At 44.3% G+C, this 57671-nt stretch carries 49 protein-coding genes and 3 pseudogenes (1 of these 52 running past the window's edge); 30 read left to right on the top strand and 22 right to left on the bottom strand.

All coding sequences use genetic code 11. The annotated features are described in order from the left end of the window. The 10 genes from A142_RS17655 to A142_RS17615 form a co-directional block, all read left to right on the top strand. Positions 1–932, top strand: the 3' portion of a protein-coding gene (locus A142_RS17655) for an anaerobic sulfatase maturase (protein WP_032545646.1). The gene continues 220 nt to the left of window position 1, outside the view; the window shows 932 of its 1152 coding nt (coding positions 221–1152); its start codon lies beyond the left edge, outside the window; it ends in the stop codon at positions 930–932. 17 nt (positions 933–949) lie between these two features. Next, positions 950–1846 carry a LysR family transcriptional regulator gene (locus tag A142_RS17650; RefSeq protein ID WP_019827058.1) on the top strand — a complete coding sequence of 299 codons (897 nt, stop codon included), beginning with the start codon at positions 950–952 and terminating at the stop codon, positions 1844–1846. A gap of 186 nt (positions 1847–2032) precedes the next feature. After that, positions 2033–3571, top strand: a complete 1539-nt coding sequence (locus tag A142_RS17645; RefSeq protein WP_019827057.1) for a sulfatase-like hydrolase/transferase — start codon at positions 2033–2035, stop codon at positions 3569–3571. A 61-nt stretch (positions 3572–3632) separates the two neighbouring features. Then, the gene (locus A142_RS17640) at positions 3633–4310 is read left to right on the top strand and encodes a hypothetical protein (protein ID WP_019827056.1); all 678 of its coding nucleotides are present in this window, start codon (positions 3633–3635) and stop codon (positions 4308–4310) included. A gap of 14 nt (positions 4311–4324) precedes the next feature. Next, complete coding sequence (locus tag A142_RS17635; protein ID WP_019827055.1) at positions 4325–5737, top strand: DUF1254 domain-containing protein; 1413 nt, start codon at positions 4325–4327, stop codon at positions 5735–5737. A gap of 178 nt (positions 5738–5915) precedes the next feature. Further along, entirely contained in the window at positions 5916–7160 is a 1245-nt protein-coding gene (locus A142_RS17630; protein ID WP_019827054.1) for an NADH:flavin oxidoreductase/NADH oxidase family protein, read from the top strand. 151 nt (positions 7161–7311) lie between these two features. Continuing rightward, positions 7312–8295 carry an HAD family hydrolase gene (locus A142_RS17625; protein WP_019827053.1) on the top strand — a complete coding sequence of 328 codons (984 nt, stop codon included), beginning with the start codon at positions 7312–7314 and terminating at the stop codon, positions 8293–8295. Between the two features lie 161 nt (positions 8296–8456). Beyond that, positions 8457–9152, top strand: a complete 696-nt coding sequence (locus A142_RS17620; RefSeq protein ID WP_019827052.1) for an aspartate/glutamate racemase family protein — start codon at positions 8457–8459, stop codon at positions 9150–9152. A 237-nt stretch (positions 9153–9389) separates the two neighbouring features. After that, positions 9390–9512 carry a hypothetical protein gene (locus A142_RS25585; protein WP_277815630.1) on the top strand — a complete coding sequence of 41 codons (123 nt, stop codon included), beginning with the start codon at positions 9390–9392 and terminating at the stop codon, positions 9510–9512. 269 nt (positions 9513–9781) lie between these two features. Continuing rightward, positions 9782–10018: a YdcH family protein gene (locus tag A142_RS17615; protein WP_017067743.1), complete on the top strand. Its 237-nt coding sequence runs from the start codon at positions 9782–9784 to the stop codon at positions 10016–10018. A gap of 260 nt (positions 10019–10278) precedes the next feature. Here A142_RS17615 and glpD read toward each other — a convergent pair whose 3' ends face one another. From glpD to A142_RS17590, 5 genes are all read right to left on the bottom strand, one after another. After that, a complete protein-coding gene (gene glpD, locus A142_RS17610; protein ID WP_029405758.1) occupies positions 10279–11838 on the bottom strand; it encodes a glycerol-3-phosphate dehydrogenase in 1560 nt (519 codons plus the stop codon). 270 nt (positions 11839–12108) lie between these two features. Next, on the bottom strand, positions 12109–12894 hold the full coding sequence (locus A142_RS17605; protein ID WP_004732237.1) for a DeoR/GlpR family transcriptional regulator: 786 nt from the start codon (positions 12892–12894) through the stop codon (positions 12109–12111). 275 nt (positions 12895–13169) lie between these two features. Further along, complete coding sequence (gene glpK, locus A142_RS17600) at positions 13170–14690, bottom strand: glycerol kinase GlpK (protein ID WP_019827051.1); 1521 nt, start codon at positions 14688–14690, stop codon at positions 13170–13172. A 59-nt stretch (positions 14691–14749) separates the two neighbouring features. Then, entirely contained in the window at positions 14750–15604 is an 855-nt protein-coding gene (locus tag A142_RS17595; protein ID WP_019827050.1) for an MIP/aquaporin family protein, read from the bottom strand. Positions 15605–16052: 448 nt separating this feature from the next. Next, positions 16053–16484 (bottom strand): PACE efflux transporter, encoded by a 432-nt coding sequence (locus A142_RS17590; protein ID WP_019827049.1) that lies wholly within the window; start codon positions 16482–16484, stop codon positions 16053–16055. A gap of 130 nt (positions 16485–16614) precedes the next feature. Here A142_RS17590 and A142_RS17585 point away from each other — a divergent pair, with 130 nt between their 5' ends. Continuing rightward, entirely contained in the window at positions 16615–17502 is an 888-nt protein-coding gene (locus tag A142_RS17585; protein WP_019827048.1) for a LysR family transcriptional regulator, read from the top strand. Positions 17503–17614: 112 nt separating this feature from the next. Here the strand turns inward: A142_RS17585 and arsB are convergent, their stop codons facing one another. From arsB to A142_RS17560, 5 genes are all read right to left on the bottom strand, one after another. Next, positions 17615–18670, bottom strand: a complete 1056-nt coding sequence (arsB, locus tag A142_RS17580; protein WP_019827046.1) for an ACR3 family arsenite efflux transporter — start codon at positions 18668–18670, stop codon at positions 17615–17617. Positions 18671–18772: 102 nt separating this feature from the next. Continuing rightward, positions 18773–19114: an ArsR/SmtB family transcription factor gene (locus tag A142_RS17575; protein ID WP_016794841.1), complete on the bottom strand. Its 342-nt coding sequence runs from the start codon at positions 19112–19114 to the stop codon at positions 18773–18775. 196 nt (positions 19115–19310) lie between these two features. Beyond that, entirely contained in the window at positions 19311–19718 is a 408-nt protein-coding gene (locus A142_RS17570) for a hypothetical protein (RefSeq protein ID WP_019827045.1), read from the bottom strand. Between the two features lie 34 nt (positions 19719–19752). Next, a complete protein-coding gene (locus tag A142_RS17565) occupies positions 19753–20406 on the bottom strand; it encodes an START domain-containing protein (protein WP_019827044.1) in 654 nt (217 codons plus the stop codon). Continuing rightward, entirely contained in the window at positions 20403–21566 is a 1164-nt protein-coding gene (locus A142_RS17560) for a glycosyltransferase (protein ID WP_029405757.1), read from the bottom strand. Before A142_RS17560 ends, A142_RS17565 begins: the two co-directional genes overlap by 4 nt. A 267-nt stretch (positions 21567–21833) precedes the next feature. On the opposite strand from A142_RS17560, the gene A142_RS17555 reads away from it, so the two are divergent. The 7 genes and pseudogenes from A142_RS17555 to A142_RS17530 all read left to right on the top strand — a co-directional run bounded on the left by A142_RS17555 (position 21834) and on the right by A142_RS17530 (position 28523). Further along, positions 21834–22631: a Cof-type HAD-IIB family hydrolase gene (locus tag A142_RS17555; RefSeq protein WP_019827042.1), complete on the top strand. Its 798-nt coding sequence runs from the start codon at positions 21834–21836 to the stop codon at positions 22629–22631. A gap of 179 nt (positions 22632–22810) precedes the next feature. Next, positions 22811–23458, top strand: coding sequence for a DsbA family oxidoreductase (locus A142_RS17550; protein ID WP_019827041.1), 648 nt, complete (start codon positions 22811–22813; stop codon positions 23456–23458). Between the two features lie 34 nt (positions 23459–23492). Continuing rightward, a pseudogene (locus tag A142_RS17545) lies at positions 23493–24685 on the top strand (winged helix-turn-helix domain-containing protein). Positions 24686–24773: 88 nt separating this feature from the next. Beyond that, positions 24774–24902 (top strand): annotated as a pseudogene (locus A142_RS25220) (putative quinol monooxygenase); the annotation flags it as partial. Continuing rightward, positions 24894–25322 (top strand): annotated as a pseudogene (locus tag A142_RS17540) (Gfo/Idh/MocA family protein); the annotation flags it as partial. The pseudogenes A142_RS25220 and A142_RS17540, both read left to right, overlap by 9 nt. Positions 25323–25521: 199 nt before the next feature. Continuing rightward, positions 25522–25860 (top strand): hypothetical protein, encoded by a 339-nt coding sequence (locus tag A142_RS17535; protein ID WP_019827039.1) that lies wholly within the window; start codon positions 25522–25524, stop codon positions 25858–25860. A 431-nt stretch (positions 25861–26291) separates the two neighbouring features. Further along, positions 26292–28523 carry a hypothetical protein gene (locus tag A142_RS17530; protein ID WP_019827036.1) on the top strand — a complete coding sequence of 744 codons (2232 nt, stop codon included), beginning with the start codon at positions 26292–26294 and terminating at the stop codon, positions 28521–28523. 43 nt (positions 28524–28566) lie between these two features. Here A142_RS17530 and A142_RS17525 read toward each other — a convergent pair whose 3' ends face one another. The 4 genes from A142_RS17525 to ulaR form a co-directional block, all read right to left on the bottom strand. Then, positions 28567–29028 (bottom strand): hypothetical protein, encoded by a 462-nt coding sequence (locus A142_RS17525; protein WP_019827034.1) that lies wholly within the window; start codon positions 29026–29028, stop codon positions 28567–28569. Positions 29029–29234: 206 nt separating this feature from the next. Next, positions 29235–29477 (bottom strand): hypothetical protein, encoded by a 243-nt coding sequence (locus A142_RS17520; protein ID WP_019827032.1) that lies wholly within the window; start codon positions 29475–29477, stop codon positions 29235–29237. A gap of 68 nt (positions 29478–29545) precedes the next feature. Continuing rightward, entirely contained in the window at positions 29546–30613 is a 1068-nt protein-coding gene (ulaG, locus tag A142_RS17515; protein WP_019827031.1) for an L-ascorbate 6-phosphate lactonase, read from the bottom strand. Between the two features lie 120 nt (positions 30614–30733). Further along, a complete protein-coding gene (gene ulaR / locus A142_RS17510) occupies positions 30734–31489 on the bottom strand; it encodes an HTH-type transcriptional regulator UlaR (RefSeq protein ID WP_019827029.1) in 756 nt (251 codons plus the stop codon). A 340-nt stretch (positions 31490–31829) separates the two neighbouring features. Between ulaR and A142_RS17505 the strand changes: the two genes are divergently transcribed. The 6 genes from A142_RS17505 to A142_RS17480 all read left to right on the top strand — a co-directional run bounded on the left by A142_RS17505 (position 31830) and on the right by A142_RS17480 (position 37385). After that, complete coding sequence (locus A142_RS17505; RefSeq protein WP_019827027.1) at positions 31830–33668, top strand: PTS ascorbate-specific subunit IIBC; 1839 nt, start codon at positions 31830–31832, stop codon at positions 33666–33668. A 65-nt stretch (positions 33669–33733) separates the two neighbouring features. Beyond that, positions 33734–34201: a PTS sugar transporter subunit IIA gene (locus tag A142_RS17500; protein ID WP_019827025.1), complete on the top strand. Its 468-nt coding sequence runs from the start codon at positions 33734–33736 to the stop codon at positions 34199–34201. Between the two features lie 10 nt (positions 34202–34211). Further along, the gene (locus A142_RS17495; protein WP_019827024.1) at positions 34212–34910 is read left to right on the top strand and encodes an L-ribulose-5-phosphate 4-epimerase; all 699 of its coding nucleotides are present in this window, start codon (positions 34212–34214) and stop codon (positions 34908–34910) included. Positions 34911–35021: 111 nt separating this feature from the next. Next, on the top strand, positions 35022–35843 hold the full coding sequence (locus A142_RS17490; protein WP_019827023.1) for a pyridoxal phosphatase: 822 nt from the start codon (positions 35022–35024) through the stop codon (positions 35841–35843). Between the two features lie 4 nt (positions 35844–35847). Then, a complete protein-coding gene (locus A142_RS17485) occupies positions 35848–36495 on the top strand; it encodes a 3-keto-L-gulonate-6-phosphate decarboxylase UlaD (RefSeq protein WP_009845897.1) in 648 nt (215 codons plus the stop codon). An 8-nt stretch (positions 36496–36503) separates the two neighbouring features. Next, positions 36504–37385 (top strand): L-ribulose-5-phosphate 3-epimerase, encoded by an 882-nt coding sequence (locus A142_RS17480; RefSeq protein WP_019827022.1) that lies wholly within the window; start codon positions 36504–36506, stop codon positions 37383–37385. Between the two features lie 124 nt (positions 37386–37509). Here A142_RS17480 and A142_RS17475 read toward each other — a convergent pair whose 3' ends face one another. Beyond that, positions 37510–37719 carry a hypothetical protein gene (locus tag A142_RS17475; RefSeq protein WP_017092753.1) on the bottom strand — a complete coding sequence of 70 codons (210 nt, stop codon included), beginning with the start codon at positions 37717–37719 and terminating at the stop codon, positions 37510–37512. Between the two features lie 289 nt (positions 37720–38008). On the opposite strand from A142_RS17475, the gene A142_RS17470 reads away from it, so the two are divergent. From A142_RS17470 to A142_RS17460, 3 genes are all read left to right on the top strand, one after another. Beyond that, positions 38009–39178, top strand: coding sequence for a glycerate kinase (locus A142_RS17470; RefSeq protein WP_019827021.1), 1170 nt, complete (start codon positions 38009–38011; stop codon positions 39176–39178). A gap of 200 nt (positions 39179–39378) precedes the next feature. Further along, positions 39379–40830 carry a catalase gene (locus A142_RS17465; RefSeq protein WP_019827020.1) on the top strand — a complete coding sequence of 484 codons (1452 nt, stop codon included), beginning with the start codon at positions 39379–39381 and terminating at the stop codon, positions 40828–40830. A 243-nt stretch (positions 40831–41073) separates the two neighbouring features. After that, on the top strand, positions 41074–41946 hold the full coding sequence (locus A142_RS17460; protein WP_019827019.1) for a patatin-like phospholipase family protein: 873 nt from the start codon (positions 41074–41076) through the stop codon (positions 41944–41946). Between the two features lie 100 nt (positions 41947–42046). Here the strand turns inward: A142_RS17460 and A142_RS17455 are convergent, their stop codons facing one another. The 3 genes from A142_RS17455 to A142_RS17445 all read right to left on the bottom strand — a co-directional run bounded on the left by A142_RS17455 (position 42047) and on the right by A142_RS17445 (position 44466). Further along, positions 42047–43042 carry a 2-hydroxyacid dehydrogenase gene (locus A142_RS17455; protein WP_019827018.1) on the bottom strand — a complete coding sequence of 332 codons (996 nt, stop codon included), beginning with the start codon at positions 43040–43042 and terminating at the stop codon, positions 42047–42049. A 225-nt stretch (positions 43043–43267) separates the two neighbouring features. Beyond that, the gene (locus A142_RS17450) at positions 43268–43600 is read right to left on the bottom strand and encodes a DUF1971 domain-containing protein (protein WP_019827017.1); all 333 of its coding nucleotides are present in this window, start codon (positions 43598–43600) and stop codon (positions 43268–43270) included. A 62-nt stretch (positions 43601–43662) separates the two neighbouring features. Continuing rightward, on the bottom strand, positions 43663–44466 hold the full coding sequence (locus A142_RS17445) for a ferredoxin--NADP reductase (protein ID WP_029405756.1): 804 nt from the start codon (positions 44464–44466) through the stop codon (positions 43663–43665). A gap of 337 nt (positions 44467–44803) precedes the next feature. Between A142_RS17445 and A142_RS17440 the strand changes: the two genes are divergently transcribed. Next, positions 44804–45748, top strand: a complete 945-nt coding sequence (locus A142_RS17440; protein WP_019827014.1) for an acyltransferase — start codon at positions 44804–44806, stop codon at positions 45746–45748. 108 nt (positions 45749–45856) lie between these two features. Here the strand turns inward: A142_RS17440 and A142_RS17435 are convergent, their stop codons facing one another. The 3 genes from A142_RS17435 to glgX all read right to left on the bottom strand — a co-directional run bounded on the left by A142_RS17435 (position 45857) and on the right by glgX (position 50687). Then, complete coding sequence (locus A142_RS17435; RefSeq protein WP_019827012.1) at positions 45857–46579, bottom strand: tRNA (adenine(22)-N(1))-methyltransferase; 723 nt, start codon at positions 46577–46579, stop codon at positions 45857–45859. 138 nt (positions 46580–46717) lie between these two features. Then, positions 46718–48460, bottom strand: a complete 1743-nt coding sequence (locus tag A142_RS17430) for a sensor domain-containing diguanylate cyclase (RefSeq protein ID WP_032545645.1) — start codon at positions 48458–48460, stop codon at positions 46718–46720. A gap of 253 nt (positions 48461–48713) precedes the next feature. Next, positions 48714–50687 carry a glycogen debranching protein GlgX gene (gene glgX / locus A142_RS17425; protein ID WP_019827008.1) on the bottom strand — a complete coding sequence of 658 codons (1974 nt, stop codon included), beginning with the start codon at positions 50685–50687 and terminating at the stop codon, positions 48714–48716. 434 nt (positions 50688–51121) lie between these two features. On the opposite strand from glgX, the gene lamB reads away from it, so the two are divergent. Both lamB and A142_RS17415 read left to right on the top strand, forming a co-directional pair. After that, positions 51122–52342, top strand: a complete 1221-nt coding sequence (gene lamB / locus A142_RS17420; RefSeq protein WP_019827006.1) for a maltoporin LamB — start codon at positions 51122–51124, stop codon at positions 52340–52342. 165 nt (positions 52343–52507) lie between these two features. After that, positions 52508–53335, top strand: a complete 828-nt coding sequence (locus tag A142_RS17415) for a MalM family protein (protein ID WP_019827004.1) — start codon at positions 52508–52510, stop codon at positions 53333–53335. A 565-nt stretch (positions 53336–53900) separates the two neighbouring features. Here the strand turns inward: A142_RS17415 and pulA are convergent. Then, positions 53901–57599 carry a pullulanase-type alpha-1,6-glucosidase gene (gene pulA / locus A142_RS17410; protein ID WP_019827003.1) on the bottom strand — a complete coding sequence of 1233 codons (3699 nt, stop codon included), beginning with the start codon at positions 57597–57599 and terminating at the stop codon, positions 53901–53903. Between the last annotated feature and the right edge of the window lie 72 nt (positions 57600–57671).

Here is a 57671-nt window from a genome sequence, read left to right as displayed (position 1 = left end):
TAAGAGGGCTCGATTTCTATGAAACAGCGATGAAAGTACAGGCACGCAAAGCGACGCAAAAGCGCGTCGTGAATACGATGCAGACCAATGGAACCATGATTAACGATCGTTGGGCGAGTTTCTTTGCTAAACACAATTTCATGATGGGCATCAGTATCGACGGGCCCAATATTCTGAATGACATCGCTCGGATCGACAAAAATGGCGAGTCGTCTTTTGAACGCACAATGCGTGGGGTGTCTTACCTTAAGAAGCACAATGTTGATTTTAATACGTTAACGGTCGTGAACAATAAAACCTACAAATACGGTAAAACGATTTATCAGTTTTTGGTTGAAAATGGCAGTGGTTACATGCAGTTTCAACCTTGTATCGATCATGAGTTAGACAGACGAACAGGGCATGATTGGTCGTTAACGGGAGAGCAATGGGGGCAATTTCTTTGCGACTTGTTTGATGCATGGAGCGCCAATGATGTCGGTAAAGTGTATATCCAGTTTTTTGAAAACTGTTTAATGGTGTTGATGGGTTACCAAAGCCAAATGTGCCATCACAGCGCGACTTGTGGGCAGCAATTAATGGTTGAGCATGACGGCAATGTTTATAGTTGTGACCATTATGGGTATCAAGATCATCAATTGGGCACCATGAACAGTGATAAGCTTGCGACTATGGCGAGCTCGCCAGAACAAATAGCGTTTGGCACCAACAAATATGATGAGTTAAACAGCACTTGTCGACGTTGTGATTTTGTTGAGCTTTGCCAAGGTGGCTGCCCTAAGAATAGAATAGCAACAACCGAAGATGGCAGCGCGATGAATCATTTGTGCCAAGGGTATGAGATGTTTTTTCGTCACGCATTACCCAAATTATTGCCAATGGTAGAAGCGATGAAAAAAGGGTATTCGCCAGCGTATTTTCCACTTTTCTAAATCAATTGGAGTCGGGCATGACCAGAGATCTAAACTTACTGCGGCTTATTTTGGTGCTCAATGAAACTCGCCAAACGGTAAGCGCAGCAAAAGCCTTAAACGTAAGTCAGCCGACGATCAGTGTCATGCTTCGTAAGCTCAGAGAACAATTTGATGATGAATTGTTTGTTAGAGATAAAGCAAGGCTTGAACCCACCCCAAAATGCTTGAAGCTCATCGAAACCTTGCCTCTGTTATTAGAGCAGCTAGATAACCTTTACATACCCAATGATGAGTGGGGCTTGGAAGATTTAAGAGGGGAGGTTCAAATCATGTTGCCTTCTCCATTGTTGATTCCAGTGGGTGTGCCATTAATCAAAAAGCTCACCAAAGAAGCACCGCAAGTCACTTTCCAATGTTCACCTTGGTTAGGCAATGGCGTCCAGTCTCTAGAGACCAATCGCATGTGCTGGGGAGTGAGTTATCTTCCTATGGAAGTCAATAAAACGCTGACTGAGCGGCCTGTTGGCTTTGATAAGTTTATGCTGGTGCTAAGGGCTGATCACCCAGTTCAAGGCAATGCCCTTGAAGATATTCTGAAGTACCCGCTCTGTATCAATATGATCCCTGGTTACATTCAGCCATCAAAGACTGAAATGTTAATCAAAAAATACGACCTAGATAAACACATCGGGCTCAGAAGCAACAATATGAATTTGATGCTAGAGATTGTTAAGGACAGCGACTTCATCTATGTGACATCGTCGAAATGTCGTTATTTACTTGATGATTCTTATCGCTGTATCGATTTACCGCCGGAACTGTTGAAAGACACGTATCGTCGAGAATTGGCACTGTTTACTCATCAAGCAAACCGCAATAACCCGTTCACCGATTGGCTGCAGAAAGAAATCACATCGATCATTCAGTCTTAGCTTCACGGCATTATTTCCTCTAAATAACGCCCTTTTCTAACAAGCCACTATTAAGAATCGTAATAGTGGCTATCAAGCTATTTTTAGCGTCTTTCTTATACCATTTATTTCAACAACGGTTCGCTGAGATAGACACAATTTCCCATGTGACTTCAGCGATTTACTCATAGTCAATGAGGGTTATAAATGTATAAGTCTTTTGTTAAATCCGCTCTGGCGCTCTCTGTGCTGGCGAGCGTTAATGTACATGCAGCGAGCCAACCCAATGTGGTTGCCATCATGCTCGATGATGTGAGCCCAACCGATCTCTCAGCCTACCACCGTGGCTTAGGGGCGGTGGATACGCCGAACATTGACCGAATTGCTGATCGCGGCATGATGATCAGTGATTACTATGCACAAGGCAGCTCGACTGCAGGGCGCTCTGCCTTTATCACGGGGCAATATCCATTCCGAACGGGCTTAACGTCTGTTGGCCAGCCGGGCTCATCCCTTGGCCTTCAAAAAGAAGATCCAACCCTAGCTGAAATGTTGAAGGACAAAGGCTATGCGACTGTCCACGTCGGTAAAAGCCACTTAGGCGACAACAATAGCCACCTTCCAACTGTGCACGGCTTTGATGAGTTCTTCGGTTTCCTTTATCACCTCAACGTGATGGAAATGCCAGAGCAGCCAGAGTTTCCTAAAGATCCGAATTTCAGAAGTCGCCCTCGTAATGTGCTTCACACTGTGGCAACTGAGACGGTGGATATGAAAGAAGATCCAAGGTTTGGTGTTGTCGGTAAACAGACCATTGAAGACAAAGGCACGCTCGGTGCGAAGCGTATGCAGACAATCGATGGCGAGTTCCTAGACTTTGCTATGAAATGGCTTGATAAGCATGAAGCTGAGAAAGACGAACAGCCTTACTTCATGTGGTACAACCCAACGCGCATGCACCAAAAAACGCACGTTCGCCCGGTGTACCAAGGCGCGAGCCAAATCAATATCTATTACGATGGCTTGATCGAACTTGATGACCAAATCGGTGTGTTGCTCGATAAGCTTGAAGACTTGGGCGAAATTGACAACACCATCATTCTCTTTACGTCTGACAATGGCGTAAACCTAGATCACTGGCCGGACTCTGGCTCTGCCTCATTCAGAGGACAAAAGGGTACGACTTGGGATGGCGGATTCCGTGTACCAATGCTGGTTAGCTGGCCAGATAAAATTCCTCAAGGTGAATACACCGATGGCTTCATGACATCTGAAGACTGGGTACCAACCATCATGGCTGCTGTGGGTGACACCGAGCTTAAGCAAGACCTGCTGAAGGGTAAAGAGCTTAATGGTCAACAGTACCAAGCTCACCTTGATGGCTACAACCAACTGGATATGTTGACCAAAGGCGAGCCAAGCCAGCGTCATGAATTCTTCTTCTACAACGAACAAGACCTGAATGCGTTCCGTGTTGATGATTGGAAAGTGCACCTAAAAACCAAGACAGAGTGGATTGCACCACCAGAAGCATGGCCACTGGGTATGTTGGTGAACATCAAAGCCGACCCGTATGAGCGTAGCCCTGATACCCGTGGTTGGTTCCTATGGATGAAAGAGAAATCTTGGGTATTACCAAAGCTGCAAAAAGCGGCGGCGGAGTATCAAAAATCTCTAAAAGCGTTTCCACCAAGACAAAAAGCAGGTGGTATAGGTATGGCAGACAAGTCAGTCGCTACTGACTAATGCCAAATACGACTAATACAAGGTGCGCCGTAACAAGCGCACTTTACTACCGGACAACAATATGAAGAAACCGTTACGTCTGCTCGCGGGCATTTTCTCCTCTTTTACACTTTCTATCTTTGCGCTCATCCCCTTTGCTTTTTCTGCTTCCGCTCAAGAAGAACACGTCAGTGATATTGCTGATCCAATGGCCGTTTATACGGGAGGTGAACTTACCGCGGGCAATAAAGGGCTTGGGGCTACTTTCCAATTTGGTGTGAATCGTGGCGATTGGGGTGTGTTGGGTAAGCTAGAAGGGAAAAATAACTTTGAAAACTATCGCGCTCGCTTTTTTACCCCTAACAAACGCACAGGCACGGGGTTATTTGTTGATGCTGGGCACGACTTTTCCAATGACGAATTCACCTCCAATTATGCTTCGGCAGGTGTGATGCAGGTGTTTGAGTTGAGCGATAAAGTGAAACTCTACAGCGCGCTCACCTACGGAAAAATATGGGAAGAGAATCAACAGTTCGAAGACACACAAATCATTAGCAGCACCAACTATCTGAAATACGAATTTGCCCCGCAATTCTACCTACAGCTCGCACCTCAGTACGTTTATGGACTAGACGGTGAGCACACTCGCGAGTTTTCGACTGAAATGCAGCTCGGTTATCGAGTGAATGATGACAATGTCATTATTTTGAGTGGCGATACGGATAACAACACATGGATGACCTTCCGCACTCGCTTCTAACTAGGATCAACAAGATGAACAAAAATAGACTTATTAAAGCGTTAGCATGTGCTTTTCTTGTCACACTGCCAACTTATGCGTTAGCGAATCAAACAGAGCTACCAACCGATAGTGCTTTTGAGATAACGCGCGACACCTTACCTGTTGAGATGGCGAGCCTAGCTTGGCTAGAACAAGATAATGAGCAGCTCGCGCAACTGGCCTATGAATACGCTTATTCGATTGATGAGGCGTACAAGTACTTTTATCAGACGGTAATTAAAGAAGAGTATCCACTGAACCGTTTTCAGAACATTCGAATTCTGGCAGATGATACCTACACTGCTCACCCAACAATCAATAACGATACTCTGCATCTAATGGGTTGGATGGATCTTGGCGCTGAGCCTGTGATCATCACCATCCCAGATCACGATGAAGATCGATACTGGCTTTTCCACACTATGAACATGCAACACTTCACCGACTCTGCATTTGGTTCACCGCAACGCGGCACAAAAGGCGGCAGTTTCATGTATGCAGTTGAAGGATGGAAAGGTGAAGTCCCTACGAGTGTCGACCAAGTCATCTATGTCGAGCATCCGCTAGTCAAGATGATGGGTCGAATCATGGACCTTGGCGGTGACGATTCTGCAACTGCTCAAAAGTTAATGGATCAATGGAATATTAGGACGTTGTCGGAATACTTAGGTCAGAAAGGGCCAAAACCGCTTGAGCGTGAGTATCCAGATCCAGAGAACTCGAACTGGGTAGAGCGTACTAACTTCATTTTGTCAGAAGGCACGATGAAGCATCACGACCAAAGACTGCTACAACAGTTCGGCCAGCTTGGTTTAGGTAACGAAGACTATATCTTTAACGATGAACAGTTGAAACTGATTGAGTTAGGCGAGAAGAAAGGCGCGGCAAGGATCAAGAATGCAGGGTTCGATGATTCGCGTGATGTGCTCGGCACTCGTGAGGAGATGACCAAAGTCGCAAGCTATCAACATGCCTACGGTACCCTGATGGGGCAATGGGGACTGCCTGCTAAACACACGATGTACAGTGGTGACTTTTTTGATAGCGAAGGCGCAGCGCTAGACGGCGGTAAGTATGATTACACCGTGACTTTCGTTGCTCCACCGATTGAAGATGGCGGATTCTGGTCATACACGGCTTACAGTGGCAAGACTCGTCTGATGGAGAAAAACGATTTAAACCGTCATTCTCGCGGAGACAGAACGCTAACGCCGAATGCAGACGGAAGTTACACCATTTACATGAGTAGCGATGTTAAAGGGCATGAAGATGAGCCTAACTTCTTACCCATTCCCGATCATCAATGGTATTCAGTGTTACGTATGTACACGCCCGGCGAAGAGGTCATCACAGATAAATGGAAATCGACACCGTTTACCACGGTCGAAAAATCCACAATTCAGTGATTACTTAAATCGCTTGATTTAGGTTTTGTTTATATTCGATTAATGCCAGCTGTTATGCAGCTGGCTTTTTAGTATTGAGCGAAACTTGCCACGAAAGAGGTACTAAATGCTCAGAAATGTCGAATAAAGTAGGGCATACTAAACCCAACATATAGAACAAAAGAAAGTAACCACGCGTATGAATTCGATTTGTATAAACGACTCTTTTTCTCTCCCTAATGGTCAAGTGATCAAAAACCGACTGTTTAAATCGGCAATGAGTGAACAGCTTGGCGATAAGCACCATAACCCTAAGCAAGGTTTGGTCACTCTCTATCAGCGCTGGGCTCAAGGAGGGATTGGTCTGTCTATGACTGGGAACGTGATGATCGATAGAGGTGCGCTTGGTGAACCTAAAAATGTTGTATTAGATGAGCACAGTGACTTAAGCGTATTTCGTGAGTGGGCGAAGGCTGGAACACAAAATGGTTCTCAGATATGGATGCAATTGAATCATCCAGGCAAGCAAATCCCCAAGTTCTTGTGTGATAGCCCGGTTGCCCCTTCGGCTATCTCTTTAGAGCGTGGATTAGAAAAAGGCTTCAATACGCCACGAGCTTTGACTGAGACGGAAATCATCGTAATCATTGATAAATTCGCACTGAGCGCAAAGCTTGCAAAACAAGCGGGTTTTACTGGTGTGCAGATTCACGGGGCTCATGGTTATCTTGTGAGTCAGTTTTTGTCTTCAAGACACAATCAACGTAAAGACAAGTGGGGTGGCTCGCTCGAAAATAGACTTCGTTTCGTACTTGAAGTTTATCGCGCGATTCGGATAGAAGTTGGTGACGATTTCCCTGTCGGAATTAAGCTCAATAGTGCCGACTTTATGAAAGGTGGCTTCACTGAAGAAGAATCGATGCAGGTTGTACAAACACTGAGTGATAACGGCATCGACCTCATTGAGATCTCCGGCGGCACTTATGAAAGCCCATCAATGATGGGGTCAAAGAACAAAGGCGAACCCATCAAGGCTAGCACCGTAAAACGTGAAGCGTATTTTATGGATTACATGGTTAAGGCGAGAAAACTCGTCAGCACTCCGCTGGTGGTCACGGGTGGTTTTCGAACCGCACAAGCAATGAATGAAGCCTTAAACACTTCGGCAACCGATTTTATTGGTATTGCGCGAACAATGGCGGTTGATCCTGATTTCCCCAACAAGTTAATTGAAAACCCTAGCCACGGCATGCCGCTAACTGTGCCAACTACAGGTAAACCAGCATTAGACAAGATGGCGATGTTTGGGCTGGTTTGGTATGAACATCAGATGTGGCGTATCGCCTCTGGCAAAAATGCCGACCCAAAATTAAGCGCATTAAGCGTGGTATTAAAAACAATTTTCAGCGCTGGCTGGCACGCTTTCAAAAAGCGCAGAGCGTAAGCCGTAACGAACTAAAAAGCAGAACTTTGAGGCCCTAATCTAACGACAACATAAACATTGGTTATAGTGCCCATAAGTGGAAAATCAGAATAGACCAACTAGGATGAATTGAATTAAACCCCACAAATAATTCAACAACATGGTAGTTGCTATGAAGAAAATAACCCTTTTGTCCTTTGCGATTTTATCTAGTCTCTCGTTCTCATCTTTTGCTAAAGATTGTGACCCCAATTTGCTGCCCTCTTGGAAAGATAGCGAGAGCAAATCCGCTATCGTCGACTTTGTTGGGCAAGCCACCAAAGCGCAATCTGATACGTTCGTAGCGGTTCAAGATCGCATTGCCGTATTTGATAACGACGGTACGCTTTGGTCGGAAAAGCCTTACTACTTCCAATTGGCATTTGCGTTGGACCGTGTAAAAGAGATGGCGCCAGAGCACCCGGAATGGAAAACAGAAGCACCGTTTAAGTTTGTGCTTGAAGATGATATTGAGAGCGTTTTGGGCAGCGGTGAAGAAGGGTTATTGAAAATCATCATGGCGACACATTCTGGTATGACTGTTGAACAATACCAGCAAGACGTTGAGCAATGGCTAGCGGCAGCAAAAGACGAGCGCTTCAATAAAGCCTACACAGACCTTACTTATCAGCCAATGAAAGAGATGCTGACCTACCTGCAAGAGAATGACTTTAAGACTTACATTGTGTCGGGCGGAGGCGTTGATTTCATGAGAGCGTGGGCTCCGCAAGCTTACAACATTCCTACAGAACAGATCATCGGCAGCGCGCTTAAATACAAGTACAGCTACAACGATGGCAAACCGACTGTTACCAAAGATTCGTCCATTTTGACCATTGATGACAAAACCGGAAAGGTCACCAATATTCAACACATTATCGGTAAGAAGCCGATTTTAGCGGTCGGTAACTCAGACGGTGACCAAGCTATGATGCAATGGGCAACGAGCCAACCCAACTCAATGGCGATGATTGTTCATCACACTGATGCTGAGCGCGAGTGGCAGTACGATCGTGAGTCTCACGTTGGCAAGCTTGATAAAGCGCTAGATGAGGCGAATTCCAGAGAGGATTGGACACTGATAGACATGAAATCAGATTGGTGCGAGGTGTACTAACGCCTAGCTTACCCTTAGTCAAAACAACAAAAGCTCGGATTTTTATTCGAGCTTTTTTGCGAAATAGCGAAGGCTTCGTCTCATTTTAAGCAAGAACGTACTATAAATTTTCAACGCATGGCGCTTTAATCGGGATAGTCAGAAATTGAAGGAATAGAAAAATGAAAACGATCGGATTGCTTGGTGGCATGAGTTGGGAGTCGACAGTGAGTTACTACAAGTCCATCAACGAGGGCGTTAAAGCGACCCTTGGTGGGCTCAATTCTGCAAAGGTTTGTATGTACAGCGTGAACTTCGATGAGATAGAAAAGCTTCAACATCAAGGTCGTTGGGCGGAGACTGCAGATATCTTATCGGACGCGGCTTTGTCGGTAGAGAAGGGCGGCGCTGATTTCATTCTGATTTGTACCAATACCATGCATAAGGTCGTTCCTGAGATCGAAGAGAAGATCACGATTCCTATCTTGCACATCGCTGATACCACAGCGCAGAAGCTGCTTGAACAGGGAGTGAAGAAAGTCGGATTACTCGGCACGGCTTTCACGATGGAACAAAATTTCTATAAAGGACGCCTGACTAACAAATTCGGTATCGATGTTGTAATCCCGGATGAGGATGACCGAGAGAAAGTGCACAACATCATTTACCAAGAGTTGTGTCGAGGCCAAGTAAAAGAAGCCTCTCGAGATGTATATCGTCAAATTATTGATAAGTTAACTCACCAAGGTGCAGAGGCTGTGATTCTGGGATGCACTGAAATCGCCCTGCTGATTCAGCAACAACACACTGATGTTCCCCTGTTTGATACCACAGCAATTCATGCAGAAGCGGCAGTGCGTTTGGCAACGAGTGACTAGCTTATAGCGACTCATTTTTTAAATCCTCGTCATGGCTCCACAGCTGTTCTTCTTTTACTTTGTGCGATTTTGATTCAGTTGAGTGAAAGTTTTTTGCACGAAGACAGGTCGTTAATTAATGAAGCGGTGCCTTTTTCATTAACCAAGGCTTTATCGGCAGGTAAGGTTTTAGTTAATGGCTGAGGTGTCTGCGCCTTTAAATACTATGCTTTAGTCATGACAAAAAGAGGATTTATTATGAAATGGCTTATCTTATCTGTAACGCTATTATTCTTGGCAGGATGCCAGTCGACAGGGTCTCAAGAAGCACAAGTCGGTGACGACATGAACCGAGTTCATACTCAAGGGTGCAGCAGCTAATCTCTTTTTTGAAAATACTTTTTAGCTGCTGTTATTATCATTTCTGTCACTGTTCTTATAAAGAACTCACCTTTACAAAGCCTTGCGATTACGTGAGGCTTTCTTCTATGTAAAACAACGCATCTCTACCGATTTATGTTGTAAATTTGTGAATCTGAATTGTCTATATTCTATGCTGTGTACTGGATCTCATTTGTTATTTGACTCCCTTGCTAAGGTTAATAATGAATGCGTAATACCAATCACTTTACTCAACTTAAGAGGTTTCTATGCTAGGTGAAAATCATTCTCTTGTTCACGAATTTCCTGAAATGAAAGATAAAATTGCTGAGCTTGTTAAAACTGACGATGGCTTTGCAGCAGACATGAAGACGTACGACAACCTTGATAAAGAGATTCGTAAGCTTGAGCTGAAAGATTCACCCATTGATGACGGCTCGATGCACCAACTGAAACATGATCGTTCTGTACTGAAAGATGCACTGCATGCTCGTTTAACTGGCTAGTGAGCTGGTAATTTTGCTGATTAGCTAAATGGCGAATTGCAGACTTAGACAAAAAAACTCCTTCGGGAGTTTTTTTCGTTTCTGCGTTCCAGTCTCTATCTCAACGCATAAGAATATTTGGATACAATTAACCGTAGATATAGGCAAACTCAATTAGCACTAAGGTTTTGTTAATAGGGTGGATATAAAAAAAGCTTAGCGCGGGGACGCTAAGCTTGATTGTTAACTATGTTCTTGAACCATGTTTAGGCTAGTTGGATTTAGCCTACTTGAGAAAAGCTCACTACTTTGCTTTGTAGTTTCTCTTTCAGGTAATCCGTTACTGCTTGCTGCTCTGATTCACTCATGTACAGGCCAAGCTTGGTTCTGCGCCACAAGATGTCTTCGTCAGTCATCGCCATCTCTTCATTGATCAAGTAATCGATTTCAACTTGATAAACGCCATGCGCTTCGCTTGAGAACTGAATGCCTAGGTCAGCTTCGCTATTTGCGCCTTCCAGTAGCTTCCATGTGTAGGTACCAAATTGAGTCACGTAGCGAAGTAATAGCGCTTCAGATGCCCAAGGGTATTTAGTGTGGATCATGGTCGCCAGTTGCTCTCTGCTACAGCTGAAGTTACCGCCTGGAAGCGTGTTGTTGGCTGTCCAAGGCGCACCCATGTTGGTTAGGTGTGGTTCTAACTTCTTAAGTGCTGCTTCGCCTAGTTTACGGTAAGTGGTTAGTTTGCCGCCGAAGATCGAAAGCAGTGGTGCTTGATCTAGCTCTGCGTCTAATTCCAATGTGTAGTCACGAGTGATCGCTTGCGGTGAATCAGATTCGTCGTCACAAAGCGGTCTTACGCCACTGTATGTCCAAACCACATCTTCACGGCCAAGCTGTTTAACAAAGTGTTGGTTAACAATATCAATCAAGTAATCCACTTCGACATCATCAATTGCGACGTTACGTGGATCGCCTTTGTATTCAAGGTCGGTAGTACCGATGATCGAGAACTTATCTAGGTAAGGGATCATGAACACAATACGATTGTCTTTGTTTTGTAGAATGTACGCTTGTGGTTCGTCATGGATTCGTGGCACAACAATGTGTGAGCCTTTGATTAAACGAATGTTACGAGGCGAAGCCTGCTCCAATCCATCATCAAAGAATTGCTTAACCCAAGGGCCTGCTGCATTCACTAGCGCTTTTGCTTTACGTTCAAAACGTTGGTTTGTCATGACATCAAGGATCGTCACATGCCAGATACCGCCTTCACGGTGCGCTTTTTCAACTCGGCAGTAGTTACGAACTTCTGCGTTGTTCTCTTTCGCCGCTAACACGTTGAGCAATACCATGCGCGCATCATCTACCCAGCAATCTGAGTATTCGAAACCTGTTTTCATTTCTGGCTTCAGTAAGCCTGATTTAGCCAAGTTCACCGTTTTACTTCCAGGAAGTGTGGTGCGTTTACCCAAGTTATCGTAAAGGAATAGGCCACAACGGATCATCCAAGCTGGGCGTAAAAATGGTCGATGGGGTAAACGGAAACGCATTGGCTGAGCAACATGAGGTGCTTTTCTTAACAATACTTCGCGTTCTGCAAGCGCTTCCGAAACCAAACGAAACTCGTAATGTTCAAGGTAACGTAAACCACCGTGGATCAGTTTTGAACTTGCAGATGAAGTAGCAGAAGCAAAATCATTTGCTTCGTATAAGCCAACGTTGAGACCACGACCTGCTGCATCTGCTGCGATACCTGCACCATTGATGCCGCCGCCAATCACGATCAAGTCTAAAGTGGAAGATGTACTGTTGTTTGAATTATTTTGTTGAGCACTCATGATTTTGACCTCTTGCTGAGCGAACGAGCATTTTAGAACATAAGTGAATCCTATCTTAACTTTCGTTTGCGGTCATTTATTATTTTCGTTTATGCGCGTTTTATGTGATTTGGACATAAAAAAACCTCTGCTTATGAAAGCAGAGGTTCAAATAAATCTAATTCGAGCATAGAAGCGACACTGGTAGTGAGCAAGTTTTACTTTTTTAACTTTTCTATAAAGAATCGTGATTCGTTTAAGAAAATGGCTTCACTGAGCACTTATGTTGAGTTATTCGCTCACAGGACGAGCGGTATCGATCACTTCTAATGGTATTGCTGAATCTTTAAGGATGTTGAGAATCTCTTCCGGTGGTTGTTTATTAGTAAACACCATGTGCGCCTGGGAGATATTGCCGAGCTTAACCATCGCATTGCGGCCAAACTTTGTGTGGTCGACGGCTAAGAAGATACTGCGGCTGTTTTCGATGATGGCTTGTTTCACTCGAACTTCGTGGTAATCAAAATCGAGCAGTGAGCCATCAAAGTCGATGCCGCTGATACCCAAAATGCCGAAATCGAGGCGGAACTGCTTCACGAAATCGAGTGTCGCTTCGCCGACAATACCACCATCGCGGTTACGTACTTCACCGCCCGCCAAGATAACCTTGATCTCTGGGTTCGGTAGAAGGATGCTCGCAACATTGATGTTGTTGGTGACAACTCGTAATTGTTTGTGATTTTTGTTGAGTGCGCGGGCGACCGATTCTGGTGTAGTACCTATATCAACGAATAGGGTTGCGCCATCTGGGATGTGTTTAACCAGTTCGTCTGCAATCACGTCTTTTTCGTTGAAGTTAAGCGCTTTACGCGTGTTATAAGAGGTGTTTTCCGAGCTTAAAGGAATGGTTGCACCACCATGATAGCGACGAATTTTGTTGCTATCGGCCAGTTCATTGAGGTCTCGTCTGATGGTTTGTGGGCTGACATCGAACTTTTCAACGAGCTCTTCGGTACTCACATATCCTTGTGTTTTTACCAGATCTACAATCTGCTGGTGTCTTGGTATCTGCTTCACTTAACTTACCACTCCCTGCGCGCAAAGGGCTCTAGCGCGTCAAAATCGAAAATATAAACTCACGCTATTGTGCTCGAATTGATGAAAAGAGAGAAGTAATGATGGTAAGGAATCATGTCTAAACCGCAAAAACGCTGCTCAAAACATGGAATTTGAGCCTGAAACGCAAAAAAGAGCACAAAATAGTGCTCTTTTTAGTTTCGTTTGCTGAGGTTCGAACAATCTAATCGACTAAGAAGGGATTATTCGTGCTCCTCTGTTAACTCACGCTTAGATTACTCTTCGTCGTCATCGTGCAGTTCAGACCAAACCTGTGCACACTTGATAGCACGTTTCCAACCTTTGTAACGGCGGTTACGCTTCTCCTCGTCGTGGTGTGGTATGAAGGTGCGGTCAAGAACGGCTTTGTCTTGAAGCTCGTCGATGCTGTCCCAGAAACCAACCGCTAGGCCAGCAAGGTAAGCGGCACCTAGAGCGGTTACTTCCGTTACTTCAGGACGGTGAACTTCAGTATCAAGCACGTCTGATTGGAATTGCATTAGGAAGTTATTCGCTACTGCACCGCCATCAACACGTAGTTTCGCTAGCTTGATGCCCGAGTCCGCTTGCATCGCGTCTAGTACGTCACGAGTTTGGTAAGCAATACCTTCCAGCGTTGCACGGATGATGTGGTTAGAGTTAACACCACGAGTTAGGCCGACAATCGTACCGCGAGCATAAGCATCCCAGTATGGCGCGCCTAGGCCAGTAAATGCAGGAACCACGTAAACGCCGTTTGAAGAGTCTACTTTGGTTGCGAAGTACTCAGAGTCTTCTGCACCAGCCAGTAGCTTCATTTCATCACGTAGCCATTGGATTGATGCACCGCCCATGAATACTGCACCTTCAAGTGCGTATGCAGGTTCGCCTTTAGGACCACATGCCAGTGTGGTTAGAAGGCCGTTTTTCGATGTGACTTTCTCTTGGCCCGTGTTCATTAGAAGGAAACAACCCGTGCCGTAAGTGTTCTTAGCTTGGCCTGCTTCTACACACATTTGACCGTAAAGTGCCGCTTGTTGGTCACCCGCAATACCCGCGATTGGAATACGAGTACCGCCTTTACCACCAAGGTTCGTTTGACCGTAAACCTCAGAAGAACGCTTCACTTCTGGCATCATTGATGACGGGATACCCATCTCATCAAGGAGCTTTTGATCCCAACATAGGTCGTTGATGTTGAACAACATAGTACGTGACGCGTTAGTGTAATCCGTAACGTGAACACGTCCTTGAGTCATCTTCCAAACCAACCAAGTATCAACCGTACCGAACAGTAGTTTGCCAGCTTCAGCGTCTTCGCGAGCGCCTTCAACGTTGTCTAGAATCCATTTTACTTTTGTACCTGAGAAATACGGGTCAAGGACTAAACCTGTATTGTCACGTACGTAGTCTTCTAGGCCACGCGCATTAAGGTCTTCACAGATATCTGCTGTACGGCGACACTGCCATACGATTGCGTTGTAAACCGGTTTGCCAGTTTCTTTGTTCCAAACAATAGTGGTTTCACGTTGGTTAGTGATACCAATACCCGCTAGCTCGTCGCTGCGAATGCCTGCTTTAGCGAGTGCTTCAACCAATGTAGAGCTTTGAGTTGCCCAGATTTCCATTGGGTCGTGCTCAACCCAACCCGCTTTCGGGTAAATCTGAGTGAATTCTCTTTGAGAAGAGCTAACGATGTTTGCATCGTGGTCGAGGATTACAGCGCGAGAACTTGTGGTGCCTTGGTCTAGGGCAACAATGTATTTTTGCTCGGTCATGGTAAGAATCCTTTTTCTTTCGTTATTTATATTTTAGTAAATGTAAGGTCGCTTAGGGATTAAGCTTGAGCTTGTTCAGCTTCTTGTTCTGTTTCACATTGGTTTGGAATTGTGCAGCCTTGGCCTTCTACTGGTAGGTAAGCACCGATAACACGTGGGTACAACCAACCACCAAAACACGCACCAGCAATTGGAGCAAGAATTGGAACGATGAAGTAAGGAATATCACGAGCACCGCTTAGTGCGAAATCCCAACCTGCAAAGTAAGCAAAAAGTTTTGGCCCAAAGTCACGAGCAGGGTTCATCGCAAAGCCAGTCAGTGGACCTAAAGAACCACCAATTACTGCGATAAGAATACCGATCAGTAGAGGATTCATTGCACCGCGAGATGCGCCGTTGTTTTCATCACCTAACGCTAAGATAGCGAACATCAAAACAGCAGTAATCACAAATTCCACAGCAAAAGCGCCAAAGAAAGAGAGTGAAGCATGTGGGTATGTTGAGAAAATACCTGCTGTTGATAGTGCGTCTTGGCTGCTACGAACAAAGTTATGCGCAATTTCGTAATCAGTAAATAGGTTGCTGTACAGGCTGTATACCAGCGCAGCAGAGCAGAATGCGCCAAGCAGTTGCGAAATGATGTAAGGCACCACTTTCGCTTTATCAAAGCCATGGAACATGGCCAGCGCGATGGTTACCGCCGGGTTAATGTGTGCGCCAGAAACGCCAGCAGTACAGTAAATTGCAATCGCAACACCGAAGCCCCAGATGATGCTGATTTCCCATTGTCCGAATGTCGCACCGGTTAATACCAGAGCGGCCACACAGCCAACGCCAAAGAATATGAGTAATCCTGTACCGATAAATTCAGCCAAGCATTGCCCAAATAAAGAAGGGTGTTTGTTTGTTGTCATGTTCGAGTCCTTTTTAGTTTTGCTTATCTAGCACGTGTATTGTGCATATATTTGCGAACTCGAAAATAAACGAACATCAAAAGTGAGCGTTTGAGCATAAAATTGTTAATTAAAGTCACTTGAAATGTTAATCCGAACACTTTTGCTCGGAAAAGATGCTCGCATGAACGTCATTGCTCGAATTGATAGGTTGCGAAGCCGCTCAAACTACCTATATGTAAATGAATGCGCAACTGGTACGAGGAGTTTGTATTCGGATTTGTGATGCTACTTCGTGAGTGGTGGATAATTAGACTTAATTAGGGAGGGCTGTGTGATGTTTTTGCTATGTAACAAGGGCGTTAACAAATGCGCTTATATGCATAAATGAATAAACTGCCAACTAAGTTGTAGTTTGGCAGTTTCAATTTGGATGTTTGTTCTTGTTATAAGTTAAGAACTTACAGCTCTAAACCAGAGCTGCAACTTTTCCTTTCGAAACCAATTGAGCTCGGATTGAGTCATACGCCCAGTTGAATGCTATCGCGTACAGCACGAAGAAGATAACAATTCCGATATCCATTACTAGTACTGTCCAGAAATCGAGTTGAAGTACCCACATCAGTAGCGGGAACGTCACCAGCATCAAACCCAGTTCGAAACCTAAGCCGTGCAGAATACGTGTTTTCGTGGTTCTTTCGCTTCGGTCTGTTCCGTAAATTTTGTCGTAGCCATAGTTGTAAACGTAGTTCCAAGCCATTGCTATCAATGATATTGCGAGCGCTAAGCCTGCCATTTCACCTGCGCCATTTCCTGTAACATAGGTTGCAAGCCCTGCCATCAAAACCAAAGCAACCAATTCAAATAGCACCATGTGCAACATGCGTTCTTTATGTGACATTTTTCTAACTCTCTTTACGATTAAATAGCCGCCTATGGGCTAATGACTTGGCTAGATAATATCTACTTAAGTGATAATATAAAGATTGTTAGCATCACATATAATGATAGTAAGTTTTGGGAGAAACCGAATGTACAACATTGAACAACTGAAAATGTTTGTGTATGCCGTTGAATTAGGATCATTTTCTGCCAGTGCTCGTCATTTGGGTAAGGTACAGTCGGCGGTGAGCCAAGGCATCAGTAATCTTGAAATAGATTTTAATGTTGAGCTTTTTGATCGTTCGACTCGAAAGCCTTCACTAACCAAAGCGGGCGAGCAGTTATTTAAACAGGTGAAAGCGATCGTGCTTCAGGTTGAAGATCTGAATGTGACGGTTAATGCGATGGGGAGCGGTGAAGAGGGGCTCATCAAAATTGCACTAGATGATTCATTGTTGGTCCCAAACCTATCTAAGATCCTTAGTCGATTTAGCAAACAATTCCCTGCGACTGAAGTTGAGCTGGTTGCGTGTACCACAACAGAGGTCAACCCTTTAATTATCGAAGAGAGAGCAGACATTGGGCTGATGTTTACCAATTTGGCTTTTGACGTCGGCTCTGAGCCTTGCTTTATTGGTCACTTACCGTTTATTGCCGTGTGTCACCCTAGTCATTCGCTCGCAAAAACAGGTGTCGCGAAATTGTCCGATTTACTCCCGCATCGACAGTTAATGTTGAGGGGAGATAAAGGTAAGGGGATGGATCAGTTCCCGCTGATTGCCGGTAAGGTATGGTGGTCAAACAGCTTTATTGTTATCAAAGAGGTGGTACTCGGCAGTGATATTGGCTGGGCATACTTACCTAAGCACCTCGTCGAAGAGGAGCTGAATAAGCAGCGTTTAGTGGAGATTAATGTCTCATTCGATCACAAAACGTGGTCGCCACCCGTTGATCTTGTTTTGTCTAAAACACGCTCGAAAGGCCCAGCATTGCTTTGGCTTGAACAAGCATTGAAAGGCCTATTAGACGAAACGTAAGCTGGGCGAGACTTAAATTGGGTCAAACTAAATAAAGAAAAGGCTCACCGTTTAACGTGTGAGCCTTTCTGTTCAAAGTGATGCAGCTTTTTGTTCGCTCTAGCTCTAGATGCTAGACGTTAGGTTTAACTGTTTGACCATTGTAATACTTGTCTTTCATCTTAAGCGCCACGTTCACTAGGTAAATCAACACAGGTACTTCAATCAGTGGACCGATAACACCGGCAAACGCTTGGTCTGAATTGATACCGAATACTGAGATAGCGACAGCAATAGCTAGCTCGAAGTTGTTACCTGTTGCTGTGAACGCGATTGATGCGTTCTTGTCGTACTCAATGCCCATCTTCTTACCGATGAAGAAGCTGATGAAGAACATAGCCGTAAAGTAGATAGTCAGTGGAACCGCGATCAATAGTACATCCATTGGCAATTCAACAATCATTTCGCCTTTCAGGCTGAACATCAGAACGATGGTTGCCAGTAGTGCAATCAGTGTGATTGGAGAGATACGTGGAATAAACACATCGTTGTACCATTGCTCGCCCTTTATCGACACCAGGATCTTACGGCTTAAGAAGCCCGCTAGGAATGGGATACCTAGGTAGATAAGTACGCTGTGTGCAATATCGATCATTGAGATATCAACCAACATACCTTCGTAACCGAATACCGGAGGAAGAACGCTGATGAACAACCACGCCATAAAGCTGTAGCTTACCACTTGGAACGCGCTGTTCAGAGCAACCAACGCCGCACCGTACTCTTTATTACCGCCGCCGATGTCATTCCAAACCAGAACCATCGCCACACAGCGAGCAAGACCAATTAGGATTACGCCAACCATGTAACCTGGGTGATCACCCAAGAAAGTTAGTGCCAGTACAAACATCAGAATTGGGCCGACAAACCAGTTCATGATCAAAGATAGTTTGATCGCTTTCTTATCTTTTACCACGGTGCCTAGCAGGCTGTAGTTAACCTTAGCCAGAGGTGGGTACATCATTAAGATAAGGCCAATTGCCAGTGGAATGTTGGTTGTGCCAACAGACATTGATTCGTTCCACTGTTCGATTTGTGGGAACAAGGTGCCAAGCAGTACACCAATGCCCATGGCGATGAAGATCCACAGCGTTAAGTAGCGATCGAGAAAACCTAATTTTGGTTTCATTATATTATCTCTTTGGTTGTTATCGTTAATCGTCGAAAAGCGATATTTAAAGGCAAAAAATACGCCTAGTTTATTGTGTTCGACAAACTAAGCGTGGTTAATCTATTTTAAAATGGTGTCGATAAGCGATTCAAATTGCTGAATATTATCTCGGTTAATGCGATAGCACATCTTCGGTGGTATCGATTCAGCAGTGATGAAGCCTGAGGTTTTCAAGATTCTTAGGTGCTCTGATACTGTTGATTGAGCCAAACCTAATTCACTCACCAAGTCACTGTTCAAACAGCCGCCCGATTTTTCTAACGTTGAAAGGATACTCAATATACGAACTCTTGCCGGGTGAGCGAGCGCTTTCGCTAGAGTTGCCATTTGCTTTTCAGCTTCGACATCACCATGTCCGATTGGCAGAGCACAGCCACCAGTTGTAGAGCAAGTTTCGTTCATATTGATGTTTCGCTTTTCATAATCGTTAAAAGACGATTAATAGTAAGCCCATTTTATATAAGGGTCAATGCTCGGTGTCAATTCGGTCCGATTTTAACGGACGATTTAGTTATGGTGGTTGAACTTAGTGATGGCTCAACCAAGTAAAATGGCGTTTAATGTCGATTAAATGCCACTTTACTTTCTGGATTATGCTCTAGTTGAGCACGGTATAGCCTCGATTGATCATGCAGTTACGATTAACTTGAAACTTCTGCTGCTCAGATAGCTCGGCGGATTGTCTTTTTTGAGCTTCGTGCTTTAAAGCACCGCTGATAATACCGATGCCAGCGCCAGCTTTTGCGCCATCATGACCACTCCCGCCAGACACCGCTCCACCTAACGCACCAAGCGCAGCTCCCTTAGTGGTTGAGCCCACAATATACTTTCCAAGAGAGTCAACTTCCTCAGGCCTAACTTGCTTAGCGTACTGTTCACATTCATATATGTCTGCATGATATTGTGTTTCATCAATGCCTTTAGTATCAACAATGACTTGATTTGCAAATACTGCACTTGATACCGTTAATAAGATCGCAGCAAAAGGAGTGAATTTAATTTTCACACTGTATACCTCTAGAGTGTTTGTTGTGTTTTGATTATTTATAGTCTTTGATGAAATCAAGAGTATGAGCGATATAATCTTTTGAATTCAATATTTTAGATAGCCCTAGGAGCGTGTTGTAAGGTTGAGATACAGCGACCATATTGATTAACCAAGATGGGATAGATCCCCCAGGGTCACTCAATACTTGATAAGAAATATGAGTTGTTTCTTTATCTATTGGTGTGAGAACCCAGCGAGACTCGAGCTTTGCGACTCGAATCACTTTCTTGTTGTTTGGAAGGTAATTCGGTTTCCCATGTTGTTCGATTGTGACTATTAATGTGTTTGGTTCCTGGCTAATTACGTTCTCGACAATGGCTTCACGATCTGAGACAGGCCAAGGCGCTTTTGTATAGGTTTTAGTGATAGTATGAGCATCGCTAAAATGTTTGATTTCTTCCATTTCATCAATGTTCTCTACCCATTGAGTGCCTACTGAAGTATCCGTAAACAAAGCGATGATTGAAGTAAGATTGGCTTGGATATCAGCTTCTGCCCGAAAATCCTTCAAGTCGTTACCTTCAACTTTTCGATTGTAGACTTCGATGCCTTGCTTATTACGTACGAGCTTCCACTCATTGCCATCCGACGCTAACACTGAAAAAGACGTCGCAACCAGAATGAAAGTTAGAATCTTGCTGATCACGACAGTGCTCGTCCTTTCCAAGTGATTTTATTGCTCTTTGACAAGCGATAACTGTTGAGAATCAACAAACTTTGCAATGAAATCCCCAAAGGCACGGTTAGCGCATAACGAGCTGGTATAAAGAGTTCTTTGATCAAAATAAGATAAGTGACAATGGACGCGAGCAACATCAGAGCATTGATCGCTAAGGAGTAGGTATTGATTGATGAAGGATCTCCGATGAAATGGTGAGTTGATACAAGCAGCATCACCGGGGCAGCCCATGCAATGATATTCGTTTTGATGAATTCACCAAGTACTTGGAATCTTGATTGGCAATTTACAATAAGATTCATATTTTTGGAGAAGCCCGCCCAAATTGAACCAAAGTCTGAATACATATGAGTACTCATGAGCTTGTCTGCAAAAGCCCAAAACGCTTTTAGTCCGCACATCTTCATGAGTTTTGCAAAAGCGATGTCTTCGGATATCTCATTCGCTACCGCAGTATGCCCACCTACCGCATCGTATGACTTTCGTGTAAAAAGCATGGCTTGGCCGTTAGCAATGGCGTCTGCTTTTGACTTGTCGTTTGCGTTCTTGAAGTTCATGTAAGACGCGATTGAAAGAAATATGCCGGGTAAGGTGATTTTCTCAACGGTTGATGTGAATGCTTGCCTAGGGTTGAACGACAGCAAATCCGTTTTGTGTCTTGAGGCGAAATGGATAACGCTCTGTAGCATCAAGGGTTCAGACTTTGTATCAGCATCGATAAAATACAAATACTCACCCGTTGCTTGCTGTGAGCCCACCATGCAAGCATTACTTTTCCCTAGCCAATTGGGTGGTAATTTCCTTCCCGATATGCAGCGAACGTTAACACTCGATACGTCGATTAGCGTATCAACAATGGCCCTTGTCGAATCAGTAGAAAAATCATCAACCACGATGATTTCAAACCTGTCTTTTGGGTAGTTTTGCTTCATTAGCGAACTGAGGCTGGTCTCAATATTATCTTCTTCATTTCTCGCAGGGATAATAATGGACACGGTTGGCCACTTGGTTCGGTTCAACGAAATTTTAGGCGTAATGTGAACGCGATGGCGCGCTAAATTGGCAAGTGTGATTAAAAACTTGATGGTAACGATGCAAAACAAAGTCGAAGTGATAGCTAGAATCATGATTACAGTGGTCAACAAATAAAGTGATAGAGGTCTAAGGATCGTATAGCCTTGAGGGGTTTTGTTCACCTCTGGTATGTAGGACTCAATCATTCAAAGCGACATGTCGGTTAGCTCAGTTTTGCGTTTGAAGCGATTTATTAGAGCTCAGAAATAAGCATTGCATTCACTGGCTACTCTAGCGATATAATCGAACGCAGAACCGTTACAAAAGATAACGAAAATCATAATTTACATTTTAATTTTTACTTATAGGTAAGCCCTGAAATGCCACAACAGAACATCAAATTTATCGCTGCTGATATGGACGGCACTCTGCTTAATGAACACGGAAAGCTAGACCCAGAATTTTTTAATATTTATGAGCGTTTAGAAGCTCAAGACATTATTTTTGCTGCGGCATCGGGTCGTCAGTACTACAGCTTGATGGAAACCTTTGCTCCACTTAAAGATCGCATGATGTTCATTGCTGAAAACGGCACATTGGTGATGCATAAAGGGCAAGAGCTATACAGCTGCTTGCTTGATACCGATGCCATCAAAGAGATCATTAAAGAAGCGCGTGCTATTGAAGGCGCACATGTGGTGCTATGTGGTAAGAAATCGGCGTACATTGAAACCAAAGATGAGCGTGCTCTAGCGGAGATCTCTAAGTACTACCACCGTCGTGAGCAAGTAGAAGACTTACTGGCGGTAGAAGATGAATTTATCAAGGTTGCTATCTGTCACTTCGACGGTTCACAAGAGAAAGTGAACCCAAGCATCAATGCTAAGTTTGGTGAAAACTATCAAGTGGTTGTCAGTGCGAAAATTTGGTTGGATGTGATGAATGCTGAAGCATCGAAAGGCGCGGCGATTAAACATCTACAAAACACACTCGGTTTCACTTTCGAGCAGACCATGAGTTTTGGTGATTATCTGAATGACTACGAAATGCTTAAAGAGAGCTACCACTCTTACGCAATGGAAAACGCACATCCAAAGCTGAAAGAGATCGCTCGTTTTGGCGCACCAAGTAACGTTGATGCGGGTGTGTTCCAAGTGCTAGAGAAGCTGCTAGCGTAACGCAGTTCAGCTCAATCCGATTTTTATCAAAGCCAACTCGTTAACATGAGTTGGCTTTTTTGTTCGCTAATGTTTAGTTAGTTAAATTTGAACGAGTGTTCAGTTTATTGTAGTCTAATCAAAAAGATGGGTATCCACTTCGAATTGGATACGCCTTAGCAACGATATTTGGAATGATTATGAGCAATAAACTTCAACTCGATATTATTTCTGACGTAATGTGCCCGTGGTGCGTGGTCGGTTACAAAAACTTGGATCAAGCCGTTACAGAACTTGGTTTAGAAAGTCAGATTGAACTTGAATGGCAGCCGTTTGAGCTTAACCCTGATATGCCGCAAGAGGGCGAGAACCTGCGTGATCATATCATGAGAAAATATGGTTCTAGTGCAGAAGAGAGTCAAAGCTCCCGTGAACAGTTGGCTGCTCGCGGCAAAGCAGTCGGTTTCGATTTCAACTTCTATGACAGCATGAGAATGGTCAATTCACGCCACCTGCATGTGCTGCTCGATTTTGCACTAGCGCATGGTAAACAGACTGAGTTAAAGCTACGCTTTTTTACGGCTCACTTCACCGAGCAGAAAGACTTGTCTGACCTTGAAGTCATTATACAAGAACTTGAAGCGGTTGGGCTCGATTCAACGAAGGCACTGAAGCGCCTAAAAAACACTGAAAACTTGAAGCAAATTGAAGCGCAAGAGTTTGAATGGCAACGCATGGGTATTTCAGCGGTGCCAACAGTGGTATTCAATCGTAAAAGTGCGGTAACAGGTGCTCAGACGGTAGAAACGTACAAGCAAATCCTTCAAGAGATTATTGCTGAATCATAAGCCGATCGTTGGTATCAATTAGAGTCTGAATTTCATGGAATCACTTTCACTCGCACAAGCACAAAAAATTGTACTGCTTTCGCAAAAATTGCCACCTAAAAAGCAACGCAATGGAGGAACTTTGGCGAACACGCTGTCTGCGATTGAAAACCTTGGGTATGTTCAAATTGATACCATTTCGGTGATTCAGCGATCTCACCACCATACGCTGTGGAATCGTAATCAAGACTACCAGCTTGATCATCTAGATAAGCTGTTAGAGCGCCGAGAGGTGTTTGAGTTTTGGTCGCATGCCGCCGCGTATTTACCCATGCGTGATTACCGATTCAGCCTACATCGCAAGAATGGGTTTGCCAGCGGTAAGCTCAAGCATTGGTATAAAAAGGATGACGCACTGATGGCTCATGTTCTCAAGCGAATTGAGAATGAGGGGCCATTGATGGCGAAAGACTTTGAAGGGGATAGACCAAACCCCGGCGGATGGGGCGGTAAACCGGCCAAACAGGCGCTAGAGACTTTGTTTATGCAAGGTGACTTAATGGTGCCAAGCCGAGTGAACTTTCATAAGGTGTATGACCTAACCGAGCGAGTTTTACCGAGTGGTATTGATACCTCTAAACCAACGGAACAAGAGTATATCGAGCATCTGATCACTCGTTATTTAGAAGCGAACGGTGTGGGCATTGCATCGGAGATGAGCTATCTACTCAGAACACTAAACCACTGATACAGAAGACACTCCAACAGATGCTTGAAGACAAACAAGTCATGAAGGTGGATGTTCAAGGTATTGATTATTATGTGTTGCCTAATGCATTTGAACTGCTGAGCCAGCCTCTTTCCCGAACTAAGTTAAAGATACTGTCTCCGTTCGATAATCTGTTGATTCAGCGTAAGCGAATGCAATCACTGTTTAACTTTGATTACCTTCTTGAGTGCTATGTGCCTGAGGCCAAGCGCCAGTTTGGTTACTTTAGTTTGCCGATACTGTGGCAAGGTGAGCTGGTGGCACGAATGGATTGTAAGGTTGACAGGAAGCGTGGCTTGCTCAATATTCTCAACTTGGTTGTTGAAGATCGAATCAAAAACCATGAATCATTCGTTCATGCTTTATGTGATGAGCTCAAACACTTCATGGTGTTCAACCAATGTGATGAGATGATCGTCTATAACACTACACCTTCTGATCTTGGAAAACGTTTGATGAACCATTGGCAAACAGTTTAGCAGCTTTATTGTTTAGAGAAATCTGAGTTGCTCAGTAGAGAGGCTAACAAGAACTCGACAAAGGTTCGGTTCTTCAATGACAGTTGCTTGGTTTTGCTTAGACATGCAGAGCCAGCCAGGCTGACTACAAGCGATTGCAACCTATGATCAAAACCAAAGCGACCGAGTGATCCTGCTTGAGCAATATGAAAGCCGTGAGGCGATCAATCAGCAATTTGGTGAGAGTGTGTTTGATGATGTGCAGATCTCAGCAATAGGGCGACGAGGCCAAGATGGCAATATCTGTGAATCTTCGGCGATGATGCATTTCAACGACCGTTTTACCGCGCAAATCCACACTGCTGAAGACCACGGTTTAAAGCATGGTTTTACGATCCTAGGCAGCAAAGGCTGTATCACGCTAGATACTAATCCATGGCTACCGACGGCAGAAAACACGTTCACTGTTGAGATATACGAAACGTCGACACGTGAAATTAAAGTCGAAGCACAAGGTGACGGCTTCTATTATCAAGTGCGCAATATCCGCCAAGCGGTTGAGCAAGGTGATACACAACTTGCTGCGCCAATGGCAACCCACCAAGACTCTCGCGTAATCATGAAGTTATTAACTGATTGGGAACAAGCGGCGAGCTAATGTTTTAGTAAATTCTATACTCGTCTCATGTTTGATCGCCTCGTAAGCTATCAAACATGAGGCGTTTCCTCTATATCTTCCAGTCGACTCTCCCCAATAAATACTTTGCATTTGAAACCGCCACAGTGTCCAATATCAGGTAGTACGAAACTGACCGAAAAACCTTATTTTTTAAGGTGTTAAATAGGACCTTTGGCGCATGCGTAAATCAGATAAGAAAATCGAGAATCAAATCAGAGACGTGTTAACTTACGTTTGTGAAGACACGCTGAAAGGCTTCGATGGTTTTTTATGGGTGACTCACTCGGTCAACTTCTCATCTTTTCCGCAAAGTTTGAAAATTGTCTGTGTATTCGATACCAATCAGGATAGAACGAACTTCTTAAGTGGCGAAGGTCAACAGAGTGCCTTTGGGGCTATCCAACACGCGTTCAATCAAGTTGGGATTCAACTGAAGAATATCGATAAGCATGTTAGTTACGATACACAAGAAAATTGCGACCGTGACCACCAAGGGAAGTGGAACAAGAGGCTTTAAGGTGCGTTGTCATCGTTCTTGTTTAGGCAGCCTATCCAAATTGAGTTTCAATAGTGTGGCGCTCAAACTGAGATTCGATACAGCAAATCCAAGTCCTATTTTGAGTTCTAGGCTCTGATAACTTCTCATCTTCCAAACCGTATTATTCTCATTTTGAGAAAATCTGAGCTGATTTCTCGTTAGCCGGAGATACTTGGTTTCCAAATAAAATTAAAATCACAAAAACTTATATTTTCCTTAATGCATTGATTTTGAATCGGCATTTGCTCGTTTTACTTGCCACCGATGAAACAAGACAGACGAGCACTTGAACAATAGAGCCATGTAGTCGATACTTTTTTCGTATTTTGATTCCTAAATTGACACGTAAGTTGGCTGACTTTTCGTCTTGTGATTTAAGGCATGACAGTATCGATTAGGAAATTTGAATCATGAAAACCTACATTTCTGGGCTGCTCGCACTCATACCGTCATGTTTAATCGCTGGTTACGCTTTTGCTGTTGGTACAGCGCTTGTGCTGCCAGGGCAACATGAAGTTGGTGTTGATCTTTCGGGCTCCCCACTATCTGCGAATGCCGTCATTGATTGGGAAATTTCCAACAGTGATATTGTGTTCGGAGCTTATGCCGACAAAGCCGACAATGAGCGGGCCACGACAATTGGTTATATGTACAACCAAGTCATGGCGATTAACTCGGGTTGGTTGGAGAACGATCTCCGTAACCAAGCTGAGTTAGAAGGCCTCAATTTCGAAGACTATTTCCTGCACTTTTCTGAAGATACTGTTATTGCCGAAGTTGATAAAACTCATGGCGAAAAGACGCTTTTAAACCGAAAACCTATGATCTTGGGCTATACAGCCAGTGAAGAGCATGCTGGCTTTTGGCTGTATCAAGACCCTCCTTGGGATGCCGATGTGTTCGAGAATTACGAACAGGGCGGGGCATTGTATGTCTATCATGCTGAGCAGTTCGAACGGCTGACCTTTAAGTTCTCACAGTTTGCTGGCAGTGGTGAATTTTGGATTGAATACCCAACGGCTATTGATTCTCACGGAAGGGTTTCACAGTGGGAAAGGCTTGATGTAAAGAAAGACAAAACGCTCAATATGATCAAAAACCAATCGGTGATTTGGAACCTTCCGGATAACTGGGTAAGAGCCACAACTCATGATGGGAGCGGGGCGAGTTATGGCGGCGGCCAGTACTTTGGCTCAACCTTTTTGAGAGATGGCGGACGCTTATACGTTGTGAGAGTTCGTTGGCAAAGCGAGAGCGCCGACGACAGACCACGTTTAAAAGAAGTGAAACTCAAAAACAGTTTTCCAACCGTCAAATTAACCGACGCTCCGACCACAACACCGGATGGCAATGCTATTAGCCAGTGGAGAAAAATCCGTGGCTTTGACGTGTCTGCAGACCTAGATGGCGATAACTACTTGTCGCCAAGCGAGTATCGGAATCGAACCAATAAGAATGCAACAGCGCGTTTTCGTTGGGAATCAAGAGTGTTGCCATTTGGTCGAATGTGGAGCGCTAACTCATCTTGGTCGCTAACGAACGTCGCAAACGCGGATTATCTATCTGCTATTCATCGCTACTACAAGCAAAGCTGGGCAAGCCAAGGTTTGAATGGTGCGTACAACGACGACACAAATAAACTCATTGGTTCGAACCAGTTCTACGTTCACTCTGGCGGGCATGTTCAAGAGTTAGAAGCCGTTGTGGGCTCGAATCAAGCGGATGATCTCTATAAACAACAATTTTCAGCGTTTCTCAAAAATCTATCTGCTTTAGAAAGTGATGCGTCGATTGGGTTGAATATCGGAACCGCGAACTTGCTGGGTCGAAATGGACAGTCTCATCTTAGCGAGGCAGGATCTCTGTATTTACGAGAACACTACATTTTTCCTTCTACTGGGTTTAGTGGTTACTCGGGAATCTCTAAGTTCTGGGATAACTCTGCGCTCGCCTACAATGGGCAAAGTGTTATTTTTCAGGCGACAACGCGTTATGGGCGAGTTCAGTATCTTGGAAATAGTGAAGAGAATTGGAAGCAAGACCAATACTCGACCCTAGCGATCTACCACCTCAATCGACACGCTCAACATAGCTACTTTAATCAGTGGAACAATGGTTACGTCTATGGAAGTGGCAATACGACGGGTGACACTTTCTGGCAAAGTGGCGTCCCTAAAAACATCGCCTACCAACCAAGTTCGTTATTGGCCGTTGACTTGGGAGAGCCGAGTCATCAAATCCCACAAGGCTTTGAACCGATTCCTTTGATGCTATCAACAACGACACCTCAACCCGCGGACTACACCATCGTTGGCGATTCCTCGATGAACGAAATGGTGCATGCTGACCTGCCCAATGGCATGACTCACGTTCTACCGACGTTCACGTACTTTATGTATCAATCTGAAAATCAGGTGGTTGCTGGTGGTCCTGAAGACATGGTGTTAGCGAGAGAGTTCAGCAATGGTCGTGTGTTGTATCGCACGGATTTCCACGGTAAGAATCCGAGTTTTTATGACGCGGCAAAACTCACCATTACGCTGGATGTCCCAATGAAACCTGTTGAGGCTAACGGTAACGTTGGTGAGTATGTGAGTGAAGTAGAAATTGGCGGTTATGAAGGGCTGTTCTTACTTTATTAAAACCAATGCGAATGAGCACTCTCGAACCAGAGCCGACTAGACCTTAGGTTCGGGATATGAGCTTATTCTTTTTACACTGCTTAAACTCTTTGGCTATCCATGACTTTTCGTTCAAACCATTGTCAATTAGAGCAAATAAATAACCATCAACCTTGCTTGAAGCGGTTGGGTATTCTTGAAATACATGCTTGGGATAGCCCGGGTAATTCGTCTCATATTTGTTGTCTAGTTGCTTGCCTAACTCTCGCCATTTAACGAATAGTTCAGAAGACGAGGTTGGCTTTTTGTATTGGCCTAAAATTCGGTGGTGATGGACTAATGCCACTTTGGCGCAGTGGTTGGTTTGTACTACCTTCTGTATGAGCTCTGCTTGTGTCTCGCTGATTGTTTTCGCTAGTGCATTTTCTTGCTCGATGCGCTCTATTCGCTCACCAAAGGTTTCAGCGTGCATAGAAAAGATAACAGAAATGGGTAAAACCAATGCCAAAAGGCGCTTGCAGAACACAACCTAACTCGTTGAATGGATTCATCACTATTATGCCGTTGAGTAACAATATTATTAACGAATAAACACGCTTAATTGTAAGAATTATTTTTATCGAGTGGATTAATAAATGCTTTCTGTTTTGTTTTATTCATAAGGTGAATGGTTTGCTTATTCCGCTGGAATAACGGTTTTCAACGATCTTAATTTAATCGGAATATTATCGGCTAGAGATGTTGGATATCGATCGAGTGGTAAGGAAAACCGATCGCTTTTGCCGCATTCAACAGCGCCTGTCGAGTCTTAAATACTCTGGGTTGCATCTTTCTATCAGATTCAAGAAAACTGTTCACACCCCACTGATTGCTTTTCACCATTAAGTAATAGCCATTAGCACAAGGCGAAACAACACCAATGGCTGCTTTTAAATCACCACGAGTAAAGTGATTCTTAAATTCGCGTAATACCATATCAATGTCCTTATTCGATGATGAAAAAAGGGAGCGAATCGCTCCCTAGTTAAAGTGGTTACTAATGATTACAAGAATGCGCGGTATGGCAGTTCTGGGTCATTTTTGAAGATGTCAGCAAAGCCGCGGAAGTGTTGGTAGTGCATGCGACCTTTATCTGTAGGGTAAGTGTATTTACCACCTACTTGCCAGAAGAAAGGAGCAAATCCGTATTGCAGGCGTTCTTTCTTCATGTTCCACAACATTTCGATTTCACGGGGGTCGTTTTGGAAGTTCGCCCAAATGTCGTGGTGGAACGGAACAACCACTTCACAGTTCAAAGACTCAGCAGCACGAAGAATGTCTGAAGATGTCATTTTGTCTGTTACGCCACGTGGGTTCTCACCGTAAGAAAGCAGTGCAACGTCGATCTTGTGATCATTACCGTGTTTAGCGTAGTAATTAGAGTAGTGAGAGTCGCCAGAGTGGTAAACAGAGCCACCGGTTGTTTCTACCAAGTAGTTCACTGCGCGGTCATCCATGCCGTCTAGAATTTCTTTGTCTATAGAAGAAGTCCCTTCTGGTAGTGTTACAAGTGCAGTACGGTCGAATGCATCAAGAACCTTAATATTGACGTCTTTGATCTTAATCTCGTCGCCAACTTTCGCGATAACACAACGATCTTCTGGCACACCCCATTTCATCCATAAATCAACACACGCTTTAGGACCAATGAATTTAACGTGCTCGCCGCAGTTTTGTAGAACCGCCGCTGCAACGTTGATATCGATGTGGTCGCCGTGGTCATGAGATGCCATAACTGCATCGATCTCTTTGATAGCGAAAGGGTCCAATGGGAAGATCGCGGTACGTAGGTTTGGTTGAAGTGCTTCCACACCGCCCATACGCATCATTTGGTGCTGGTTTTTCATTTTTTGAACGGCTTGTGTTTTTTTACCAGTACCACACCAGAAGTCCATTGATAGGTTTGCACCTTCTTCTGATTTTAGCCAAATACCTGTACAACCCAGCCACCACATAGAAAACGTACCCGGTTGCACAACTGTTTGTTCAATCTCTTCATTTAACCATGTGCCCCACTCAGGGAATGTATTTAGGATCCAAGACTCGCGAGTGATTTCGTTTACATTGCTCATGATAATACCTTTTATTTCAATAATTTGATTAATTTTGGATGTAGGGAGCCGAGCGCCTTAATTTGGATTAAGGCACTGAGCTGAATTTATTATTATTGGGAGGGCAATTTGCCCTGTGATTTAAACTAAGATGACTTGCGTCCCTTGAGCTTCAATCTGTTTAACAACTTCTGGATTGGCGTCTTTACCGGTGATGACGATGTCTATTTGCTTGGTATTGCAAAAGAGCATTCCGGTGCGTTGTCCAACCTTTGAACTGTCGACCACCACCACGAGTTTATCGACCTGTTCAAGCATTTGCTGTTCAGCGACGGCTGTTAACATGTCGGCTTTGTATAACCCGGCGTCAGTTAAGCCTTTGCCTGAAGTGAACATCCAGTTTCCTGCATAACCGCCTAGTGAATTAGGAGCTGGATTCAAAAAGATGTTCTGCGCTTTGTTGTATTGACCGCCAATGATGATGACATCGTCATGATCTTCGTTGATCAAATAACTTGCGAGTGGGAAGTAGTTCGTTACGATTTGAACGTCATCTCCACATAGCTGTTGGCCAAGTAGGAAAGCTGTAGAGCCGCAGTTGATTACGACTGTATCACCCGACTGACAAAGTCCAGCGGCTGCTTGTGCAATCTCGGATTTCTCTTCATAGAACTCAGTGCTGTTGATATTCAGTGGTGACCACTTCCTCTTCTGAGTTTCTACTCGCTCTGCACCATTTCGAATCTTTCGCAGTCGGCCTAGCTCATCTAATTTAGCGATATCACGTCTTGCAGTTGCTGGTGAAACACTAAATTTATCAATGATATGTGAGACGTTGATTGTCTGCATATCTTCTAACAGCGACACGATGCCGTTATGTCTTTGTACTTCATTCATATTTATCACTCTTTATGTCGTTGTGACAATTTGATGATTACTTTTGATTTGTTTTGATTCTAATAATCACCGTCATGATTGTCAAACCACATCGATATAAAAATAGGATCTCAATCACAATGTTTTATAAGTTATTGATTTTAAATAATTTGTTGTTTTTGTATGTGATCCCAAGCTCAATTAGGCGCATTCCTAGTGTGGTTAATTGACATAAATCAAAGTAATCACAAGTGAGCATTGAGTGATTACTTTTGATTGGTAAAGTCTAGTTCGTGAGCAAAACTTAGAATCATCACATCCTACAAATCATTAAAATTAAAAACTAACCAGGGGTAAAGATATGGAATTCTTATATGATATTTTCTATATTTTTTACAGTCAGGTAATGACCAAAGCACCGTTGCTACTCGGTCTTGTTACTTGTCTCGGCTACATCCTTTTAAAACGTGACGCAACAACTGTTATCTCCGGCTCTATAAAAACCATCGTTGGTTTTATGATAGTGCAGGTAGGTGCGGGAACATTGGTAGCGGGTTTCAAACCAGTTATCGAAAAAATGAGTGAAATACATGGCTTGACGGGCTCGGTGATTGACCCGTACACCTCCATGATGTCCACCATGGAAACCATGGGCGACAATTACTCTTGGGTTGGGTATGCAGTATTACTGGCACTTGGGCTGAACATTCTTCTTGTTGCCTTCCGTCGTATTACGGGTATCCGAACCATCATGCTGACTGGACATATCATGTTCCAGCAAGCAGGCCTTATTGCTGTTTTCTACTTCGTGCTTGGCGCAAGTATGTGGGAAACCATCATTTACTCTGCAATATTGATGGCGTTGTACTGGGGTATTTCGTCAAACATCATGTTCAAGCCGACTCAAGAAGTCACTGGCGGGGCGGGTTTCTCGATTGGTCACCAACAGCAGTTTGCTTCATGGGTAGCCACCAAGGTTGCACCGAAACTTGGCGACAAGAACGACAGTGTCGACCACATTAAACTGCCTAAGTGGTTGCACATTTTTCACGACAGTATCGCTGCAACAACATTGGTGATGACTGGCTTCTTCGGCATTATTCTTCTTTCGTTCGGTCTTGATAACCTTCAAGACATGGCGGGCAAGACTCACTGGCTTATCTACATTTTCGAAACAGGTTTGAAATTCGCAGTCGCGATTCAAGTTATCGTAACAGGCGTTCGTATGTTCGTAGCTGAATTGTCTGAGGCCTTTAACGGTATCTCACAACGTCTTATTCCAAACGCTGTTTTAGCAATCGATTGTGCGGCTATTTATGCCTACTCACCGAACGCAATGGTATTCGGTTTCATGTGGGGTGCTGTTGGTCAATTCACGGCAGTGCTTGCAATGCTTGCGTTCGACGCGCCAATCATGATTATCCCTGGCTTTATCCCAATGTTCTTCTCGAACGCAACCATCGGCGTGTTTGCTAACCACTTTGGTGGCTGGAAAGCGGTGATGAAAATCTGTTTCGTGATGGGCATCATCGAAGTGGTTGGCTCTGCTTGGGCAATCCATATCTTCGCTCAATCAGGTACTGAGTTTAATGGCTGGATGGGTATGGCTGACTGGGCTTTGGTATTCCCACCAATCATGCAAGGTATCTCAAGCTCTAGCATGTTCTTCTTTGTGATTTTGGCTTTGGCAGGCATTTACATGTACTTCGCTTCTAAGCAACTACGAGCGGAAGAAGACGCAGAAGCTGCTGCTGAAACAATGACTGCCGTAACGCCTGAAGGCATTGAGGTTGAAGTTGCGGTACCACAACAATCGACAGCAACTGCTGAAGCTCCATCGGTTTCTGCAACGGCTGCTTCTACAACATCAGAAAATCGAGGGTCGCCAGCAGCTGATCAGAAACCGGTTCGCGTTCTAGTGTGCTGTGGTTCTGGGCAAGGTTCTTCAATGATGTGCTCTAAGAAAATCAAAGAGTACTTGGACAAGAAAGGCATCCCAAGCACGACATTCAACAGCGCTATCACCGATTACAAATCGCACCTTGGCTCATTCGACATCATCGTTACTTCGGTTGCTCTTGCAGCGAAGATCACGGGGCTTCCTGAGGGCAAGCAGCAGTTAGCGGTGAAGAACATGATTATGGTGAAAACCTTCGGCGACGAGCTGGTTTCCATCATCGAGAATAACTTCCACAAATAATGAAAATGGCTCAGTGGTATAGCGCTACTGAGCCAATAAAAACAATTATATAAGTGAGCAATAACATGAACCTAAAAGAATCTCTTATCCAGAACAACTCTATCCTACTCAACGCTAAAGCGGCTGACTGGAAAGCTGCGATCAAGCTTGGAACTGATGCATTGGTGAAAGCGGGTATTGCAGAAGAGCGTTACTACGACGCGATTACCAAAGCGATTGGTGAAGAAGGCCCTTATATCTGTATTCACGATGCGTTCGCACTACCGCATTGCCGCCCTGAAGACGGTGTTATTCGTACTGGGTTTGCGCTAACTGTGCTTGAAACACCAATCATGTTTGAAGGTGTTGATGAGCCTGTAGATGTGTTGATCACGCTAGCGGGTAAAGACTCAGAAGAGCACATCGAAGGCACTATGCAAGTGGCGAACTTGATTGAATTCGATGAAGACTTCTCAAAACTTCGCGCGTGCAAAAGCCCAGAAGAAGTGGCGCGTTTAATTGATGCAGCATTGCTTCAAGCGGAAGCGGCGTAAGGAGGCAACGATGTCTAAATATAGCCAATTGAAACAACGTGTTTTAGAAGCCAATTTGCAACTTCCGAAATACGGCTTGGTGACTTTCACTTGGGGAAACGTCTCTGAGTTTGACCGTGCTAATGGCGTAATAGCCATTAAACCATCGGGTGTCGAGTACTGCGACATGACCGCTGAAGATATGGTCGTCGTCGATCTAGAAGGCAACATCGTTGAGGGGAAGCTCAACCCTTCAAGTGATACTGCGACTCATTTAGAGCTTTACAAAGCTTTCCCTGAGGTCAGTGGCATTGTTCACACGCATTCACGCAGTGCCACGATTTGGGCGCAAGCCGGTATCGACATTCCAGCTTTGGGTACTACACATGCAGACTACTTCTACGGTGATATTCCATGTACTCGTCGTTTATCTCACTCTGAAATATCTGAAGAGTACGAGAAAAATACCGGCCTTGTGATCATTGAAGAGTTCCAGCAACGCCGAATTGATCCTATGGCAGTTCCAAGTGTGATTGTTGCAGGACATGCGCCATTTTCTTGGGGTAAAGATGCAAACGACGCCGTTCATAACGCGGTGGTGCTAGAGGAAGTGTCTGCAATGGCATTGGCTACACGCTCGCTGAACAGTGGCATCAAGATTCAGCCGGAGCTATCAGACAAACACTACCTGCGTAAGCATGGTGAAAATGCTTATTACGGCCAACAGTAAATCGGCTTTTCGTTGAAATAAGTCGTTTAAGTAAGCCGTTTAACGAGTTTCGATTCTAAGTAGTTTCAATATTGATTAGGCCTAATTTCAGGGAATAAGTGAGAGGACTCTATGTATAAAGTGCTGGCGTTAGATCTCGATGGAACCGTGTTAAAGGATGATCACACGATTCATCCAGAGGTAAAAAAGGCGATTCAAGAAGCCAAACAAAGTTGTCATGTCGTGATTGTTACAGGTCGACACCACACAGCGGCGCGACCTTACTACTACGAATTGGGGTTAGATACGCCAATCATCTGCTGTAACGGCACTTATGTTTATGACTATGAGACTGAAACGGTACTGACTCAAAACGCCATAGAGAAAGATAAGGCGCTTACCTTCATCGATATGGCTGACGAGTTTCAACTCAAAATGGTCATGTACATCACACATGCGATGACGTACTCACAGTACAACCCATTTGCTTACATGCTGGCGTTGGAAAGCTGGGCTGAAACCGCACCGGAGCAACACAGACCTCAAATATACCAAGTGGAGTCATTCACTGAAGCGGCTCAGCAAGCCGAACACGTTTGGAAGTTTGTGGTGGAAGGCAGCCAAGACTCAGTAGACCGTTTAATGCAACACCCATGGATAGAAGAGAACTTCAACGGTGAACGTTCTTGGTCAAACCGAATAGATTTTGCTGCGAAAGGTAACAGTAAGGGCCTACGCCTTGCTGAATACATCGCAGACCTGGGTTATCACGCCGATGACGTCATAGCTGTCGGTGATAACCACAACGACATATCCATGCTTAAGTACGCCGGATTAGGCGTAGCGATGCTCAATGCTGATGACATCGTCAAGTCACACGTTCAGTGCGTGTGCTCAACAGATAACAACCATGATGGCTTAGCCCGTCTAATACGTGAACAAATTAAAGGATAACAACATGACTAAACCAATGATTCAGATCGCCCTAGACCAAACAAATCTTCCTGCTGCCATTGAAGTAGCAAACAACGTTGAAAGCTTTGTTGATGTGATTGAAGTGGGCACTATTTTGGCGTTTGCAGAAGGGATGACGGCGGTGTCTACACTTCGTAAGAATCACCCAGACCATATCCTTGTGTGTGACATGAAAACAACAGATGGTGGCGCGATTTTGGCTCGCATGGCATTCGAAGCCGGTGCTGATTGGATAACGGTTTCTGCGGCTGCACACATCGCCACCATTGGTGCATGTAAGAAAGTCGCTGACGAATTTAACGGTGAAATCCAAATCGAAATTTACGGCAATTGGACAATGGATGATGCTCAATCTTGGGTCGACCTAGGTATTTCACAAGCGATTTACCACCGTTCTCGTGATGCTGAATTAGCGGGTGTGGGTTGGACAGAAGAGGATCTTGTGAAGATGCGTGCATTATCTGAAATGGGCATCGAGCTTTCTATCACAGGGGGCATCGTGCCTGAAGACCTATACCTATTTGAAGGAATTAAAGCGAAAACCTTTATCGCGGGTCGCGCACTTGCGGGTGACAAAGGTAAAGAAACAGCAGAAGCGCTAAAAGCTCAGATCGATCGCTACTGGAACTAGGAGGCGTTATGTATCAAAACTTGTTACGCCACCGTGTAGGGCTTTATGAAAAGGCCCTACCTAACGAACTTAGCTGGGAAGATAAGCTGGCAACAACCAAAGAACTCGGCTTTGATTTTCTTGAGATATCGGTAGATGAATCAGACGAGCGCCGCAGCCGTTTGGATTGGAATGACGAGGAAGTGTATGCCCTACGTCACCTGTGTGAAAAGCATGGTGTACCTCTGCAATCCATGTGTTTAAGCGCGCATCGCAAGTTCCCATTTGGTTCAGCAGATCCGGCGATTCGTGAACAAGCGGTTATCCATATGGAGAAGGCTATCTCGTTGGCTTACAAATTGGGTATTCGTACCATCCAACTGGCTGGATATGACGTTTACTACGAGCCTGCTGATAAAGTAACTCACCAGAGGTTCATTGAAGGAATGAAGCTTTCGGCGCAGTTGGCTGAAAGATCGGGCGTAATGCTTGCTGTGGAAATCATGGACACCGATTACCTGAACTCTTTGAGTAAGTTCGAAGTGCTGAGCCGCGAAGTTAATTCACCGTATTTCACGGCGTATCCGGATGTGGGCAATATCTCTGGTTGGAATTACGACATAGTGACTGAGCTAAAACTGAGTAAGCCTCATATCACTCAGATCCACCTCAAAGACACGTATAAAGTGACTGACGAGTACAAAGGGCAATTTCGAGACTTAGTAATTGGTGATGGTGAGGTTGACTTCAATGCCATTTTTGAAACGTTGAAAGAGACTGAGTGCGTTGTACCACTCGTGATCGAGATGTGGGCTCAAGATGAACGCTGGAAAGAGAATATACTCACGGCACAAAAACGCTTGAATGAAGTGTGTGTTCAAACGGGTGTTCCGATGTTGTTTGGCCACTAGCTCTACTTAGAATGCTTAACGAGTTTCTCTTTGCGTTCTCCATGCTCCTAACGAAAAGAGAAAATGCAGCATATTGCCCCCAATATGCTGCATTTTTATATCAATGTCGAAATAGTGGCTGCGTTTAAACAGCGATCGTCACATGATCACGACCCACTTCAGCCATCTGAATGAGGTAGTCCGTGTGGTACTTCTTCTTGATGATGATTTGGCTACCGATTTCAGCAACAATCTTTACCACTTCTAACGCATCAGAAGGATGCAATGAAGAGTCTTTTGAAATTTCGATATTAACGCCTAAATTTGCCAATTTGATGATGTCGCTAGAATGCATAATGATGTCCAAGATGTTTGATTTTCGTGGACTATACCATCTTCAATTTATGCAACTCTACTCTACCTGGCCTAAAATTTCGGTAGATGCTCTCAATCTATGATTCCAATATGTAAGTAGTCGATCTAACTCACAAATTGCGGGTATCAATAACCTCAATGAGAGGGGCTATCTGCTTAGTATTTACTTTATATACTGCCCCTATTAAGTGATTAGCTTGCTGATCTTCAATAGGGGAATTTTTAGATCGGGCACTCATCAAAATTACTAATCTTTTGGATCTCTCAGTATGAAAATTGTTATTGCACCAGACTCGTTTAAAGAATCTTTATCGGCTGTATCGGTGGCGGCGTGTATTGAACAAGGTTTTCGTGAAGTCTTCCCCGACGCGGATTACGTGACCTTGCCTTTAGCCGATGGCGGCGAAGGGACTGTGGATGTGTTGCTGCAAGGTTTAGCGGGGCAGAAGCGAAAACATCAAGTGGAAGGGCCGTTGGGCGCATTGGTTAATGCTGAATGGGCGATGCTTGAACCATCCGATCGCAACCCCAACAAAACGGCATTGATTGAAATTGCTGCCGCATCTGGTTTGGACTTGCTGACGCCAGAGCTGCGTGATCCCTTGGTAGCTTCGTCTTTCGGTACAGGGCAGTTGATTTTAGAAGCGATAGAGCAGGGTGCTCAAACGATCATTCTCGGATTGGGTGGTAGTGCGACCAATGATGGTGGTGCGGGTATTGTTCAAGCTTTGGGTGGTCGTTTGCTAGATCAAAAAGAGCAAGAGCTTAACCGAGGTGGTGCTGCGTTAGCGGAGTTAGTATCTATTGATCTTACTGATCTAGATTCACGCTGCGCGGATATCGAGTTGATCGTCGCGTGCGATGTGGATAATCCGCTGTGTGGTGAAAATGGTGCTAGCCATATATTCGGCCCACAAAAAGGGGCGACTCCTGACCAAGTATTGATGCTTGATAAGGCGCTTGATAATTTTGCTCAAGTTTCTGAATCTCAAGGTTGTACTCGTGGTGATGACTCTGTTCACAAGCGTAAGGGTTATGGCGCGGCTGGTGGTGCTCCAATGGGACTTGGTTTGCTATTCAACATGCAAATTAAACCCGGTATCGAGATGGTACTGGACGTTTTGCAAGCCGATGATGTGTTGAAAGGTGCCGACCTTGTGATTACCGGTGAAGGGCAGATGGACAATCAAACTCTGCAAGGAAAGACACCTTATGGCATTGCCAAGCGTGCAAGTTTACAAGGTATTCCAACCATAGGTATTGCCGGATCACTGGGCACTGAAGTCGAAGCGCTTTATGGTGAAATGAACAGTTTGTTCGGGACTGTGCGCTCTCCTCAGTCACTCGAGCAAGTACTACGAGAAGCTGAATTGAACTTAACTAGAACGGCAAGAAATATAGCTTCGACGCTGAAATTAGGACATGCAATTCTAAAATAAAGTTCGGTGATACAAAGGCTTAGTTAACTCACCTGTTCGATAGGTTTTATAGATAGCAACGATAAATATAAACGATTATATTTTCTGGTCACTCAGGTCTATTCTTTATCCATATTATTTTAGTGGTTTTTAAAGTATTGAATCCACTTAAATCGAAGATATGGCAACGATGCGATATCTTTTACCTTAAGGAATAGACCATGAGTAAAAAACTAACTACAGCTGCGGGTTGTCCTGTTGCTCATAATCAGAATGTTCAAACGGCGGGCAAACGCGGCCCACAGCTTCTACAAGATGTTTGGTTTTTAGAGAAATTGGCTCACTTTGATCGTGAAGTGATTCCAGAGCGTCGCATGCACGCAAAAGGCTCAGGTGCTTACGGTACATTTACCGTGACCCACGATATTACCAAATACACCAAGGCAAAACTGTTCTCTGAAGTTGGTAAGAAAACCGACCTTTTTGCACGTTTTACGACAGTAGCAGGCGAGCGTGGCGCAGCTGATGCTGAGCGTGATATTCGTGGTTTTGCATTGAAATTCTATACCGAAGAAGGTAACTGGGACATGGTGGGTAACAACACGCCTGTGTTTTTCTTACGCGATCCTCTTAAATTCCCAGATCTAAATCATGCAGTGAAACGTGACCCACGTACTAACATGCGTAGCGCGAAGAACAACTGGGATTTCTGGACTTCTCTGCCTGAAGCACTTCACCAAATCACTATCGTAATGAGTGATCGTGGTATCCCAGCTACTTACCGCCACATGCACGGTTTTGGTAGCCACACATTTAGCTTTATCAACAGTGATAATGAGCGTTTTTGGGTTAAATTCCACTTCAAATCTCAGCAAGGTATTAAGAACTTGTCGGATGCTGAAGCAGCGAAGCTGATCGGCGAAGATCGTGAAAGTCACCAACGTGATCTGCTAGAAAGCATCGATAACCAAGACTTCCCGAAATGGAAACTTAAAGTTCAAGTGATGCCAGAAGCGGACGCAGCGAAAGTACCTTACAACCCATTCGATCTTACTAAGATCTGGCCTCATGCAGACTACCCATTGATTGAAGTGGGTGAGCTAGAGCTTAACCGCAACCCTGAGAACTTCTTCGCTGAAGTTGAGCAGTCAGCATTCAACCCTGCTAACGTAGTTCCAGGTATCAGCTTCTCGCCAGACAAGATGCTACAAGGTCGTCTGTTTGCTTACGGTGATGCTCAGCGCTACCGTTTGGGTGTTAACCATCAGCACATCCCAGTGAACGCACCTCGTTGCCCTGTACACAGCTACCACCGTGATGGTGCGATGCGTGTTGACGGTAACTTTGGTAGCACATTAGGCTATGAGCCAAACAACGAAGGCCAATGGGCAGAGCAACCTGATTTTGCAGAACCAGCATTGAACCTTGATGGTGCAGCAGCACACTGGGATCATCGCGAAGATGAAGATTACTTCTCGCAACCGGGTGACCTGTTCCGCCTAATGACACCAGAAAAACAAGCGATTCTGTTTGATAACACAGCTCGCAACCTAGGCGGCGTACCTAAAGAGATTCAATTGCGTCACCTAAGACACTGTTACAAAGCCGACCCAGCATATGGCGAAGGCATTGGTAAACTGCTTGAAATTGATGTAAGCGAATTTAAGTCGTAATCAAAAAGCTTGATTAGTTAAATGAAAGGCCGTTGAGTGAATTACTCAATGGCCTTTTTTGATCGCGCTGTGTAATGGGGGTATGTACTAGGAAAACCGTGTCAGTCACGTCAATTTATTGAAATTTATCGCTTTTTCTATTAATAGCTTTTGCCTATCGAATTGATAAATCTATCCCATTATCTTTATAAGACGGACGGGATTATCCTACGGCTATCAGTTTATAAAGTAGTAGAGTTTGAGATGAGTAAAAGCGCATTAATCGTTGAAGGTGGGGCAATGAGAGGCATCTTCGCTGCCGGAGTGTTAGACGCCTTTATGGAAGACGATTTCCGTCCTTATGATTTTGCCATTGGCGTATCTGCGGGCGTATCCAATTTGGTTGGTTACTTATCTCAAGCGCCAAAACGCAGCTACAACGTGATCACCACGATGGCGACCGATAAAACCTTCTTCAACCCAACTCGTTTTGCCAAGGGTGGTAACTTGGTAGACGTGAAGTGGTTGTGGAATGAATCAAACCAACGCTATCCACTGGATTGTGGTGAGATGTTTTCAAGTATCCCACTGATTGCCGCTGTGACGAATGTGGATACAGGCAGTGCCGATTACTATCACATTAAGCCAGAAAACCTTTCTAATGTGGTTGAAGCAACAACGGCCTTACCTATCGCTTACCGTGAAACACCGTGCTTCTCTGGCGGCTGTTATACAGATGGTGGTGTAGCCGATTCAATTCCAGTTCGTGAAGCTTATCGCCGTGGTGCGCGTGATATTACCGTGATTCTATCTCACCCATTGAGCTACCGAATGAAGCCGCAGAAGTATCAGTGGATGCTGAAAAAACTGTTAAAGAAATTCCCAAACATTGCGGAGTCGATGGCGGTACGTGCTGAAAACTACAACCAGTCTTTGGAGTTCATTCGTAACCCTCCAAAAGATGCGACCATTAAGGTGATTGCGCCACCGGAAACGTTCGCGGTTAAGCGACTGACTATGGTTCAAAGTACCTTGGATGCAGGTTATGAGATGGGCGTGAAGGCAGGGGAAGAGCATCTGGCTATTCGAAAAGGTACTTACGGATTAGACATCGAGGATTGCCACTTCTGCATCTAGTTCTGTTTTCTATATTGGGATAACCCAAAAAGCCACGCTGTTCACTTAGGAATAGCGTGGCTTTGTATTTGTAGAGCTAGTCTGTTTTTAAATCAGCTCGTTATTGAACGAGTTCGTTGCCGCTGGTGTTGTCTGCAAAGAAAGCGTCAACGCTGGTTAGGGTTGTATTGGCAATGTTGAACAGTGCATCTTTGGTCAAGAAAGCTTGGTGACCTGTGAACAGCACGTTATGGCAAGCAGATAGGCGACGGAACACGTCATCCACAATCACATCGTTAGACTTGTCTTGGAAGAACAGCTCTTTCTCGTTGTCATACACATCAAGGCCAAGCGCGCCAATCTTACTCTGTTTCAGTGCTTCGATTGCTGCGGTTGAATCTAACAGTTCACCGCGGCTGGTGTTAACGATCATCACGCCATCTTTCATTTTCTCAAATGCAGTCGCATCCAAAAGATGGTAGTTCTCTTTGCTCATTGGGCAGTGCAGAGAAATCACATCAGACTCTTGATAAAGCTCATCCAATTCCACGTATTTAGCACCTAGTTCAACGGCTAATGGGTTTGGATATGGGTCATAACATAGGATGTTCATGCCCAAACCCTTCAGAATGCGCATCGTTGCTAAGCCAATCTTACCTGAACCAATCACACCAACGGTTTTACCGTGGAAGTTAAAGCCGACCAAGCCTTCAAGGGAGAAGTTCGCATCACGAGTTCGTTGGTATGCCTTGTGCAGTTTACGGTTCAAACACATCATCATGCCGACCGTGTGTTCAGCTACCGATTCTGGTGAATAAGCAGGAACGCGAACCACTTGCAGGCCAAACTCTTTGGCTGCGCCTAGGTCGACTTTATCAAAACCCGCACAGCGCATTGCAATCAGCTTGGTGCCGCCTTGTGCAAGAATCTCTAGCACGTCTCGCGATAGGTCGTCGTTTACAAATGCACACACCACTTCGTTGTCGTGCGCCATTTTTGCCGTGGTTGTAGTGAGGCGAAAATCATGGAAATGAAACTCAGCGTTGAGTTCGCCTTTCGCAAGGTTGAATGATTTTTCGTCGTATGATTTTGAGCTAAAAAAAGCAATGTTGAGCATGGCTTCCTCTCTTACCTAAAATATAAATAACCCGTCTGTTTTATTAATCTAAAATCGGGCTAAAACTAATAACTCTGTTCAGTGTGCTAGAGTTTTTTTCTCTTGTCTATCACCATTAGTCATTGTAATTATTAAGGTTATTTGGTCTTTTATCTCCACTTATTGAACATTAAAAATCACATTACGAAGTAGCTTGCTTATAAGTTCATGAATATCGAATGGATCTTACTTTCGAGTGTTGAACATCTTCTTGGTCTCTTTTTCTGACCAGAAATTAATGTTGAATTGTGCGTCGTCACTCAGTTCCACTCGATGCCAATATTGAGGTGGACTGGTGGCAAATTGCCCGGCTTCAATTGTGATCACTTTTTCTGGTTCTGTTGCTTCAATATCAGCAAAACCATAGAAGGTCACTGTACCTTCCATTACGCAGATCTGACCAAAGACACCCTCTGCGGTGTTGTGATGGTTGAGGAGTGCTGCTGGTATATTGTCTTTGGTGAAAAACGGTGTTGAACGTTGGATTTTACAGTGTGACGGAATACGTAAATGACTCATATAAAACCTCTTATCTGACTGTTCTTTAAAATGGGTACTTCTCTGTCGTAGGTGAGCAATCTTTACCAATAGTTTTCACTACTGAATTGACCAGGCTTTCTACGTAAGTGCTTTTCGAAACCTAAGCTGGTTAGTGCTTCACTTGTGTCACGAACCATTTGCGGATTGCCGCAAAGGTAGAAGAAACTGCGGGTTTGATTGAAAGCGACAGACGCGGCTTGCTCAAGGTCGCCTCCAAGTAACAAGCTTGGGATTCGTCCGCGCAAAGTTCCGGTGACTGATTCTCTAGAAATAATTGGCACATATTTAAGTTTCCCTTGAAAGTGATCGACGAGTTGAGTGATACGGTCTCGATAAGTCAGGTCTTGTTCTGTTCTTACGGCATGAACCAATACAAGGTTGTTGAATGACGCGGCTTTTTCTGAAGCCAATCCATTCTGTTGTTGGAGCTGCATGCTTTCGAGCATTGAGATGAATGGGCCAACCGCGGTTCCGGTTGAAAGCATCCATAGATCGTCGGCGATCTCTGGGATTTCATCCAATGTCATGAAGCCGCTTGGGTCTTTGCCGACAAAGATGTCATCGCCTACCTTCAATTCATGAAGCTTAGGAGAGAGCTGACCGTTTTGATCCTTAATAATCAAAAACTCTAGATGCTGATGACCTTGCTCATGTTCCGGCGCATTCACCATGGAATAAGCACGTCTCACGAACTCATCCTCACTATTGAGTAAGCCGAGCTTAGTAAACTGACCCGCCTGATAAGGGGAGACAGGAGCACTGACTTGGAGTGAGAACAATTGATCTGTCCATTCTGTCTTGTGTAGGATTTTTCCGGTTACCAAACCATGAGGAATATCTGTCATATCATCACCTTTAAGAAGAGAAGTTATCTCATTAAGGATACTCAACTATTTACACTTTGGAGTTGCATGTAGCATGCCAATAATGAGAATGCTTATCAATACTGGTTTTGCGAATGAAATTAACTGTTATTGTGTCAAAAAGACACTTCACAAGCTGGTCAAAATGACTCGAATGTGTAATTGTTATCTGCGTGGTGCGTTGTTTTGGGGATCTAGAGCCGAGCTTTAGCAAAGTCTGCAGAGTGGTTTGACCCCTGAAGTATTGCACTAATAACTAAAGAGAATAATTTGTAGATGCGTATAATGGCGGCTTTCGATCTCAATATAGCCGTGTTTTATGCTTGATAATCTTCGTATGGCCTTGAACGTATTGTTCGTGACCATCAATACCGCAATGACTGCGTTTACCGTGAGCTTCTTTGGCCTCATCAAACTGATTCTGCCAATCTCTGTTGTGCAGAAGTCGTGTACTCGTTTAGCTAACTTCACATTTTGGTGCTGGGCTTCGCTCAACCTTTGGATGTTGAACGTGAACAACGACATCGAGTGGCAAGTCGAAGGCGGGGAAGATATCTCGACTAAACAGTGGTATTTGATGATGTCGAATCATCTTAGCTGGGCAGATATTGTTATTCTGTCTTCTATCTTGAAAGATAAGATGCCGATGACTAAGTTCTTCCTTAAGCATGAATTGCTGTATGTCCCTTTTGTTGGGTTGGCATGTTGGGGGCTAGATATGCCCTTCATGAGACGTCACTCGCGTGAGTTTTTGCTGCGTAACCCAGAACGTCGTAATGATGATTTCGATGCAATCAACAAAGCGTGTACTAAGTTCAAGCTTGCACCGACAACCTTGGTTAACTTTGTTGAAGGAACGCGTGCCAATCACGAGAAACTGGCGACAGCGAAAACCCCTTACCGACACCTATTGAAGCCTAAAACTGGTGGTGTAGCATTTGCACTATCGGCAATGGGACCAATCTTAGATGGCATTGTTGATGTCACTCTGGCTTATCCAGAAAACCAGACTTATCCGTTTGAAGATATGCTAAAAGGCAAAATGACCAAGGTCGTGGTGCGTATTAAATTGCATCCGATGGATGAGAACGTAAACGGTAATTACTTTGAAGATAAAGCGTTTAAGCGCCGTTTCCACAGTTGGTTGAATAACACGTGGAAAGAGAAAGACGCCTATCTTGATACGGTTTATGGGGTTGATACGCTCCGTGAGGCTGAAACGATTGATGGGCTTGATACGGTTCATAAGAAGCAAGAGCAGTAAGATCAAATCAAACAGATAGCATCAAAAAAGCCGATAGTTCATTGAACTATCGGCTTTTTTATTGAATCGCGGTGTCAGGGTACGCGATAAAGTTAGTGTTTACTACCGTCAAATAGCTTGGTATGCATCAATGATGTGCTTCACTTGGCTCGGTTTGCCTTGCTTCTCTTGTCCTTGATGGATACGTAAGTAGTGCTGCAATGTTTTGGTTTTGTATTGCTGTGATACCTTCACTTGTTCATCACAGCTTGGTGTCCAGATCTTGTCACCGACGTTTGATATCTCGCTAATGGTTTGGCTCTTTTCTGCCTCGCCTTGGTTATTGCTCACCAATAAAATCTCGTAATAACGACGGTTCTCTTCAATCAACACTTCATCAATAAGACTAAAATTGAGCGCCTTTAAATGGCTTCTTAGCTCGAATTGTTGATGCACCGGACAAAGCAAGAAATCGATCGCTTTGTCAGGGTGTTGACGGTGAATATCATCGACTAATTTCTGAGTTAGATCGCCACCCACACCAGCGATAATGACTAGATGTCTGCCAGTGTGCTTTTCCAATGGAATCGCTGCCACATCTAAGCAGTAAACTTGCCATTGGCTAGTGACCTTTTGCTCTACCGTTTCACCTTGGGGAAAGTAACGAGTTAGCTTGCCTTCCAATTCATTCATCAGAGACGGGACTATATCGACAAAGTGAATCTGAGGCGCTTTATTATCCGACAACAGTTGAACACCCAAAAAGCCATGATCACAACAACAGTCCCAAATATGTTGGTAGTCATTGCTGACAAGGGAGTGGAGAGTTTGCAGTCGGTTACTTAGCTTCATAAGGTTCGCGTCGTTAGAAAAGGGATGTTGTCTTATCGAAAGCGCATTGTAATGACTTTCTAGAAAAACAAAAGCACCTAGGGTGTGAATCCTAGGTGCTTTGCGGTGTGTGATGGCTACAGAATTGTTAGTATAGGTTTACGATGCTTTGGCAACGGCTCTGATATGGCCTTCCACTCGGTTCTTACCAAGTTGTTGTGCGATAAGCTTTGCTTGTTCCGCCAGCGCTAAAGCTGAGTCTGTTTCGCCTTCTATTTGCGAATACCCCACACTAACCCCTAGTGATAAGGTGATATCTGGAGTGACGATGGTTTTCTCCGCGATTCCGACTCTGCACTGGTCTAGCTGGAATTTTGCATCTTTTACATCATTGGCTTTGAACAATACCGCGAACTCCTTTCCTCCTACACGTGCCAAGCAAAGTCCCTTTGGCTTGGGGAAGTAACTTCGAATTGATTCTGCAGTCAGCTTGATCATCTTGTCGCCCACCGTTTCACCGTAGGCTCGGTTTACATGGTCAAAGTTATCGATATCAAGCAGAGCAACATAGGTATCGGGCTCGCTCACGTAGTTTTCGATGGCGATACTGAAACTGCTCTTATTGTCTAACTGCGTCATCAGATCTTTGCTACTCAATTGATGTTGAAGCAGTAAGTTAGACAAAGAGACCTCAGTGTAATCTCGGATCATTCGCAGAATACTCTGGCTGATCGGTAAGTTTGCGTTTACGTATAGCACTGCGATCAACTGCTTGCGAGAGTGCAAAGGAATACAGTAATGACGTTGGTGTATTTTGAGTTTACACGCTAATGGGTCTGCGTACTTACCACTTCGGTAAGCCATGGTGCCCGGTGTAAATCGCTCTGCAAGGGCTTTGTCACAATGTACCGTTGACTTGTTTCCGTGATAGTCGATGGTACTGAATGCGTTGTTCTCAGGCTGATAGAGACAGAATTGAATGCCTTTTTGGTAGGTGAAGCTGTCCAGTATGGATTTTAACTCTCGCTTAAAGCTTACAAGATCATCGACTTTATTCAGTTGCGATAAGGACACGTTCAAACGATAAGCCAAATAGTTTGCGCCAATCCACAATAGAAGCAGTGAACCAAGCACCAAGCCAGTTAAAGTAAACTGGTGTGAGCTGGTTAAGATATCGTGGCGATCGGTGCCTGCGATGAATACCCAATTCAAGCTGTTGTCAGCGTCAAACACCGATATTTTGAAGTTATCTTGATAGTAATATTCGTGTTTACCAACGGTTTCACCTTGTGAGAGTTGGTGACTGATACCTGCGTGATAGCTGACTGATTTAGATCCGATACGTTTTGGATCTGGATGGAAGACCAGTCGTTCTGTTGCTCGGTCAACGACAAACACATAGCCGTGATTAAGCGTTTTTAAGTCTCTTAACCCTTGTGTGGTGTGTAGAAGGTCAAACTCAATCCATATTTCTTCATTTAATCTTTCCGCCGTGTGTTTAACTGCGAATACCCAACGACCATCTGCTTTTTGGTAAATCGAAGAGATGTAGAAATCCTCAACCACACTGTCTATTGAGTTCCATTTTATGGAGTCGATTTGTTCATGGGAAAGAGGTAATCCACGACTTGATATATATTGTTGGGATTGTGGTTGGTAACGAACGATATCAGAGAAGTTTGGTGTTCTTTTTAGAATATTATCGCTCAACTCCCTGAATTTTTTATCACCGATTGGAGCCGTTTTAGGTAAGCCTAGACTGGTTTCTAAAAAATAGAGTTTGCCGAATGTGGCTTCGATGTTGGAACGAATGGTAGAGCTTGCGATACGAATGTTTGTTGATGATTGTTCTGTTGCTGCTGTTTCTACTTTTTCAAGCTGAGCCACAGCAAGATAGAGCATCCCTCCAGTTAATAAAATAATGTATGGTTTAAAAAGCCGAATTAATGTTTTAGGTAAAGCCATGATATCCAAAGACGTAATAGATTCATTTTTATAGTACGGCCATACTAAACAGTTTTCTTAATCACAGCAATGCAAATGATTCCATATAAAAGAATGAGTTTTGTGATATTCAGCTAACAAAAAGGCCAGTTATAAATATAACTGGCCTTTATGGTTTTTGGTGTTTTATTGAACTGACTTAGCTTTTAACTTAGATTGACTCAGTCTTACCTGGCGAATAATGCAAAATAGCCATCGAAGTTGGCGATAACAGCATTTCACCTTCAGCATGACCTGGTTTTACATTTCTCAGGTTAGTATCACAAATGGTCACCCAGTTTTGATCGCGATCCTTAGGTAATGCGAAGCGTGCAGGGGCGTTGGTTTGGTTGATAAGATAAATTAACTCGTCGCCCTCTTTGCCAATACCTAAATGCAAAGCTACTGAGCTTAAGCGGTTCCAGTCGTCATGCTCCATAAGTGTGCCATCGACACGGCTCCAGAAGATGCGGTTAGAGTTACGCTTTTCGCCACTGAATGCCTTAATAAACGGCACCATGTATTGCTGACGAGCAGAGATCATTTCAGATAACCAAGTCTTGAAGTAAGTTTTGCGCTCTGAATCTTCCCAGTTAAGCCAGCTGGTCACGCCATCTTGGCAGTAAGCGTTGTTGTTACCTTTTTGAGTATGAGATAACACATCGGCCGTCAAAATATGAGGAATACCAAAAGCAAACAGCAGGCTCGCCATGAAGTTACGTTTCTGCTTTTCACGTGTCGCGATAACTAACAGGTTTTCGGTTTCACCTTCAACACCGTAGTTTTCAGAACGGTTGTCACCGTGTCCATCGCGGTTGTTCTCACCATTCTCTTCGTTGTGCTTATGCTTGTAAGAAACAAGATCCTGCATGGTGAAACCATCATGATAAGTGATGTAGTTGACGGTTAATTTATACGGCCAGTGCGCAGCACTGTAGATGTCACGTGACCCCATCAAACGGGTTGCAAACTCTTTTAGGTAGCCTTGATCACCACGCCAGAAGCTACGTGTGATGTCTCGTAGTTTGTCGTTACACTCATTCCAGCCTAGCGGGAAATTACCCACTTGGTAGCCATTCGGGCCGATGTCCCAAGGTTCTGCAATGAGCTTGGTTTCTTTAAGTACAGGGTCTTGAGCCACAGCTTTAAAGAATGCAGCCTCAGGGTTGTAGTTGTCTCCCTCGCGCCCCAGTGTTGCAGCCAAATCAAAACGGAAGCCGTCGACTTGGAATTCACTTACCCAATAACGAAGCGTATCCATCACTAAGTTAAGTGCTGGTTGATGGGTGAGATCAACGGTGTTACCACAACCAGTAAAGTTCGCGTAATGGCAGCCATGTTTAATGTAGTAATGGCTATCTAGCGCTTTGAGGTTGAAGGTTGTACCACCTTCGCCACCCTCTGCCGTGTGGTTGTACACCACGTCTAGAATAACTTCGATGCCATTGCGGTGAAGTTCACGAATGGCGGTTTTGAGTTCATTAACAGCGTCTTTTTCTGAGTAGCGTGGGTCTGGCACCATGAACAAGTATGGGTTGTAACCCCAATAATTCACTTTATCCATGTCCAATAGATGAGGTTCATGCATACACGCAGCAACGGGTAGAAGCTGTAGAGAGTTGATATTTTGTTGTTTGTAGAACGCAAGCATTTCAGGGCTCACTAACCCTAAGTAACGACCTTTAGTATTGGCTGCCACTTCTGGGTGCAGTTGAGATAGGCCTTTTACATGCGTTTCAAAAAGAACAGTATCTTCACGGCTAATGCGTGGCTTTTCTACGTCTTGCCAATCGAAGGTGTCATCAACAACAACACATTTCGCCATAGCAAAGCTTTTTTCATTGGTATATGGCGTGACGTAATTGAGCGGTTCGCTTATTGCTTTGGCGTACGGGTCTGAAAGCAGGATAGGGCCATTGTCCGTTTCTGCAATGAAGCCGTATTTTTGTCCCGCTTTAATACCATCAATAAAGACATATCTGATATCAGCGTATTCATTTTCTAATTTATAAGTGGTGAATTCGTCGTTCTCGTCAAAAAGAGCGAGAGAGAGTGATTTACAGTCAGGAGAATAAATTGAAAAGTTACAGCCAGTGTTACCTAGCGTTGCGCCTAGTGGATAAGGGCGAGCGAGCGTTCTAGTCATTGCTTGATTTCTTGTTCGTTTATCAACATCAGTGAACTATAAGTAAAAAGCTTTGTCACAGTAAGGTCAAGCAACTTCACAGAATAATTACGGTTAAAAAAATAATTTACCGATTAGGTTCAAATTATATATTTGAAGTAGATCTCACTTAAGGTGAATAATTAGATCTGAGTGCTGTCTACTCCTCCTAGATTAAGTGATCTACCTCTTTAAAACACCGTTCTGTATATTTTCTACTCCCCTCTAGTCCCCCTTAATTTAGTTAGGGGTGGAGGAAGTCAAACTTGTCATCCCCTCTTAATATTGACCCCGTTGAAACGAATCAGGGGAAACCCTAAACCTCTCTATCTTACGACTACCATTACTGCCTTTGGTTGCCGCAAGAGAGCAAAAATATAAAAACCTAAAATAAATCGTCCTTAATGGAGTTAAGAATGAAAAAAGTAAGTTTGATTGCTGCTGCAGTGGCGACTACGCTAGCTGCTGGCTCTGCGTTCGCTGTAGATTTTAATGGTTACATGCGTGCTGGTACTGGTATTAGCGGTAACGGTAACGGCGACGTATCAGTAAATAAAAACGGTATTGGTCGTCTAGGTAACGAAAATGACAACTACTACGAGTTTGGTCTAGCTGAAGAACTAAAAACTGGCGAGCAAACGTGGCGCGTAGAATCTATGATTGCTCAAGGCAACGACGGTTCTAATGGTTGGGAAGACGGCGATTTCAACGTTGCTCAGTTCGCTGTTAAAGCTAAAGGTGTTCTATCTTTCGACAACGAAGCAACGCTTTGGGCTGGTAAAACATATTACCAACGTAAAGACATCCACATTACTGACTTCTACTACCTAAATACATCTGGTACTGGTGGTGGTATCGAGAACCTATCAATCGGCGACCAGAAGCTATCTGTTGCACTGATTCAAGACGGTGATCACGACGAGTCTACAGGTTACATTTTTGATGCTCGTCTAGCGAACATTGGCCTATGGCAAGATGCATCTCTAGAGCTAGCATTAGCGTACAACTTTGCAACTGACTCTGATGATAAGAGTGAAGAAGCGGATGATGGCCTACTAGCTTCTGCGATCATTCACCAAGGTATGGATAACGGTTTCCACCAAACTATCCTTCAATACGGTACTAACGGTTACGGTGTTCAGGCGGCTAACTTCTGGGGTTCAGGTACATACTACGCTCGTGGTACTGAAGCATTCAACGATGCATCTGGTTTCCGTTTGATCAACTGGGGTGTAATGAGCCTAGGCGAATCTTGGGAAATGGGTCACCAACTAGCATACCTATCTGGTAGCGACATCGGTGGTCAAGCTGCAGGCGTTTACACAAACAAAAACTTTGATATCGACCAGTACTCTGTAGTGGCTCGTCCAATGTTCAAGTGGAACGACACTATGCGTACTATCTTCGAAGCAGGCTACAATGCTGGTGAGAAAATTTCAGACAGCGGTTTAGCTAAAGAAGATTTCGGTAACGCTAAGTTCACAGTAGCTCAAGCTTGGGCTATGGGTGACAGCTTCTGGGCTCGTCCTGAAATCCGTGTTTACGGTTCTTACTTGCTAGATACTGAAAACAAAAATGCATTCAACGGCGACGATACTGAATATGTGTTCGGTATCCAAGCTGAAGCTTGGTGGTAAACACTTAGCTTAACAAATCCTAAACTGTCCTAATTCATAGCCGGCTCGCGTCGGCTATTTTTTTAAGGAATGTACGATTAAGTTGATCGTTCCCTAGGTGAATAGTTCTCTTTGTGGTAATTAAAGTTAGTAAATTTCTTAAAAAAATAACAAGAAGGAAGGGTTATGTATTTTAAAGCTCTAATGTTGAGTGGTTGTGTTGCGTTGGCCGGTTGTCAATCTGCACAAGTGGTTGAGCAAGTGCAAGTGGCACAGGCTGAACAAGTTAACTCTATTGCTGGTCTTCAATTTGCCCCGATGAAGCTTCCAAGCTCGGCAATTTTCGATGTAACACCAGACAGTCAAATTTTAAACTATCAGGGTATAAACAGCCCTGTAGTAGCGATCGAGCTACCAGCGGATCGCGGCGAATACTCTATTAAGATCACGAGCATGATCGGTGAGACTGCATTTGTGCCTAATGCGGTTATTTATGACAAGAATGGTCGTGAGTTAGAGCGTTATGGTAAAGAGAGCTTCGAGTACGCTAAACCAAGATTACATTTGGGCAACCGTCTTGTTGCAGAAAACGATTTCTACCCACCGACAACTGCTGAGTCTGTGTACTTAGTTATCTATACAGAGCAAGAAGATCTTGGTGGTTTTACTGATGTCATTCACCCTGCACGTCTAGATGCGGAAGGCCGTGGTAACTATTTGCCAGAAGTAGAAGACATTCCCGTTCCAAATGCGAATGTCGGTAAGATAGAAGTGACTATTGATAGAGTTGGCTTCTTCTCATTTGGCTCTAGCAATGAATCTAACGCTAAACCAGCGGCAGCAGTTAAGGTTGAGACGATTCAACCAGAAACACAAACTTACTACCATAATGCCATTCAGGCAGCAGTAGACGCAGATAATATTCCTAAAGCTCTCAGCCTACTCGATGAAGCAAAAGCACTTGGTATTGAAGGCGCACAAGAAGTCTTTGTAAAAGCCGTCAATAAAAAATAGTCGACGAGTTTGTAAATACCGATTGATATAAAGAGAAGGGCTCCTGACTAGGAGCCTTTTTTATTACACGTAATAAATTAAAGCAATACTCATATTCACCGAATGCTTGAATGTAAATAACCACAGACTTACATGTAATAACTAATGGCTAATATAAATGCGCGTGATTCGTTATTTATGGTTTTGATTTACTAGCGGCTAACAAAAAACATTCTCGTCTATTTTATTCTCCTCAAACAGTTTAATACGAACTCTATTGACGAATTACCCTTTCATCTAACGACCTAAACTCGGCTTCCTAAATTTAACACATACCGGAAATATACATTCATACGAAGTCGTTATGCTTTCTACTAAGAACTAAGAACTAAGAACTAAGAACTAAGAACTAATAAGGCTTGTTTATCACTCAACATTGATGGTTGGTTAGTTGATGAAGCCAAGAGGCTGAGGTACGTATTTAGTTTGGTGTTTGTTGAACACAAAAAAAGGGAGACTGACGTCTCCCAAAGGCTAGCTTTCGCTGGTTTTTATTATCTGTTACTTCGCTTCGATAGTTTAAGCTTTACTGCTTAGTGACCGAAACAACGGGACCATCTACGTCGTCATCCAGTTCGTGAATCGCATTCAGAGTGAATGTGTAGGTGCCAGCTTCGGTTACGCTTAGTTGGCAATTACCATCAGTTCCTAGGTCGATTGATCCATCAGCAAGTTCAGCGGAATCACAACCAAAGTTAGGTGTTCCCCAATCTGCATCCGCAAACTTGAAGCCATAATCACCGGCTTCCAAGTTGCCTGTTACAGAGTAAACACCATTAGCGACAAAGTTCATTGCCCAATCATCAACAGGATTCCATCCATTCATGTCACCACGAACGTAAACAGTTGTTTGGCCGTATGGAGGAATGCTAGACACATCCTTGTCTGAGTTATCAACTGGCAAGCCAGCACCTTGTGCACCGTCTTGAGCTTGCACGAACACAGCGGTAGTTAATGCAGGGACTGTGAAGGTTTCAGCTGCGAAGCTTGCACCTTTCACAGTGTCGTCAGCCGAGTCCAGTTGAACATCATGAAGAGTAAAGCCGGTCGCTCCTGTGATTTTGAACGATTGAGTTTCATTGGTTGAGTTTACAACCGCGACAATCGCATCGTTCTCTGGATCGAGGTCTGTACCTGCAGACACACCATCATCGATAGACATGACAATCAGGCCTTCGACTTGATCTTTGCCCACATTTCGGAAATCGACTCGTTTCATGACTTCGTCAGCTGTGTCTAGGCGGAACAGTTCACTTGAGCTACGGATTTTTAATAGCTCTAGGAATTGCTGCTTGGTGAGTTCAATGTCGCCTGCGTCTGGTTTCGCCGTTGGGTCAGCAATGATGGTTTTGATCAGATCCCAGTTCGCACCATCTTTGTCTTCACGTGGTAAGCCAACATTCCAGTTGTTGTTAGTACCATCAAACATTACGCGGTTGTACCAGTCACCAGAATCGTAAGAATCGCGTTGCATCGACTTAGAACGAAGCAGTTCAGAACCCATGTGGATGAATGGTATACCCTGGCCCAACATCACGGTAGAAAGCGATACAGACTGCATGCGAGCACGCTCTGCAGAGCTAGTACCAGTGGCGATCTTGTATGCGTTGTTATCCCAAAGCGTTTGGTTATCATGTTTTGACACGTAAGAGATGTTCTCTGAAGGCATCTTGGTGTAACCAGCTGGCGCGCCGTTGTAATCAACGTTTTTACCCAGTTTGGTATCGCCTTTGTAATCAATCAGCACGTATTCTGCGAGGTTACCCGCCATGCCTAAGCGGACAAGGTCTTGGTTGTGTAAACGACCGTTGATAGACTCTTGATCGACTTTGGTTTCATCGTTAGCAATCGCAGCGTTACCAAAGCCTTGGTTGAAGCGAAGTGGGTGATTGCCTTCTGAATCGACACCACCATCGAACGGGCTACCGCCACGAACTGCATCACGCAAACGGTCTGAGAAGGTACCGATTTCTGTGCCTGCCATGTTGATTTGGTTTGCTTGGTCGAAGCGTGCGTTGTTTGCTACCTCGCCAAAATCCCAACCTTCACCGTAGAACAGGGTGTTCTCGTCGATTTTACGTACTTCAGCAAGAGCTTCTACCATCACGTCTTTTGGCTGGTGGCCCATTAAGTCAAAACGGAACCCATCCACTTTATAGTCGTCAGCCCATACCTTAAGTGAGTCGACCATCAATTTACCCATCATTAGGTTTTCGGTCGCAGTGTTGTCACAACAAGTCGAGTTTTCGACGCCACCAGTGTTGACGTTAAGACGGTGGTAGTACCCAGGGACAATCTTATCCAGTACCGACTTATCGTTCACACCAGACGCGTTGGTGTGGTTGTATACCACGTCCATGATCAGCTTGAGATCCATGTCGTGCGTGGCTTTCACCATCTGACGGAATTCGAGAATACGCTGTGAACCATTAGGATCGGTCGCGTAACTTCCCTCTGGCACCGTGTAATGGAATGGGTCGTAGCCCCAGTTGAAGCTATCAAGCATACGAAGGTCATTCATTAATGCTTGTGCGTCACCCGTTGAAGGGTCATAACCATCGAGTACGTCTTCGATGACTTTGTTTTCGTCTTCGCTTCCACATAAGGCAGCAGTCGGTTTTACATCACACAGTTTGCCTACGGTGTCGGTTATATCAACACGGCTCGCAGCATCTTCATCAACGGTAGCGATATCAAATGCTGGTAAGATATGCAGCGTAGTTAAACCTGCTTCTTGCAGAGCCTGTAGGTGTTTGACCGACTCACGATCGGCTTCTGTGAGAGCGAGGTATTTTCCATTTAGGTTAGCTGTGCCGAGCTTATCGCTGAAACTAAAGTCACGTAGGTGAGATTCGTAAAGTACATGGTCTTCGTCTTTCTCTACGGTTGGTCGTTGGTAGTTGTCCCAGTTCGCAGGTTTCAAGGTTGAATCATTTAGGTCAATCACTTGAGAGTACGCGGAGTTCTTCGACAAACTGAGTGAGTAAGGGTCCGTTACAAGGCGAGTTTCGATGTTGCCTGTGGTTGGATGGTAGACCTTCACTTGGTAACGATAGTAACTGTTGACTGCATTAGACACCGCGTCAGTCGCCCAAATACCCGTTTCAGCACTTTCCGTCATTGGGATCACTTGTGAACTTTGCAAATCTTCGCTGTATAGGACGAGTTCTACATCTTGCGCGGTTGGTGCCCAAAGCTTGAAGGTCGCTGCACTGCCTTCAATAATCGCGCCTAATTCTTCACTCATCGCATTACCAGCATCTTCACTAGCAAATACCGCATCAAGTACACCAGGCTTTTGAACCTCAGTTGAAGAGGTAACGTCGCCATTTGAGTTGTAGGCAACAAGAATTATCTGAGACTTCAAAATGGTGCGCAGTGTTGTGTCATCAACATCAATTGCCACTGCTGGTAAGCTTGCTAGGTGTCGGAAACGCTCTTTCAATTCAGAAGATAGTTCTCCGTCTTTGCTTAGTTCAATTGCAGTTCCGCCGACAATCTCTTTGTTATCGTTCATTGTGATGCTGTTGTCTAGTGCATAGAAAAGCTTCACAGAGTCTGCATTGCTAGCCGCTTCCCAACCAATTGTGGTTGCATCTAGCCAGTGTGCTTTTTGACCATCAATATTGACTGGTCGCTCTGAAATAGGGTCGTAGTACAACTCGCTGCTGCCATGGAAACCAAATACGCCTTGTGAATCGCCAAGCTTAGTTAACTCGACTTTTGAGTTCGCACTGCCAAATGCTTTCTCATCACCATTGTGCAAGATGAAGTTCATGCACTTGTGTGGGTCAGAGGCATCTGGGTCAACTTTCAACACATAATAGGCACCGTAAGTATCGCTGATACCATCGTATTCGTAAGGGCTGTTCCAGTCGGTTCCGGTTTCACTTAATCCCATGCCGACTAAATCTGTGCTGGTACAGCCTTCACCATTCCAAAGGTGCAGCCCCCAACCGTCGTAAGTTGAGCCAGATGAGCTTGCAGCGGCAACATCGCGTTTGTAGTAAATAACGACTTCGTTTTCAGCTGCAGGGTATAAACCACTGTTGCCAGGGTCTGTACCGTTGTCGCTATCATTATCACTACCACAACCCGCGATCAAACTAGCGGTGAAGAGCGGTAAAATTGCTTTGGCCAATGTAGAGCGTTTGAAGCTCTTCTTTTTGGTGTTGTTGAAGGTATTTCGTAGAGAGATAATTTTATTAATATTTATGTTGTTCACGTTTTAATATCCATATTTCACTTTTTATGAAGATGAATATCCTAGTCTTAACGATGGTCAACTATTTGTGAT

The organism is Vibrio splendidus 12E03 (assembly GCF_000272105.2).
Taxonomy (GTDB): domain Bacteria; phylum Pseudomonadota; class Gammaproteobacteria; order Enterobacterales; family Vibrionaceae; genus Vibrio; species Vibrio splendidus_I.
This window is presented reverse-complemented; position numbering and strand designations above follow the sequence as displayed.

Excerpts from the sequence above, each read along its gene's own strand:
- A142_RS17620 (WP_019827052.1), top strand. The coding sequence starts at position 8,457 with ATGAAAACGATCGGATTGCTTGGTGGCATGAGTTGGGAGTCGACAGTG.
- arsB (WP_019827046.1), bottom strand. The coding sequence starts at position 18,670 with ATGAAACCAAAATTAGGTTTTCTCGATCGCTACTTAACGCTGTGGATC.
- A142_RS17460 (WP_019827019.1), top strand. The coding sequence starts at position 41,074 with ATGAGTAAAAGCGCATTAATCGTTGAAGGTGGGGCAATGAGAGGCATC.
- A142_RS17415 (WP_019827004.1), top strand. The coding sequence starts at position 52,508 with ATGTATTTTAAAGCTCTAATGTTGAGTGGTTGTGTTGCGTTGGCCGGT.
- A142_RS17465 (WP_019827020.1), top strand. The coding sequence starts at position 39,379 with ATGAGTAAAAAACTAACTACAGCTGCGGGTTGTCCTGTTGCTCATAAT.
- A142_RS17555 (WP_019827042.1), top strand. The coding sequence starts at position 21,834 with ATGCCACAACAGAACATCAAATTTATCGCTGCTGATATGGACGGCACT.
- A142_RS17595 (WP_019827050.1), bottom strand. The coding sequence starts at position 15,604 with ATGACAACAAACAAACACCCTTCTTTATTTGGGCAATGCTTGGCTGAA.
- A142_RS17430 (WP_032545645.1), bottom strand. The coding sequence starts at position 48,460 with ATGCTCTATCTTGCTGTGGCTCAGCTTGAAAAAGTAGAAACAGCAGCA.
- A142_RS17630 (WP_019827054.1), top strand. The coding sequence starts at position 5,916 with ATGAATTCGATTTGTATAAACGACTCTTTTTCTCTCCCTAATGGTCAA.
- A142_RS17645 (WP_019827057.1), top strand. The coding sequence starts at position 2,033 with ATGTATAAGTCTTTTGTTAAATCCGCTCTGGCGCTCTCTGTGCTGGCG.
- A142_RS17585 (WP_019827048.1), top strand. The coding sequence starts at position 16,615 with ATGTACAACATTGAACAACTGAAAATGTTTGTGTATGCCGTTGAATTA.
- A142_RS17650 (WP_019827058.1), top strand. The coding sequence starts at position 950 with ATGACCAGAGATCTAAACTTACTGCGGCTTATTTTGGTGCTCAATGAA.
- A142_RS17435 (WP_019827012.1), bottom strand. The coding sequence starts at position 46,579 with ATGAAGCTAAGTAACCGACTGCAAACTCTCCACTCCCTTGTCAGCAAT.
- A142_RS17455 (WP_019827018.1), bottom strand. The coding sequence starts at position 43,042 with ATGCTCAACATTGCTTTTTTTAGCTCAAAATCATACGACGAAAAATCA.
- A142_RS17560 (WP_029405757.1), bottom strand. The coding sequence starts at position 21,566 with ATGATTCTAGCTATCACTTCGACTTTGTTTTGCATCGTTACCATCAAG.
- A142_RS17520 (WP_019827032.1), bottom strand. The coding sequence starts at position 29,477 with ATGGTATTACGCGAATTTAAGAATCACTTTACTCGTGGTGATTTAAAA.
- ulaG (WP_019827031.1), bottom strand. The coding sequence starts at position 30,613 with ATGAGCAATGTAAACGAAATCACTCGCGAGTCTTGGATCCTAAATACA.
- A142_RS17490 (WP_019827023.1), top strand. The coding sequence starts at position 35,022 with ATGTATAAAGTGCTGGCGTTAGATCTCGATGGAACCGTGTTAAAGGAT.
- A142_RS17575 (WP_016794841.1), bottom strand. The coding sequence starts at position 19,114 with ATGAACGAAACTTGCTCTACAACTGGTGGCTGTGCTCTGCCAATCGGA.
- lamB (WP_019827006.1), top strand. The coding sequence starts at position 51,122 with ATGAAAAAAGTAAGTTTGATTGCTGCTGCAGTGGCGACTACGCTAGCT.
- A142_RS17450 (WP_019827017.1), bottom strand. The coding sequence starts at position 43,600 with ATGAGTCATTTACGTATTCCGTCACACTGTAAAATCCAACGTTCAACA.
- A142_RS17530 (WP_019827036.1), top strand. The coding sequence starts at position 26,292 with ATGAAAACCTACATTTCTGGGCTGCTCGCACTCATACCGTCATGTTTA.
- A142_RS17615 (WP_017067743.1), top strand. The coding sequence starts at position 9,782 with ATGCTAGGTGAAAATCATTCTCTTGTTCACGAATTTCCTGAAATGAAA.
- A142_RS17495 (WP_019827024.1), top strand. The coding sequence starts at position 34,212 with ATGTCTAAATATAGCCAATTGAAACAACGTGTTTTAGAAGCCAATTTG.
- A142_RS17480 (WP_019827022.1), top strand. The coding sequence starts at position 36,504 with ATGTATCAAAACTTGTTACGCCACCGTGTAGGGCTTTATGAAAAGGCC.
- A142_RS17475 (WP_017092753.1), bottom strand. The coding sequence starts at position 37,719 with ATGCATTCTAGCGACATCATCAAATTGGCAAATTTAGGCGTTAATATC.
- A142_RS17550 (WP_019827041.1), top strand. The coding sequence starts at position 22,811 with ATGAGCAATAAACTTCAACTCGATATTATTTCTGACGTAATGTGCCCG.
- A142_RS17625 (WP_019827053.1), top strand. The coding sequence starts at position 7,312 with ATGAAGAAAATAACCCTTTTGTCCTTTGCGATTTTATCTAGTCTCTCG.
- A142_RS17535 (WP_019827039.1), top strand. The coding sequence starts at position 25,522 with ATGCGTAAATCAGATAAGAAAATCGAGAATCAAATCAGAGACGTGTTA.
- glgX (WP_019827008.1), bottom strand. The coding sequence starts at position 50,687 with ATGACTAGAACGCTCGCTCGCCCTTATCCACTAGGCGCAACGCTAGGT.
- glpD (WP_029405758.1), bottom strand. The coding sequence starts at position 11,838 with ATGAGTGCTCAACAAAATAATTCAAACAACAGTACATCTTCCACTTTA.
- A142_RS17440 (WP_019827014.1), top strand. The coding sequence starts at position 44,804 with ATGCTTGATAATCTTCGTATGGCCTTGAACGTATTGTTCGTGACCATC.
- A142_RS17640 (WP_019827056.1), top strand. The coding sequence starts at position 3,633 with ATGAAGAAACCGTTACGTCTGCTCGCGGGCATTTTCTCCTCTTTTACA.
- glpK (WP_019827051.1), bottom strand. The coding sequence starts at position 14,690 with ATGACCGAGCAAAAATACATTGTTGCCCTAGACCAAGGCACCACAAGT.
- A142_RS17635 (WP_019827055.1), top strand. The coding sequence starts at position 4,325 with ATGAACAAAAATAGACTTATTAAAGCGTTAGCATGTGCTTTTCTTGTC.
- A142_RS17500 (WP_019827025.1), top strand. The coding sequence starts at position 33,734 with ATGAACCTAAAAGAATCTCTTATCCAGAACAACTCTATCCTACTCAAC.
- ulaR (WP_019827029.1), bottom strand. The coding sequence starts at position 31,489 with ATGAATGAAGTACAAAGACATAACGGCATCGTGTCGCTGTTAGAAGAT.
- A142_RS17470 (WP_019827021.1), top strand. The coding sequence starts at position 38,009 with ATGAAAATTGTTATTGCACCAGACTCGTTTAAAGAATCTTTATCGGCT.
- A142_RS17590 (WP_019827049.1), bottom strand. The coding sequence starts at position 16,484 with ATGTCACATAAAGAACGCATGTTGCACATGGTGCTATTTGAATTGGTT.
- A142_RS17505 (WP_019827027.1), top strand. The coding sequence starts at position 31,830 with ATGGAATTCTTATATGATATTTTCTATATTTTTTACAGTCAGGTAATG.
- A142_RS25585 (WP_277815630.1), top strand. The coding sequence starts at position 9,390 with ATGAAATGGCTTATCTTATCTGTAACGCTATTATTCTTGGCAGGATGC.
- A142_RS17485 (WP_009845897.1), top strand. The coding sequence starts at position 35,848 with ATGACTAAACCAATGATTCAGATCGCCCTAGACCAAACAAATCTTCCT.
- A142_RS17445 (WP_029405756.1), bottom strand. The coding sequence starts at position 44,466 with ATGACAGATATTCCTCATGGTTTGGTAACCGGAAAAATCCTACACAAG.